Here is a 56,891-nt window from a genome sequence, read left to right on the forward strand (position 1 = left end):
AGGGGAGTATATGATTATAAAAGGTTACGTAGGATATGAGTTAGAAAAAGCGAAACCTAATACATCAGAAGATTTTTTTAACAGATCTGAAGTGACATATATATTAAATGGTAAAGAGAAAACTTTTTCGGTTTTATACGTTCGATATTTTGAAGAAGTTTTACAAGAAATTACTCCTTTTGAAGGAAATCCAGTGTATAAAGTAGAAGAACAAAACATATATTTGCGTGATATTGTAGCGATATGTTGTTTAGTGAAAGATAAGGAGCTTCGTGCGCAAAAACGTTTGTATTTAAATAATATGGAAGAATTTCAACAATATTTTGATGAGGGAACGGTGTCGAAAGTACAAGAAATATTGGCTGAATTACATAAAAATAAAAGAGTAGAAATAGCGTGAAATGGCAAAGGAGAGAGAAAAATGTCTAATTTGATGGTTGAAAATCAAACAGAACAAGTTTCTATATTTTTAGAAGATGCTATTAATTTGATAACCAATTATGTAAATTATCATACGTTACCTTCTTTATTAGAGGAAACACCAGCAGGGAATGAGCAATATTATAAAGGGGTATTAGCATCAATGAGACGACTTCTCGTTTTTTGCGAAGAAGGACAGGATGCATGTTTTGTTTTGTTGAATAGCCAGCCATTTCGAAAAACAGCAGCTGAAAAAATTTTATATAAGATTTACCATCAAGTAATTGCAGAGTTTTTTTCACCGAAGAGTGATCATTGGTATGAAAATAGTCGGTCTGCATATACAGGGAAAAATTCTATCGTTTTTCAACAAACACCACCTGCATCTTTGGAGCAAGTGATGAAGAGTTTAGAAGGTAAATTTCAATTGATGCGTGAAGAACTAGAATATTATGAGACGGATTATCAGACAAAGATGTTGCACAAATATTGATTGAGGAAAAGAAGCTAAGGTTACTTAGCTTCTTTTCCTTTTGTACAGTTATATAAGGGATTTTCATTGAATATAGTTAAGTGGATAGCATTAGGGAGGTGCAACATGAATCAGCAAGGTGTATTTACAGATTACTTTCATGAAGTAGAAAATTGGTGTGAAAGTGTTCTTCACGTATTAGATAGCCGCGCAATGGAAGTGTATGATGTCCATATGCTTGCCTATAAAATTCAGACGTTATTAGAGCGTATGAAAGAGCATGAGTATGAAACAGATGCAGAGTTTATGTATGAAATAAGCGATGATGTAGAACATATTCAGCATCACTTGCAGGAAGTATTTATGCAAGAAGAAGAGGAATATGAATTATATGAAAGAGGGGATAGTGAACGAGCTGTCCCGATTGGAGGACATACACTCCCGCCATTACCTTATCCGTATAATGCATTAGAACCGTATATTTCTAAAGAAATTATGATGTTACATCATGATAAACATCATCGGAGTTACGTGGAAGGGTTAAATAAAGCAGAGAAGATGATGGAAGAAGCGAGAAAAACAAATAAATTTGATTTAATTAAGCATTGGGAAAGGGAAGCGGCTTTTCATGGGTCAGGTCATTACTTACACACGATATTTTGGAATAACATGAAAAAAGACGGTGGTGGAAGTCCAAGAGGAGCTTTTTCACAACAAATTGAACAAGATTTTGGGAGCTTTTTACGTTTCCAAAAACATTTTACAGAAGCGGCCTCTAAAGTAGAAGGTTCAGGCTGGGCAATTCTCGTTTGGGTACCCCGGTCTGGAAGGTTAGAAATTTTGCAAAGTACACTTCATCAATTATTTACACAATGGGATACGATACCGCTCCTTGTACTAGATGTCTGGGAACATGCGTATTATTTACAATACCAAAATCGAAAAGATGAATATATTAAAAACTGGTGGAATGTTGTAAATTGGCCTGATGTAGAAAAAAGGTTTGAAACTGCGAAACAAATTGAATGGACACCATATTAGACGCAAATTCTCTGCGTCTTTTTTAATGGAAGTAGAAGGAAGATTTCGTTCATATTTTAAAAGGCCAAGCATACACTTGTACAAAAAGTGCCAAAAGGACGTGGGGGGAAATATGAGACGAATTTGTGTAATCATTACGCTTCTTATGATGTATGCAAGCGTTATGCCGATTCCTACATATGCAAAGATGAACAGCAATGTCAGTGCTCGAAATGCTGTATTAATGGAGCAACAGTCTGGTCGTGTATTATACGGAAAAGCAGAACATGAGCCTCAAAAAATTGCTAGTATAACAAAAATTATGACCGCCTTATTAGCTGCTGAATCAGGGAAGATGAAAGAAATGGTATCAGTTAGTAATGAAGCGGTGAGGGTGGAAGGATCGGCAATCTATTTAAAGCCTGGACAAAAAGTGAAGTTAGAAGATTTAGTATACGGACTCATGCTTAGATCTGGTAATGACGCAGCGCAAGTAATTGCTGAAAGTGTGGGTGGGAGTATAGATGGATTCGTATATTTAATGAATCAAAAAGCGAAAGAAATTGGAATGAAAGATACGCACTTTTCAAACCCTCATGGCTTAGATGGAGATGGATCACATTATTCGTCGGCTTACGATATGGCATTATTAACGAAATATGCAATGGGAAACGAGACATTTAAGAAAATCTTTGGAACCAAAACATATAAATCAGATTCTTGGGATTACCCGTGGAAAAATAAACATAAGCTGGTAACGTCTTATTATGAATTTGCAACAGGAGGAAAAACAGGCTTTACGAAGAAAGCTGGGCGAACGCTTGTGACAACGGCATCAAAAGATGGACTAGATTTAATTGTCGTAACTTTGAGTGCCTCTAGTGATTGGGATGATCATATGAATTTGTTTGATAAAGGTTTTGAACGTTTCAAACAAACGAAAGTTTTAGGACAAGGAGCAATTGCTGAAATAAATGAAAAGAAGTATGCCAACCATGTTTATACGAAAAATAGTTTTTCGGTACCGTTAACTGAAGAAGAAAAAAAGAACGTAGTATTAAAAGTTGAACTCCATAAAAGTATAAAACTTACGGATGGAGTAAAGGTTGGGAAGACAGACATTTATGTTGGTAATGAGAAAGTTGGAGAACGGAATTTATTTTATAGTAAACGGAAGTTAGTAGCTACAACGGGACTTTACTGGAATAATGTGAAAGAAATTTTTTCTTACATGATAGGTGTTGGGAACGATGGTTAATCTCGTATGGGTAGCGATGGCTGTCATTGGGATTGTATACGCCATGATAAATGGAACGATGGAAGAAGTGAATAAAGCTGTATTTGACGGAGCAAAAGATGCGGTAACGATTTGTATAGGACTTATTAGTGTTTTAGTATTTTGGCTCGGTTTAATGAAAATTGCAGAGGAAGCCGGATTGTTAAAAAAATTAGTTACACTTTTTATGCCGATAGTAAAAAGGTTGTTTCCAGAAATACCAAAGGATCATCCGTCTATGGGATTTATTCTATCAAATATGATGGCAAACTTTTTTGGTCTAGGTAATGCAGCAACCCCTCTTGGTATTAAAGCGATGGAACAACTGAAAGAGTTAAATGGAGGAAAGGATTCGGCGAGCCGTTCTATGGTGACGTTTCTAGCATTAAATACATCAGCCATTACATTAATTCCTACGACAGTCATTTCCATTCGAATGACGTATGAATCAGCGAATCCTACTGAAATTGTTGGGGTAACATTTATTGCACAAGTACTTTCTATGATTGGAGCAATTTGGATTGACCGCTATTTTTACCGAAGAAGGAGTAGAAAGGGGCGGAAAAAATGAGTATTGTAAATACAATTTCCTTATGGGTAATTCCTTGTGTAATTGGTTTTATCCTTTTATATGGCACAATAAAGAAAGTACCGACGTATGAATCGTTCGTTGAGGGAGGAAAAGAAGGGATTCAAATTGCAATTTCCATCTTACCGTTTATGGTTGGAATGCTTGTGTCTATTTCTATATTCCGGTCTTCAGGTGCGTTAGACGCAATGATATCGGTAATGAAGCCAATGTTAGATTTGATCCATGTTCCAGCAGAAATTGTTCCACTAGCACTTATACGCCCTATTTCAGGCTCTGCTGGTTTAAGTATTACGACCGATTTAATTGCCACATATGGGCCAGATTCGTTTATTGGGCGATTGGCTTCTACGATGCAAGGGAGTACAGATACGACTTTCTATATTTTAACTGTATATTTTGGAGCGGTTGGGATCAGAAAAATGGGGGATGCACTAAAAGTAGGACTTTTTGCAGATTTAATCGGGATTATATGCTCAATTGTGTTCGTTTCTTTATTGTTTCAGTAATACTATTCATTTTTTACGCTATTTCGCTTATAATACGTATACGACCACTATTAAGGTGTAGCTTAATAGTGGTTTTTTTATGTGTTATTTTTGACAAAATGATGAACTTTTATTGTGAGAAATATGAAAAATATGGACAATAATAAAGGGTAAAAACATGATTTGACCTTTATATGTTTATTATCATCGCTATGTTGTTTAAGTAAGATGAAGCGAATAGCCGTAAAGCGTATGCGGTTGCCAAGTCTTTCTAATGTAAGGTAAGATAAATTCGAGGTGAAAAAAAGAAATGGAACGATTACAAAAAGTGATTGCGCAAGCAGGTATTGCATCGAGAAGAAAGGCTGAGGAATTAATTCAGCAAGGAAAAGTGAAAGTTAATGGAAAAATAGTGAAGGAGTTAGGGACAAAAGTAACTCCTCAAGATAAAGTAGAAGTAAATAACATCCCTCTTGAAAAAGAAGAACCTGTTTATTTTTTACTATATAAACCAACTGGCGTAATTTCAAGTGTATCAGACGATAAAGGAAGAAGTGTTGTAACGGACTTTTTCCCGGAAATTACACAACGTTTATTCCCAATCGGACGCTTAGATTATGATACGTCTGGCGTATTATTAATGACAAACGATGGGGACTTCGCAAACGTATTAATGCATCCTAGATATAAAGTTGAAAAAACATATGTTGCAAAAATAAAAGGGCCATTAACAGGTGAGAAAATTCGCATGTTAGAACGCGGTGTTACGTTAGAAGACGGTAAAACAGCACCAGCACGTGTGAAAATTATTTCTTGGGACAAGCGTAAAGAGATGGCTATTGTACAATTAACAATTCATGAAGGACGTAATCGTCAAGTACGTCGTATGTTTGAAGCGTTAGACTGTAAAGTAGTGAAATTAAAACGTGAACGTTATGCTTTCTTAGAAGTAGGAAGCCTGCGACCTGGTGATGCGAGAGAATTGACACCACATGAGGTGAAACAATTACGCGCGCTTGCTTCTACAAAGCCAAGATAAGCTATAGAGTTAAAAATTCACCAGTGGAGTGCTCTGCTGGTGATTTATTCAATACAACATTTACAGAAGATAATACATAACATTTATCGAGGAGAGGAGAAGTAATATGAAGAAAAATCGCTTATTATTTCGCGTTATTATTCTACTCATTTTATGTGGTGCTGTAGGATTTACCCTTTATCAAGGATTCTTTGCTAATAAAGAGAAAATGCAAATCGGAAAAGAAGCACCTAACTTTGTTGTGACGGATTTAGAAGGGAAGAAAATTGAACTAAAAGATTTAAAGGGAAAAGGTGTATTTTTAAACTTTTGGGGCACGTGGTGTAAACCTTGTGAAAAAGAAATGCCTTATATGAATGAATTATATCCAAAGTATAAAGAAAAAGGTGTTGAAATCATAGCGTTAGATGCAGATGAAACGGATATTGCAGTAAAGAACTTTGTGAACCAGTATGGTTTGAAATTCCCAGTTGCCATTGATAAAGGACAAAAGATTATAGGAACATATGGAGTAGGTCCATTACCGACAAGCTTTTTGATTGATAAAGATGGAAAAGTAGTGGAGCAAATTATAGGTGAACAAACGAAAGAACAGTTAGAAGGGTATTTAAAGAAAATTACTCCGTAATAAAGAAAGCCTTTACATAAGGGGTGCGTGTCTATAGTGCCTCCGGTTTAAAAATTCTGAGTATTGCGGTAACTCGAGGTTAGAATATACAATAGTACATATAGATACAGGGGCGGTGAGAGTGTTGAAAGAAATTAAATGTGAATGTGGACATGTTAATCCGATAGGAACCGTTTTTTGTGAAGCTTGCGGGAAACCATTTGAAAGCAATGAAAATACAAAACTATTGGATATGCGCTATGAGGGGAGTGCACGGAGATCTCTCACGCAGACAAAAACGATAATCGATAAAATTTGGAGCTTTTTCTCTTCTGTAAAAGTGGGTGTATGGCTAATCGTAATAACTTTAGCTGCATCAGCGATAGGAACTATTTTTCCGCAAGAAATGTACATAACTCCAGGGATTGCACCAGCTGAATATTATAAACAAGAATACGGATTTTTAGGACAATTATACTATCAATTAGGGTTTAATAATTTATACGGTTCATGGTGGTATATGATTTTGATTGCTTCTATCGGTATTTCACTTGTGATATGTAGTTTAGACCGTGTTATTCCACTTTATAAAGCTTTAAAAAAGCAAGGCGTAAAAAGACATCCTAGCTTTTTAAAGAGACAGAGATTATATGGGACTGGTACACCGCAAGAAGGTGACCTGGAAAGAGTGCAAAAGAATTTAAAGAAAAGAAACTATAACGTGAAAGTGGAAGACGGAAACGTTTTAGCAGAAAAGGGACGCTTCTCGCGTTGGGGTCCATATGTAAATCATATCGGTCTTATTATCTTTTTATTCGGTGCGATGCTTCGTTTTTTACCGAGTATGTACGTAGACGAAGCACTTTGGTTACGTGACGGTGAAACGAAAGAGATACCAGGGACGGATGGACAATACTACTTAAAAAACGAGAAATTTATAAAAGAAGTTTATGATAAAAGTAAGGACAAGGAAGTTTTTGATGAAGCGATTGATCGTGTAGGCGATAAAATGATTGCGAAAAACTTCCAAACGAATGCCGTATTATATAAAGCAGTAGGAGAAAATATAGCAGGACAAAAACCGAAATTAGAAAAAGTAAAAGAAGCGGAAATTCGAGTGAATGAACCACTGAAATTTGATCAATTTGCAGTGTATCAAGTGGATTATAAAGAAAGTGAATTTAAAAGTATGTCCTTTAACTTGCAAAATAAAGAAAATAATCAAAAGTGGGGACCGATTAAAGTAGATTTAACGAATCCTAAGGAAAAATATGATTTAGGAACTGGTTATTCTCTAGAACTATTAAGCTATTTTCCTGATTTTTATTTTGATGAGAATGGAAAACCAAATACGAAAACGAAATTACCAAACAATCCTGCATTTGTATTTAAAATGTTTACACCTGAAACACCAGATGGTGAAGTGAGTTTTGTTGGTATTCAGCAAAATATAGAACCAGATGGAAACAACAAATATAAAATGTCGTTTGCAGGTGTTGAAATGCAAAATGCAACAGCACTTACTGTAAGAAAAGATTTAACGCTTTGGATTCTCGGCATTGGAGGATTTATATTTATGGTTGGTGTCATTCAAGGTATGTATTGGAATCATCGCCGTATTTGGATACAACGTGTTAATGATGAATGGTGGATTGCAGGGCATACAAATAAAAATTGGTTCGGTTTAAAGAAAGATATTGAAAGAGTAATAGAAGGTACAGCAATTCCACAGCCAAATGATAAAGTAATTGATAAAAAAATTAGTTAAGGTGGGGAAACGATATGGTGCAAATAAGTAGTAACTTTCTCTTTACCGCATTTATTTTATATTTAATTGCGACTCTATTTTTTGGGGGAGCCATTAAAGAAAAGGGTCATAAATGGGCAAATGTAGGAATAACGATTACAATTTTAGGGTTTATAGCACAAACAGTATATTTTGTTACAAGGTGGATTGCATCAGGGCATGCGCCAGTTAGTAACTTTTTTGAATTCGGTACATTTTTCGGCATGATGCTTGTAGGAGCATTTATTGTCATGTATTTTATGTACCGTGTAAGCATAATCGGACTATTTGCATTACCAGTTGCGCTTTTATTAATTGCCTATGCAAGTATGTTTCCGAGGGAAATATCTCCGCTTATTCCATCTTTAAAAAGTAATTGGTTACATATTCACGTGACGACGGCAGCAGCAGGACAAGCCATTTTAGCGATTAGTTTTATTACAGGTATTATGTATTTATTGAAAAATGTAGATCAATCGACGAGAAGTAAACGTACATTTTGGCTAGAGACGGTAGTATTTACACTTGTTTGTACAGTTGGATTTATTGGAGTAACAACGGTATTTTCTAGTATGAAATATGAAGCGAAGTTTCAATGGATTGATAAAAATGAACAGCAACTGGAAATGAAGTACAATCTTCCGGCTTTAGTTGGACCGCACGAAGGGAAGTTACTGACAGAAAATAAATTAGAACCGGCAGTTGAAGTTCCAGCAATTGTAAATGCGAAAAAATTAAATACTGTTATTTGGTCAGTGTTAATTGGAACATTACTGTATATTGTATTAAGACTCGTTTTACGGAAGCGAGTATCGGCGGCACTTCAGCCGTTAGTAAAGAATACGAATAGTGATTTACTAGATGAAATCGGATATCGATCTATTGCAATTGGATTCCCAGTTTTCACATTAGGTGCATTAATTTTTGCGATGATTTGGGCTCAAATAGCGTGGACGCGCTTTTGGGGATGGGATCCGAAAGAGGTTTGGGCACTTATAACGTGGCTCTTTTATGCTGCAGTACTACATTTACGATTATCTAAAGGGTGGCATGGGGAGAAATCAGCTTGGCTTGCAGTAATTGGTTTTGCAATCATTATGTTTAACTTTATTGTAGTAAACTTAATTATTGCCGGTTTACATTCATATGCATAGAGAAATAAAATAGGAGAGTGCATGTCACTTTCCTATTTTATTTTTGTCAACTTTTCTTCTTTTTTGAGAAAAACATGACAAAGTAGCGGTTGATTTTGTAAAATGATGTCGAGGACATTATATACAGTTCAAAAAAAATACATAGTTTTGGAAAAAAATTGAACAAAATTTATTATTCTTGTGAAGCATAATATGGGAAGTGAAACATTTAGAAGATTGCTTAAATAAACGAGAATAGCGCAACATAATAGTTAAAGAAGGGTAGGTGTGAACCGCTGAGGTGAGAGTACGCAGCGGGTAGAGATGGAAAATGAATCAAGAATTTTAATTGTAGATGATGAGGATCGTATTCGTCGTTTATTGAAAATGTACTTAGAAAGAGAACAATATACGATTGAAGAAGCAGATAATGGTGATACAGCTTTAGAAATGGCGTTGCAAAATGATTACGATTTAATCTTATTAGATCTTATGATGCCTGGTAAAGATGGCATTGAAGTATGTAAAGGGGTTCGTGAGAAGAAAGCGACACCAATTATTATGCTGACAGCAAAAGGTGAAGAAGTAAATAGAGTACAAGGATTTGAAGTTGGAACAGATGATTATATTGTAAAGCCGTTTAGTCCACGTGAGGTCGTGCTACGTGTGAAAGCGGTATTACGTCGTGCTGTACCAACAACATTCTTTACACAAGATACAACGACAAAAGATGTTACTGTATTCCCTCACTTAACAATTGATAACGATGCACACCGTGTTACTGCAGATGGCAATGAAGTAAACTTAACGCCGAAAGAATATGAGTTACTATTATTTTTAGCGAAAGCTCCTGATAAAGTATTCGATCGTGAGCAGCTGTTAAAAGAAGTATGGCAATATGAATTCTTCGGAGATTTACGTACAGTTGATACACATGTAAAGCGTTTACGTGAGAAGTTAAGCAAAAAATCACCAGATGCAGCGAAAATGATTGTTACTGTTTGGGGTGTAGGTTACAAATTTGAGGTTGTGAACGACTGATGCTTTGGAGAAGTGTAGTAGGGAAGTTATGGATGACCATATTACTTCTCGTTTCGTTTGTTCTTGGATTTGTTGCGATTTTACTTTCACAATTTTTTAGAACGTATTATGTTGATCTGAGTGAAAATAGACTTCAAAAAGTCGCAACAAGTGTTACGGAATTAATTGAAGAAGGTGCCGATGTAAAAACGATTGAGAACATCGCGTACAAATTCTCTGATCCACTTTCAAGGATTATTATTGTAGAAGATGGCAAGGAAATCTCTTCTTCACCGAAACAAGAAGGGTTAGTCACCCTTACAATGGATAATTTAAAAGAAGATAAAGAATTAGCCGCTGTTTTTACGGACAAAAAAGAAATTAAGAACAACATTAGAAAAGCTTCTGATAGTAGAAAGAATAAAAGCACTGAAAATGATATTGTGATCGTTGGGAAACCAGTGCAATCAAAAAATCAAAGCGCAGTGTTCGTATATGAATCTTTACAAGTGCCAATAAAAGATATGGAGAGAACGACTGATTTCATTTTCTTAGCCGCTGGGATTGCGATTATATTAACAACTTTCTTTGCGTTCTTCTTATCTACTCGGATTACAGCACCGCTTCGTAAAATGCGTGAGGTTGCTTTTGAAGTGTCACGTGGGAAATTTGATGCAAAGGCTCCTATGGTATCTCAGGACGAAATTGGTGAGCTGGCAACGGCCTTAAATCAAATGGGTAAACAGTTGAAGTTTAATATGAATGCTTTGCAGCAAGAAAAAGAACAGTTAGCTAGTATTTTGAGTAGTATGGCAGATGGAGTTATTACGTTAAATCAAGAAGGTGAAGTCGTAGTTATTAATCCACCGGCTGAACATTTCTTACAAGTTTGGCAAGAAGAAAAAGAGATAGAGTTAAGTAAAAAATTACCTTCTGAACTTGTGGAACTATTCCATCTCGTTGTAGAAAGCGAGCAACAACAAGTTGTTGAAATTAATTTACAAAAAGGGAACTATGTAGTTCTTATGACACCACTTTACAATCAAACGAAAATTCGTGGGGCTGTAGCGGTACTGCGAGATATGACGGAAGAACGTCGTCTTGAGAAAATGCGTCAAGACTTTATTGCGAATGTATCACATGAACTTCGTACACCGATGGTCATGCTGCAAGGGTATAGTGAAGCGATTTTAGATGATATTGTGCAAACGAAAGAGGAAATAGATGAGTTTGTTCAAATCATTTATGATGAATCCGTTCGTTTAGGTAAACTTGTAAATGAATTGTTAGATTTAGCTCGTATGGAAAGCGGTCACGTAGAGTTACATATTGGTGAAGTGGACATACATCCGTTTGTGGAAAAAATTGGTCGTAAATTCCAAGGGATTGCAAAGGATAAAGAAGTTGAACTAACAGTTGATTTCCGGAATCAGATTGAAGAATATGCGTTTGATGCAGATCGGATGGAACAAGTGTTGACGAACTTGATTGATAACGCAATTCGTCATACGAATGCGGGTGGACATGTAACGCTTGTAATTGATACGAAAAATAATGGCCTCATTTTTGAAGTACAAGATTCGGGTGTAGGCATTCCAGAAGAGGATATTCCATTTTTATTTGATCGTTTCTATAAAGCTGATAAAGCAAGAACACGTGGGAAAAAGGGTGGAACAGGACTCGGGCTTGCAATTGCGAAAAATATTGTTCAAGGCCATGACGGTAAAATTTCTGTATCAAGTGTTGTTGGAGAAGGAACTACATTCTCTGTATATTTACCGAATCGTATAATTTAGATATGCTTTTTTAAAGTTGATAATGAATAAAGTTCTGCTGTTTTTTATTTTTTTGTAAACTCAATTAAATAAAGAATGGTAGAACTTTTTTCTATCTTGGTCGAATCAAGAATAACAAGAGAGGGTGCTGTGAAGAAATGAAATTATATACAAAAACAGGAGATAAAGGAACGACAAGTGTAATAGGTGGCAGGGTTGATAAAGATGATATCCGTGTGGAAGCGTATGGAACAATAGACGAGGCAAATTCTCATATTGGATATGCAATGACTAAGGTTCAAGGCGGGGCTTTTAGAGATATTTACGATGAGCTCGAAAATATTCAACATGAACTATTTGATTGCGGAGGAGACTTGGCAATAGTGGAACAAAAAATTCCTTATAAAGTGACAATTGAGATGGTTGAAAGTTTAGAAAGAAAGATTGATTTATATATAGAAGAAGCCCCGCCATTAGAACGCTTTATTTTGCCAGGTGGTAGCGAGGCGGCGGCTACTATTCATATTGCACGTACTGTTGTAAGGAGAGCAGAACGCTCTATAGTATCATTGCAAAAAGAAGTGAAAATAAATGAAGTTGTCTTAAAGTATGTAAATAGATTATCTGATTATTTGTTTGCGATAGCTCGAGTAATAAATGCCCGATTACAAGTGAAAGATGTGGAGTATAACCGTAGTGCATTAGTTTTTCGTGATAAGAAAGAGAAGGAAGTGGAGTAATTCACTTTCTTTTTTTGTATACTTTTTTCTGTAATATACCAAAATAGAGAAGGTATGGTGGTAATTAGAAAACGGAGGATGTATATGAAAGTTTTAAAATGCGGCGTCATGTTATTGAGTATGCTGTTTGTATCTCAATTACATGTTTATGCAGAAGAAAATCGATGGACATGGCCTGTTGAAGGTCAGATAAGTGATTATTTTGGGACAAGGCATGGAAAACACTATGGTATTGATGTAGCTGCGCCGATTGGAACGCCTGTGGCAGCTATTCAAGATGGTAGGGTAACGAAGTCTTATTATTCAAGTAGTTATGGAAATGTTGTATTTATTAAACACGGAGAATATGAGGCTGTATATGCACATTTAAATAAGAGATATGTGGGGCAAGGAGATTATATTTCCAAAGGAGAAAAAATTGGAGAAGTAGGGAACACGGGAGAATCGCGAGGTGCACACTTACATCTAGAACTTCATCAAGGAAGATGGACGATGGCGAAAAAGAATGCGATGAACCCATTGCTTGTTTTAAATGAACAAAGAAATGAAGTTGTTTCTTCATCATTATATGTCGTACAAAAAGGGGATACTTTAGTTAGTATTGCACGGAAATTTAGTATGACACTTAAGGAAATTAAAGAAAAAAATGGATTGCAGCAAGAGCTAATTTATCCTAATCAACAATTATATGTTAAGTGAAGGAAACATTTCAAAAATTAAACTTTGAACAAATTTATGTTCTTCTTAAATAAGGTTCAATGTAAATGAAATTATATGGGCGCTTTTGCTAGAACTATTGAGTGAATTAGAGCATCTATATCTAAAAGAAAACCGTCCCAAAATTTATTTTGGGACGGCTTCTTTTACCAAAAAATAAAGACACATATAAATCCAGAAATAGCTAAATAGCTATATAAGTAAAAAACTTTTGTTCTTGTTTTCTCTTTTGTTCGAAACAGTACGATAGTCGGTTCAATTAAACCGATTGTCAAACAAAGTAGGCCAAGAAGCATACAACCAATCGAAATAGAATACAGGGCGATTTGTGGTGCTTGAAATGGAATCATCCATTTTAATAAAAATGCAATAAGTGCAGTGTAACAAATACTACCGATGTATTTATTCAGTGGTGTATTAGAACGAAAACCAGGAAGTTTTTTTAAGAAAGAGCGGGAAACAACTTCTGTTTGTAAAGATGTATGCTCTTCAATAATTTTTTGAGCTTCTTTTCCTTTTTGAAAAAGAGATAAGATCCAATTTCGCTCACCCTGAAAAATAAATTGAGAAGTTGTCAAATAGTGATCAATCTTCACTTTATTCCAACTCTTCCACGGATGACGCTCACACAATTTTAATTTACTTTCTGTTTTTTTATCATACTGATAAATACTAATGCCATCTTCATCGAAAGTAGCATAGTATGTCTCGTTTGAGAATGTGCCTAAATCAATTGGGCAGTAGAAAAGTAATTCTTTTTTTAAGTAAAAGTATTCTTTTCTTAAGTTTTTTTTCATTGCTTCTCGAATAGAATGTCTCTTGTCTTTTTTCATGACATTTCCTCCATAACTCAGAAAATGTTCTTATCTTAACAATTCAATATCTTATCACTTTTAATTATATATGACTAGGTAATTCAAAAGAGAAATGCCGAATAATAAAAAATATGGATTGTATTGTAAAATATCTCGCAATTTATTTGTTGTTACGAAAAATAAATAACTAATTTTAAATAAGTTACAATTTTTTAGTTCACAATGTTATGAGGTTGTTGTATAATGAAGGGGAAAATAGAATATCGGTCTATCTTCGGGGCAGGGTGAAAATCCCGACCGGCGGTGATGAACTATTTATGATTTTGTTCTAAGCCCGCGAGCCGTTAAGGCAGGATTTGGTGTGATTCCAAAGCCGACAGTATAGTCTGGATGGGAGAAGATGGAGGTTCAAGCGTTCAAAAAAGATATGGATTTGAACGTCTGTTTGATGTGCCTTAAATTCTCCCTTTGTGTAAAACACAAAGGGTTTTTTCGTTCTATGAAAAAATAGGCATAGCAGAACCTTTCCACTTTCCATGAGATGATCGATGGAAAAGGAGAGAGAAAGATGAAACAAAAAAACAGTGTAGTGCAGATGGTGAGTGTAGCGATGCTAAGTAGTATTGCATATTTACTAATGATGTTAGATTTCCCGTTCCCAGGGCTTCCGCCATTTTTGAAAATTGATTTTAGTGATGTACCAGCTCTAATTGCAGCAATTATCTTTGGACCAGTAGCAGGAGTGATTGTAGAGGCGATAAAGAACATTTTACATTACGGGATTCAAGGAAGTTTAACGGGAGTACCAGTTGGAGAAATTGCAAACTTTATTGCAGGATGTTTATTTATTGGACCAGCAGCTTTCTTATTTAGAAAGTATCGTACTGTGAAGAGTTTAACTACAGGATTAATGCTAGGGACAATTACAATGGCACTTATTATGAGTGTATTAAACTACATCATCATATTCCCGGCTTACACTTGGTTTTTAAATTCACCGGCTATGTCTAGCGAAGCTATAAGAACAACGGTTGTAACGGCAATCTTACCATTTAATTTAATTAAAGGGATTGTTGTAACAATTGTATTTGTAGCATTATTCTCACGCCTGAAAGTATGGGTGTTTGCAAAAATGAAAAATGCATAATATATATATAAACCATTAGTAGTGTGAAACTACTAATGGTTTTTTATTAAGGAAAATAAAATTTAGATACAAAAAATGCCCCTCATCAATATGAGGGGCATTTTTTGAAGTTAATAAAAGACTATTCGAATTTTAAAGCGTCTCCGTCAAATGATTCGTCAGCAACTTTAATTGAGTCAGTTGGACAGCCTTCGAATGCATCCATCATATCTTCAATTAATACATCTGGAATTTCAACGATACCTTGGTTATCATCTAATGTTACAAATGCAATACCTTCATCATCATAGTCATAAATGTCTGGTGCAGCAGCGCCACAAGCACCACATGCAATACAAGTATCTTTATCAACGATTGTATATTTTGCCATCTTTTTTCCCTCCTGATAATATGTATGTGAAAAGCTCGCCATAAAAATTATAACCTTATTGTAAAACGGTTTGTAAAACTTTTCAACATAAAATTATAATGATAATGCTTATCAATTAGAGTGTCAACTTATTTTTGAATTATGTCATAAGATTTTCAAAATACGTAAATATGATTTCGTTTGATACAATAGAATATATACAAGTATATAGTTCTTATATGATAAGTTTAATGAGCGAAAGTAGATAGTGTAATTGTACTGAAAAGAATGAAGTTAAGATTGGAAGGTGGAAGCGGTCATGCAAATACAATATACTTTGTTGCATTGTTTAAAACAATTGAATGGTGAAAGAACCGTTTCTTCTATTTATTATTTACTAAAGGGCAAACGTTCTTCGCAAACTTTACAAGATGGAAATATGTTCCGAATTTCTTTTTTGTTCGGAATATATAAATCATTGAATAGAAATGACTATGATGGTGAAGTTGCAAAGTTGTTGCAAGCGAATTTTATTCAAGAAATACATGAAAATACATATGTGTTAACACCTACGGGTAAAATGCAGTTACATAAATGGGGGGAAGTTTATGCTTTTCCGGCGCATTTGCATGGTTTACATTATGGTGAATTAGGTGAAACATTTTGGAAAAGATTATCATTAATTATTCAAACTATATCAAATTTACAACAGAATAATACGAAGTTTATTCCAATTCAGCAAGATACAGAAATAATGATGTGGGTGAAACGTTTTCTAACAGGAATACCATATAAGAGAAGTGAGTTGGCGAGAAAACTATGGACGGAAGTACATAATCTTTTAGAAAAGAGCAATACGATAGAAGCGACGATTGTAACATATCGACTAACGGGTTATGAACGTATTGGTTGTACATTGCAACAATTAGCAGAAATTACGAAACAAGATATATTCAGGGTGTATTTTTTATTTTGGGGTACAATGCATTTCTTTATACAAGAAGTTCGTGATAAAGAAAATGAATTTCCACTATTAGCTGAAATTATATCTTATCCAAATGAGAGAGCTGAATTATTTAGTTTATCCACGAAAAAAACATATAATTTTTGGAGACAAGGACGTTCTTTAGAAGAAATAGCGACGATTCGGAATTTAAAGGTTGCAACGATAGAAGATCATTTTGTTGAAATTGCTTTGCGAGAAAAAGATTTTTCTATTGAAATGTTTATGGAAAAAGAAAAGATAGACAAAGTAATAAAAGTAATTGAAGCATTGCAAACGCGGAAGTTACGTGTTTTGAAACAAGCGGTTGGAGAAGATATCTCTTATTTTGAAGTTCGTCTTGTATTAGCGCGGATGGAGGGTGTAAATGAAACTTGAAGAATATTTATATAAGTGGTTTGGATATTCTGAATTTCGTCCAGGTCAAAAAGGAGTTATTACAGATTTATTAGAAGGAAAAGATGTGATAGCAATGCTTCCGACTGGAAGAGGGAAATCTATGTGCTATCAGTTTCCGGGGCTTATGCGAGAAGGAACAGTGCTTGTTGTATCACCGTTATTATCTTTAATGGAAGATCAAGTGACACAATTAAAGTATGTTGTGAAAAACCGAGTAATAGCATTTAATAGTTTTCGGACATTAAATGAAAAAAGAGAAGCGATGAAAAAATTATCTTCATATAAATTTATTTTTGTTTCACCAGAGATGTTACAGTCGGAGTTATTAATTAGGGAATTGAAGAAAATTCATATTTCATTATTTGTTGTTGATGAGGCTCATTGTATTTCTCAATGGGGTTATGATTTTAGACCGGACTATAAAAAACTAAATGTAGTTATTGAAAATATTGGTTCTCCTACAGTATTAGCATTGACAGCCACAGCGACAAAAGGGGTACTGCAGGATATCGCAAATAGTTTAAATTTAAAGGGTGCCGCGGAACATGTATACTCTATTGATCGTCCTAATATTGCAATGGATGTGCAATTTGTAGAGACGATAGAAGAAAAGAAAGAGGCGCTTTTAGAGCAGGTGATGTATTTACAAGGGCCGGGGATTGTATATTGCTCAAGTAGAGCGTGGACAGAAAGGTTAACGGAATACTTGAGAGGGAAAGGTGTTACTGGTGTAGCTTTTTATCATGGTGGTATGGAACATGAAGAGCGTATGTTAATTCAACAGCAGTTTATGAACGATCAATTGCAACTTGTAATATGCACAAGTGCATTTGGTATGGGGGTAAATAAGGCGAATACGCGATATATTATTCATTTTCATTATCCAACTAATATAGCTTCTTACTTACAAGAAATCGGAAGAGCTGGAAGAGATGGCGAACCGAGTATAGCTATTTTATTATGTAGTCCGCTGGATCATGATTTACCAATTTCAATCATTGAGGATGAATTGCCAAGTAAGTCACAAATACAATTTTTATTTTCTTTACTACAAGAAAGAATGTTTCAAACGAAAGAATTACCAATAGAAGATGTAGAAGAAATTTGTTATAATGCAGCAAGATTTAATGAGCAATATTGGCGTTTCGTTCGTTATCATCTCGAACAGGTTGGAATTATACAACAACGAAGATTATTATTAGAAGGTTTGTCAGATGAAATTATGAACCGATTAATAGCTGAAGTAGAAATAAGGTTGCGTAATAAATATAGTGAGCTAGAAAATATGAAATCATGGATACAAGTTAAAGGGTGTAGACGTGAATATGTGCTGCAACAGTTCGGTTATAGGAAAGAGCAAGAGTTAATTAATTGCTGCGATTATTGCGGTATTATAAAAGAAGATTATAAAAAAAGACGAGCGCAACAATCGGATTTCGACTATAATTGGGAAACAGAGTTACAAAAGCTTTTCGGCCTAGAAAAGATGGAGGAATGATGAACATTCAAAGGCATAATGTTGAAGATATGAGTCCGCAGGAAATAAGGCTGAATCTATATATAACACAGTTAATTATTATCGGTATTGGCTGTTTACTGGCATATATATTATTTCAAGATGTAAAAGAAGTCTTTAATTTATGGAAATGGGAACCAGTATCTATACTTATTATAGGTGGTTTGTTAGCGATTGGTATTGTGTTATTAGATTATGTTGCAATGCGAGTGTTTCCGGAGTCTTGGTTTGATGATGGTGGTATTAACGATAAGATGTTTCGAGGAATGTCCGTTCTACACTTACTCGTTATTACGTTCTTAATTGGTTTTGCAGAAGAATTTTTATTTAGAGGTGTAGTACAGACTCATTTTGGAATTGTAATTGCGAGCTTCGTATTTGCAGTGTTACATATTCGTTATATAACAAAGCCATTTTTGTTTTGTTTCGTCTGTTTCATTAGTTTTGTCTTTGGTTATGTATTTGAATGGACAGGAAATTTGTTTATAACAATCTTTGCACACTTTCTTGTTGATTTTATAATGGGACTCCAATTAAGAAAATAAATGGAAGGTGGTGGTGAACAACATGAGGAAACGAATTCCTGATTTTGAAGAGGAATTAGAAGTTGAGCGAGTGGAAGAAAAAGAAAGTTTACCGCCGCGTAGTGAAATTCATAGAAATAAAGAAAAAAAACAAAAGTTTAAAATAAATCACATTTTCGTCCGGGTTTTAACATTTCTATTCATTCTGCTGCCGATTAGTATTTTGTGGTACACGGATAAATATATTCAGGTGAAGGGTGATAGTAATAATGCCGGAAAAAGTGCGTTTGAAGTAATCTTCTTTGATTCAGCTAAATCTGAGTCGCAGAAACATTCTGAAAAAGTAATAACGCATACTGTGAAAGAGGGAGAAACTTTAGAAAGTATAGCGAAGCAATATTTTTCAGATGGAAATGGAATTGAAGTAATTAAAAAGTATAATAACTTGCAAGAAGATGAAGTGAGTGCAGGTCAAGAATTAAAAATTCCGATAAAAGATAAGTCCACAAAGCAAGAAAGCTAGTGAGTTAAGCGATCACCGTTTGTTATAAAAGCCTAGGATTATCTTTATGAGGAGGGGAGTCAAAAATATGATATGGATTATATTATTCAGTACTCTCATAGGCATGGGGATTTTATTGCTTCTTGTGATGTATAAAGAAGCGATGCGTAATACGGTGTTGGAACATACTTTAGTATTTAAAGAATTTCCGAAAAGTTTTCAAAAAGTAAATGTGTTTTTTATTTCTGATATTCATAGAAGAGTCATTTCGAATTTGTTAATTGAACAAGTAAAAGGAAAAGTAGATCTCGTAATTATCGGAGGAGATTTAGCAGAGAAAGGTGTCTCTTTATCAAAAATCTCTGCGAATATTCAAAAGTTAAGAGAGGTAGCTCCTGTATATTTTGTGTGGGGAAACAATGATTATGAGATAGAATATCATGAATTAGATGCGTTATTATTAGAAAATAACGTAAAAGTTTTAGATAATACAAGAGTGGTATTTGAGTCTGAATTAGGCGAGAAAATTTGTTTGCTCGGTATAGATGATGTTGGATTGCACCGTGATCGTCTAGATTTGGCATTGGCGGATTGTAAAGAAGATGGTTTTCGTATCCTAGTTAGTCACAACCCTGATATAATAAAAAAAATGTCTGGAAATGAACAGATTTCACTTGTCTTAAGTGGACATACGCATGGAGGGCAAATCCGATTATTCCCATCTAAAAAATATTTAAAAGGTGGCGTATATAACCATTTAAATACGATTCTCTTTGTTAGTAATGGGTATGGAACAACATTGATACCACTTCGTTTCCGAGCACCTGCTCAAACACACATCATTACATTGTGCGGAGGGAAATGATGCCAACTCTTAATGGGAAATACAATATAAAAGCCGTTTCGAATATAATTGGAGTTCAGCCGAGTACGCTTCGTGCATGGGAAAGACGATATCAAATTATTGCCCCAAAGCGGAATCAAGCTGGGCATCGTTTATATGCAGAAGAGCATATTCAAATTTTAAAATGGTTAATGGAAAAAGTTTCTTCCGGTATGATGATTGGACAAGCAGTTCAATTATTAGAAGAAAATCGTTTGCAGAGTACAGTTCAAAAAGAGATACATTTCGATAAAGAAGTTGTTTTAGTGGACGATTTGCTACAAGCTTTGTTAAAATTTGATGAAATTACAATTGCTGCATTATTAAACGAAGCTTTTAGTATATATTCAACAGAGAAGGTTGTTGCCAGTATTGTTCTTCGAGTGACAGACAAATTATTAACGTCAAAAAATAATAATGAGATTTCAATGGTGCAATTTCAATATGCACTATCATTTTTACAAACGCGTCTAGGGATGGTGTATCACAATGCCTCAATGTTTTCCTCTTTACACAAAGTTATTGTGTTAGAAAAGGATGCATTGAAAGGATTTATTTTTTCAACTTATTTACGCTTAAAAGGATATGAGGCGATATATATTAGGACAAGCTTAGCTGAAGATGGTATGTTATCAGCGGTAGAGGAAATACAGCCGAAATATGTATTTATATCTTTTGCTGACGAACAAGAAATGAAAAAGACGATGAACTTTATAAATTTATTACAAGAAAAAAGGGAATCTCTTTCTGTTGGATTTATCGGAAAGCTAGGCGTTCTAAACCAGTTGGACATTGAAACAATCTTAATTGGTGATACGAAAGAAGAATGGGATGGATGGTTAAAAATGTCGGAATAGTTGTTCGAAAAGAACCATCTATTTTCTATTTCATATAATAAAAATTAGATGCATTGGTTACGTAGGGAGGGTATGAGATGAGGCTGGAACGATTAAATTACAATAAGATAAAAATTTTTCTAACATTTGATGATTTATCTGAACGAGGATTAACGAAAGAAGATTTATGGAGAAATGCACCGAAAGTACAGCAATTATTTCGTGATATGATGCAAGAAGCAAATAAGGAATTAGGATTTGAAGCAGATGGTCCGATTGCAGTTGAAGTGTTTTCTCTACAAGCACAAGGGATGGTTGTAATTGTAACGAAAGAAAATCAAGAAATAGATACAGATGATGAGTTCCGTGACGAGTTTATTGAAATGCAAGTGACTCTAGATGAAAGTGAGCATATATTATATGAGTTTGCTACGCTAGATGACGTAATTAACCTGTCGAATCGCTTATATAACCTTGGTGTAACTGGCGGAAAGCTATATACGTGGGATGAGCGCTTCTATCTTTGGGTGGAAGAAGAGGAACAAATTCAATTGTTAAAGGCGGATTTTATAGCTATTTTAGCGGAATACGGTAATCCGTCTACAGCAACCATTTATCGCATCATGGAGTACGGTAAAGAATTAATGGATGTTAACGCGATAGAACAAATACACAATTACTTTGTAAAAAAACAAAACCTCAGCTAATACAACATAGCTGAGGTTTTGTTCTTATTTGGAGAAGGGAAGGGATGATTGTAAATACTCGAACATACTTTTTGAAAATAAAATATGCAGTTTTATGGGAGTGTGGTTGATGGAAATAAAAAATATTTAAATATTTAAGTATTTTACTTTTCTAAAAGTAATAAAAGGACTATAATAATAGTGAAAACGCTTGCAATAGAAAATAGTTTGTATATATTTGTTAGCGTTTTCTATTGCATTCCAAATTTAAGGGTGTATACTAGGCAATGAAGGTTTACTAAACAAGTGAAATTACAGGGGGTTTACTTACTATGGTAGCCGAAAAGGGAACTCAAACAAAAACACAACAACAAAGGGAACAACATTTTGAACTATTGAATTCAACACAAATTGTTATTAGTGAAGCGTTAGAAAAATTGGGTTATCCAAACGAAGTATATGAATTATTAAAAGAACCAATTCGTATGATGACAGTGAAAATACCAGTTCGTATGGATGACGGGACTGTTAAAATATTTACAGGATATCGTGCGCAACATAATGATGCTGTTGGTCCAACGAAAGGTGGAATTCGCTTCCATCCGAATGTAACAGAAAATGAAGTGAAAGCACTTTCAATCTGGATGAGTTTAAAATGTGGTATTGTTGATTTACCATATGGTGGAGGTAAGGGTGGAATTATTTGTGATCCACGTGAAATGTCATTCCGTGAGTTAGAAAGATTAAGCCGCGGTTATGTACGAGCAATTAGCCAAATCGTAGGACCGACGAAAGATATTCCAGCTCCAGATGTATTCACAAACTCTCAAATTATGGCATGGATGATGGATGAGTATAGCCGTATTGATGAATTTAATTCACCAGGATTTATTACAGGTAAACCGCTTGTACTAGGTGGATCACATGGACGTGAAACAGCAACAGCGAAAGGTGTAACAATTTGTATTCGCGAAGCTGCGAAAAAACGTGGCATTGATATTAAGGGTGCACGCGTTGTTGTTCAAGGATTCGGTAATGCTGGTAGCTTCTTAGCTAAATTTATGCATGATGCAGGTGCGAAAGTTATTGCAATCTCAGATGCTTACGGCGCGTTACATGATCCAAACGGATTAGATATTGATTATTTATTAGACCGTCGTGATAGCTTCGGTACAGTAACAAAGTTATTTAACAATACAATTTCAAACAAAGAATTGTTAGAACTTGATTGCGATATTTTAGTTCCAGCTGCAATTGAGAACCAAATTACAGAAGAAAATGCTAATGATATTAAAGCGAAAATCGTTGTTGAAGCTGCAAATGGTCCAACAACATTAGAAGCGACTAAAATTTTAACAGATCGCGGAATTTTACTTGTTCCAGACGTGTTAGCAAGTGCTGGTGGTGTAACAGTATCTTACTTTGAGTGGGTACAAAATAACCAAGGTTACTACTGGACTGAAGAAGAAGTAGAACAACGTTTAGAAAAAGTAATGGTAAGATCATTTGATTCTATTTATGAAACAGCACAAGTTCGTAAAGTGAACATGCGCTTAGCGGCGTACATGGTTGGTGTTCGTAAAATGGCTGAAGCAAGCCGCTTCAGAGGTTGGGTATAAAATATTATATCTTGAGAAAACGTGATTTCCTTTCGAGGGAATCACGTTTTTTTGTTGAAGTATTAAATGAGGTGTTGTATATGGAGAATGAAATGTTGGAACGAGTAGAACAATTAGAAGAAAAGGTTAATAGGTTAGAGGGAGAACTCGCAAGAACGATGAAAGCTCGCAAAATAAGTACCGTTCGGATGTTCGGGGAAGGGCTACTGTTTCTGATATTTGGTGTGGTTGTAGTAGGGCCGATTATTGCCGTTGTAATCTCAATTTTTACTTGGCTTGCTGAAAAATAAAATAAAATAAAAATAAAAAAGAACGCTTGTTCTACACGAACAAACGTGCTATACTCTCCTTAGATAAACAAAACGGAAATGATTTTAAGGAGAGATAAATGATGAAAATGACAGTAGACCAAAGATTTATGATGCCAGCAGATGTTGTAGAGCGAGTGGAAGTATTACGAAACAAACAAAGCAAGCGTGGCACATTATTACAATCGGTAAATAAATTTTTCGGTTTAGATACGAAAGAAGATTGTGTTTGGTTTTACGGTTTTTATGGAGTGGCTGTAAGTATCTTGTTGTTTATGGTGTTCACTTCAAATATTTTCGATTTTCTCTTCGCGTAAGAAATATGCGATAAGGACATTGCTACCGAATACATATATAAGGAAGTAAGGTAATCTTCTAGAGCGGGAGTTGGTAGCAATGGCGATGTTTCCTATAGAGCGCAATTATATTGGATATGGAAGTTCACGACCGGGGATTCCTCTGACTAAAGTGAGATTTATCGTAAGCCATGATACGGGGAATCCTGGAAGCAATGCGATAGGCAATCGAGATTACTTTAATGAATTACAACCGAAAGCTTCGGCACATACATTTATAGATGATAAAACAATATTGGAGATTATTCCTATAAATGAAGTTGCGTATCATGTTCGATATGGTGTGCCGACGGATAATGACTTATATGGCTATGACGCGAATAAGGCGGCCATTGGAGTGGAACTTTGTTATGGTGGTGATGTTAACTTTTGGGAAGCGTATAATCGTTTTACATGGTATCATGCGTATTTATGCCAAAACTTTGGCTTAAATCCGAAAAAAGATATCGTGTCACATAAAACGCTTGATCCAGCTAGAAAGATTGATCCTGAGAATGTATTAGGGAAACAAGGTATTAAATTTCAACAGTTTTTAGCAGATGTCTATCGGATGTACGTTTCGTTTAGATGACAAATATATGAAAAATGAATACAATAAAGATAGGTGCCTACTGCTGTAAGTAGGTTTTTTCTTGTTTTTATAAATAGTGCATTGGTAGAAGACTAGGAGTGGACGAGTATGCAGAAAGAAACAGTTATTATAATCGGAGGCGGTCCGTGCGGATTAGCGGCTGCAATTTCGTTGCAAAAGGTAGGGATAAATCCGTTAGTAATTGAAAAAGGAAACATTGTAAATGCCATTTATAATTATCCAACTCATCAAACATTTTTCTCTTCTAGTGAAAAATTAGAAATTGGTGATGTAGCTTTTATTACAGAAAATCGTAAGCCATTTCGAAATCAAGCGCTTGCGTATTATCGTGAAGTAGTAAAACGTAAATCTGTACGTGTAAATGCTTTTGAGCGAGTGGAGAAAGTTCAAAAAGATGGAGAAGTTTTTCAGGTTGAGACGACAAAGCGTGATGGAAGTAAGGAAATGTATATAGGGAAATATATTGTTGTAGCAACTGGATATTATGATAATCCAAATTATATGAATGTTCCAGGTGAGGAATTGAAGAAAGTAGCTCACTATTTTAAAGAGGGGCATCCTTATTTTGATCGAGATGTAGTAGTTATAGGTGGGAAAAACTCGAGTGTAGATGCCGCGTTAGAACTTGTTAAATCTGGTGCACGTGTAACGGTACTGTATCGTGGAAGTGAGTATTCACCAAGCATAAAGCCTTGGATTTTGCCGGAATTTGAGGCGTTAGTACGAAACGGTACAATTCAAATGCATTTTGGAGCTCATGTGAAAGAGATTACTGAGCATACATTAACGTTTACAGTTGATGGTGAAGCTTTTACAATCAAAAACGATTTTGTATTTGCGATGACTGGTTATCATCCTGATCATAGCTTCTTAACGAAGATGGGTGTTCAGATTGATGAAGAAACAGGACGTCCAATTTATACAGAGGATAGAATGGAAACGAATGCTGAAAATATTTTCATTGCAGGTGTCATTGCTGCTGGAAATAATGCAAATGAAATATTTATCGAGAACGGTAGATTTCATGGAGATGCGATTGCGCAAACCATTGCATCAAGAGAAAAATAAAAAGGAGCTGTCGGGAAAATCTCGACAGCTCCTTTTTATTCGTGCATAAACATATTTTGAATGGATTCATGAGAATTTGTATTCTCTAATGCAACAAGTAATTTAATGCGTGCTTTTTGTGCATTTAAGCCGTATGTGAATACAATGCCCATATCTTTTAAGTGTTTACCGCCACCTTCATACGAATATACGTCTTGAACGATACCGTTGAAACAGCGAGAAACTAATACGACAGGAATACCTTTATTTAATAATCTTTCTAGGCTAGGTAGTGTTCTTGGAGGGAGATTACCTTGTCCAAGAGCTTCGATAACAATGCCGTCTACAGGAAGATTTTCGATTGCTGCTAATAATGTATCATCCATGCCAGCATATGCTTTTAGAACAACTACATTTTTAGACACTTTGTTTATCGTATATGATTCGCGATGTACTAAAGCGTGATGGAAGACAACGCCGCGTTTTGTTACCATTCCAATTGGTCCGTATTGTGGACTTTGGAATGTTGCGACATTACTTGTATGTGTTTTCGTTACATTTGTAGCGCAATGAATTTCGTCGTTTAATACGACTAAAACACCTTTTTCTGCAGCTTCATCACAACTAGCAACTTTTACAGCTGATAAGAAGTTATATAGACCATCAGCACCTAACTCATTGCTAGAGCGCATTGCACCTGTCACTACGATCGGAATAGTTGCTTGTACTGTTAAATCTAAGAAATAAGCTGTTTCTTCTAATGTATCCGTACCATGCGTAATAACTACGCCATGAATGTTGTCTTGTTTTACTCTTTCATCAATGATGACTTGTAATTGTAACATTTCGCTCGGTGTCATATGAGGAGATGGTAGATGGAACACATCTTCAACGATTAAATCAACATCGCCTTCTAAATCAGGAATGAATTTTAAAAGAGGATTTTTTTTACCTGGTTGTACGACCCCAGTTTCTTTATCTTCCTCCATTGCAATTGTTCCACCTGTGTGTAAAACTAGGATTCTTTTCAATGCTTATACCCCTTTCAAGTAAAAAATACATTTAGAACATAACATGTTTTGAGTAAATTCGACAATGGAAATGTATAAAAGTATGCCTCGAAAATGACAATAAAATTAACTGCTATATGTACGATGTATAAAATTACGAAACGAAATGTGCAAATATAGTATAGGAGGGAGAAATTACGTTGAAAAAGATGGAGAGAATTTTTATTCGTATATTGATAATACAATTCATTTGTCTTTCTGTTGTACAATTGTTATTTATACATAAGTCATCAGTGAAATATTTATCTAAAATTGTTTATTATGAGGGTGTTATGGTAAAAAACAAAGTGGAAATCTTGCAGGTGAATCGGTAGTTTTCATTTTCTTCTATGAAGGATTATGCTACAATAATTGAGGATTTAATGACGCGAAGCAAATGAGAAGAAGCAGGGTGAACACCTGCTTTTCGTTTTGTTTTATAAGTGAAAAAATGAGGTGTTACAATGGATAAACGAATTTCAATTGCTATAGATGGTCCAGCAGCTGCAGGGAAAAGTACAGTGGCAAAAGTTGTTGCGAAGGAACTTTCTTATGTTTATATTGATACAGGCGCAATGTACCGTACGCTTACATATGCAGCCCTTCAACAAAAAGTAGACATTGAAAATGAAGAGCAGTTAATGGAAGTTGTAAAGAATGTAAATATTGAGTTTCAGCAAGGAGAAAATACACAGCTTGTATTTTTAAATGGACAAGATGTTTCCGAAGTAATTCGTACACCTGATGTGACGAATCGAGTATCTATTGTAGCGAAACATCGCCTTGTTCGTGAAGAAATGGTACGTCGTCAGCAAGAGTTAGCGAAAAAAGGCGGCGTTGTAATGGACGGCCGTGATATTGGTACACATGTATTACCGGATGCTGAAGTGAAAATCTTTATGCTTGCTTCTGTTGAAGAAAGAGCGGAAAGAAGGCATTTAGAAAATTTAAATAAAGGTTTCGATTCTAATTTAGAGCAGCTAAAAGAAGAAATTGCTCAGCGTGATAAATTAGATTCAGAACGCGAAGTTTCTCCACTAAAAAAGGCTGATGATGCATTGGAATTAGATACGACTTCTTTATCAATTGAAGAAGTTGTCCAAAAAATTATGAGCATTGTTTCTGGAGTGTTTGCGAAATAAAGAAAGGGGATAATCCTCTTTCTTTTTTTGTTTAAATAGAAATGTAAAGGATACGTGAATTGTGAGTCTCTTTCCTTGACAAATGAGCTGATTTGTAAGAAGTTAGTTAAAGAGGAATGAAACTGTCAGAATATATTCGCTATTATATTTCAAAACATACTTTTTTCAAGCTGGTTTTGCTGTATACTATTTATATAGGTTTAATATATTTTCTTGTGAATGTTATTGAAAAAGAGTATGTGATGAGAAATTCTTAAACATGCAAATGAAAACTTTGTTTTCATTTCGTATATACATAAAAAATGCTTTGTCAATTCTGTAGGGAGGTATTTCCATGGTAGAGAAAATGAATGAAGAAGTTATGGATTCAAAAGAATTACAAGTTGGTGACGTTGTTACAGGTTCTGTAACGAAGGTTGAAGAGAAACAAGTGCTTGTAAATGTTGGATACAAAACAGATGGCGTAATTCCAATTAGTGAATTAGCTAACGTTCATATTGAAAAAGCAAGCGATGTTGTAGAATTAGATCAAACACTAGAGTTGAAAATTATTAAATTAGAAGAAGATGATCTTGTCTTATCTAAACGTGCTGTTGATGCAGAAAAAGCATGGGTAGAACTACAAGAGAAATTTACTTCTGGTCATGTATTTGATGTTACTGTAAAAGATATTGTGAATGGCGGATTAGTTGTGGACCTTGGTGTTCGCGGTTTTATTCCAGCTTCACTTGTAGAAGTACATTATGTAGAAGACTTTACTGACTATAAAGGTAAAACATTAGCGGTGAAAATTGTTGAATTAGACCGTGAAAAAAATCGTGTAATCCTTTCGCATAAAGCGGTAGTAGAATTAGAACTAGATTCTAAGAAAAAAGAAGCAATTTCTTCATTAAAAGAAGGGGACGTTGTTGAAGGAACAGTACAACGATTAACTGACTTTGGCGCATTCGTTAATGTTGGTGGAGTGGACGGTTTAGTTCACATTTCACAAATTTCACACGAACGTGTAGAGCAACCTTCTGAAGTGTTAGAGCAAGGTCAAAAGGTTAAGGTAAAGGTGTTATCTGTTGATGCTGATACACAACGTATTTCTTTATCAATTAAAGCAGCTCAACCAGGACCTTGGGAAAACGTTGCTGGCGAAATAAAAGCTGGAGATATTCGTGAGGGAGTAGTAAAACGCCTTGTTACATTTGGTGCATTCGTTGAGATTTTACCGGGCGTTGAAGGACTTGTACACGTATCTCAAATTGCAAATCGTCACGTGAAAAATCCGAATGAAGTATTGGAAATGGGACAAGAAGTAAAAGTGAAAGTACTTGAAGTTCACGTAGCAGAGAAACGTATTTCTTTAAGTATAAAAGAAGCGCTTGAGGAAAATAATGTAACTGAAGATTATAGTCAGTATGAGCCAAATGCTGATTCTGCTACTTTCCAATTAAGTGATATTATTGGTGAACAACTGAAAAAATTAAAGAAATAATGAGGGGTACAAGTGGTAAGGGCAAAACGTAAATTAGATCATATTGAATACGCTCTTTCTACTGGTCAGTCTCGTACGCATGGCTTTCATGATATTGATTTTGTGCATCAAAGCTTGCCAAATTCAAATTATGACACAATAACATGTGAAACAAAAATCGGCGAACTTTCACTAAGTTCGCCGATTTTTATCAATGCGATGACTGGTGGTGGAGGAGAGAAAACGTTACATATTAATGAGCAATTAGCATATGTAGCGAAACATCATAACCTTGCTATGGCTGTAGGTTCGCAAATGGCGGCGTTAAAAGATGAAAGTGAAGCTGCTTCTTATAAGGTGATCAGAAAGGTAAATCCAAATGGTATTTTCTTTGCTAATTTAGGTAGTGAGGCAACTATCGAACAGGCAGAGCGTGCCGTTGATATGATTGAAGCGAATGCATTGCAAATTCATTTAAATGTCATACAAGAGTTAACGATGCCAGAAGGAGACCGTGATTTTACTGGAGTACTTCAGCGCATTGAGAAAATTGTTTTAAATAGTAAAGTTCCTATCATTGTAAAAGAAGTTGGATTTGGGATGAGTAAGGAAACAGTGCAGCAGTTAGCGAACGTAGGTGTAACAGCAATTGATATTGGTGGGCAAGGTGGTACGAATTTTGCTGCTGTTGAAAATGAAAGAAGACAGCGAATGCTTTCTTATTTTAATAACTGGGGCATACAAACAGCAACCTCGATTATTGAAGCAACCTCTACAAATAATAACCTCTCTTTTATTGCATCTGGGGGCATACAAACAGCGCTTGACGTAGCGAAAGCGATCGCATTAGGGGCGAATACAACTGCGTTTGCTGGTTACTTTTTACGTATTTTAATGCAAGATGGTATCGAGAAGTTAGTGGATGAAATTGAGCTTCTACATACAGATTTGAAATTTATAATGACAGCTCTTGGTGCGAAAACGATAGAAGAGTTGCAATCTGTACCTCTTGTTGTAAAGGGTGAAACGTATCATTGGTTAATGCAGCGTGGTATTGATACTGCGCATTATAGTAGGAGATAAAAAATCAACCGTTCGGTTGATTTTTTTTTTGTTCTATTCTTTTTCGTAATATAAAGTGGAGAAAGGAATTAGTATTATATAAAAATATCATTTCGTAAAAATTTCAATTGAAAAAGGGTTGAAAAATGTAGATGGTGTGTTGTCGAATTACTGGAGAGAACTTAATTTTTAATAGGAATAGGTGAAGATAAAAAGAAGTAGTGGGAGGATATAGTGTGTGAAATATTATTTCAATATAAATAGAAAACATTAAACTGATTATGTAAAAGACGGTTTCGTACAATATCGAAACCGTCTTTTTGCATTAATTAGTGCTGGTTTTGTTTTCGAGCCTGTTCTGGTGTATCAAGTCCAGTTGCACCTGGATATTGTAGTGATTGATCACGATCGGATTCAACGCGGCGTGATTCTCGTAGTTTTCGTTCTTGGCGATCTTTACCCATAATGAATAACACCTCCTTGTTAAAAGTGTTGCTGTTATAAGAAAAAACTATGCGTAAATAAAGTGGATTAACTTTCATAAAAAGTTCCCATAATGGAAAACATAGGAGGTGAAGTTGATGGATGGAAGTACTTTTTATTTTGTAGCTTGGATAGGGTGGATCATTGTAACCTTTTTTATGAAAAAGGACCTTATTCGGTGGAAGTTAGGCGCTTGTATACTGATTTTTATAATTTGCTCTCCGTTACATGTAACGATCGCCTCATTCGTGGTATCAGTAAATGCTCTTTTACTTTGTATTATTTCTTTTATAGGGATCACGCTATATTCTGTCTGGAAAAAATTATATAGCTTACTTTCGGCGCTTATTATTACAATGTTATATACAAGTTTTCATCTGTTAGAAATATATGATCCGATTTGGATTGTGGTGGATAGAGTGTTTCTGCTAAGTAGTGGTCTTGTGTATGCATCGGTGTTATTGCATGGAGATCGCATATTACGATTATGTTCTCTATATGTAGGGATGTTACAAGGAGAGCTGCTAGTGACATTTATTTTTAGGAAATTGAATTTTCCATATGATTACGGTAGTTTAGCATTTTTTGATATCGTCGCCATTTCTACATTATTCATGGCAATATTGTTTTGGATTGCAAAAGCATCAGTATACATGGAACGGTTTAAGAGAAAAACACGTAAAAGAAAGGCGAGGGTAATACATGACTGAATATACACCAGCCATTTTATGCGGCGTAATAGCGGGGACAGTTACAAGGGTGCTAATGCTTCGGACGGATACACGGCAATATCCGACGAGGCTACATGGGAAAATTATTCATATTGCAATGGGGTTAATTGCAGCTGCTTTAGGAGCGATTGCAATCCCGTCTATTTTGAAAAAAGATTTTTCTGCCATTACATTTCTTACATTAGCAGCGACACAATTTCGTGATGTACGTAATATGGAAAGAAATACGCTTCAACAATTAGATGGGTATGAGCTCGTACCGCGTGGAAATACATACATTGAAGGAATTGCATTGGTTTTTGAAAGTCGCAACTATTTGGCAATGTTAACGTCGTTTGCAACGACGTTTGCGTATATAGGATTCCGTTCATGGATTGCAGGAGTAATTATGGCTATAATCGCATTTTTTATTGCGAAAAAATTAATGTCTGGTAAAAGGCTACATGATCTTGTTGAAATTGAGCACGTTCCGCTTCGTTTTGAAGGAGCAGGGCTTTATATTGACAATATTTACATTATGAATATTGGATTGCCAGCAAGACAAGAAGAAATTATGAAATATGGTATGGGTTTTATTTTAAAGCCGAAATCAATTGATGCGATGGTTACAATCTCAAATTTAGGGCAACGACAAGCTATTTTACACGATGTTTCAGTAGCGTTAGGGATTTATAGAGATTCTGGTACACCAGCGCTTGTACCGTTAGCAAAGCGTGATTTAGAGGATGGCAGGGTTGGGATTTTTGTCCTGCCGCAAGATCAAGATGCAGAGAAAGCGATAGGTGTCATAGGAAATGTACCAACGTTAGAAAGTGCTGTCCATATGTCATCGGAAGCCCCGAAAGGAAGGGGAGATAAGAGATGATGTTAGAAAGCGTTATTCTGGCAGTTATAACAACGACTCCAGAAAAATTTGCAGGTGGTGCTCCTTTATTCGTTTGCGAATCGACAGAGGAACTAGAATTTGTTGCAAATAATTTAGAGGCAATTTTAGATGGCATTGCACATCGCTTACAAGAGAATGTATATATTATTGTGAAACATTAGCAACGTGTGTTATAATGTGAGGTGTTTTGATACGTTGAGAAATATTCTGGAATGCAAATCCCTTCTTGCACAAAGAAGGGTTTTTTACATAATAAACAGAAGCAAGTTGAAAGGATGAAAGTATATGCCGAAACCAGTAATAGCGATAGTAGGTCGCCCGAACGTAGGGAAATCTACTATTTTCAATAGAATTGTTGGAGAAAGAGTTTCAATCGTAGAAGATATTCCAGGTGTAACGCGCGATCGTATTTATAGCGCTGGAGAATGGTTAAATCATGAATTTAACATTATTGATACGGGCGGAATTGATATTGGAGACGAGCCGTTTTTGACACAAATTCGTCAACAAGCTGAAGTAGCAATTGATGAAGCGGATGTTATCATTTTTATGACAAACGGTCGTGACGGTGTAACAGCAGCTGATGAAGAAGTTGCAAAAATTTTATATCGTTCAAATAAACCGGTTGTACTTGCAGTAAATAAAGTGGACAATCCGGAAATGCGCAGTGACATTTATGACTTTTATGCATTAGGATTTGGCGAACCATTCCCAATTTCAGGTACACACGGATTAGGATTAGGTGACTTACTAGACGAAGCTGCACAACATTTTCCAAAGATTGAAGAAGACGGATATGATGAAGACACAATTCGTTTCTCTTTAATTGGACGTCCAAACGTAGGGAAATCATCACTTGTAAATGCTCTTCTTGGTCAAGAGCGTGTAATTGTTAGTAATGTAGCAGGAACAACTCGTGATGCTGTCGATACACCATATAGTAAAGATGGAAAAGATTATGTAATTATTGATACAGCTGGTATGCGTAAAAAAGGAAAAGTGTATGAAAGTACAGAAAAATATAGTGTACTTCGTGCGCTAAGAGCGATTGAACGTTCTGACGTTGTTTTAGTCGTTTTAGATGGTGAAGAAGGAATTATTGAGCAAGATAAAAAAATCGCTGGATATGCTCATGATTCAGGGCGAGCTGTTGTTATCGTTGTAAATAAATGGGATGCAGTGAAAAAAGACGAAAAAACAATGAAAGCATTTGAAGAAAATATTCGTGCTCATTTCCAATTCTTAGAATACGCACCAATTGTTTTCTTATCTGCAAAAACAAGAAAACGTACACAAACATTAATACCGGTTATCGATGAGGTAAATGAAAGTCATAGTATCCGTATTCAAACGAACGTATTAAACGATGTAATTATGGATGCGGTAGCGATGAATCCGACGCCAACTCATAATGGTAGCCGTCTGAAAATTTTCTATGCAACACAAGTTGCGGTAAAACCACCGACATTTGTTGTGTTTGTAAACGATCCAGAATTATTGCACTTCTCATATGAGCGTTTCTTGAAGAATCGCTTACGTGAATCATTTGGCTTCGTAGGAACGCCGATTCACATTATCGCTAGAGCAAGAGACTAATGGAGAGGATGTGATTTTATGACAAAAATCACAGTAGTAGGAGCAGGTAGCTGGGGAACAGCGTTAGCGATGGTATTAGCTGACAATGGACATGATGTACGTATTTGGGGAAATCGCCCAGAACTTATGGATGAAATTAATACGAAACATGAGAATAGTCGATATCTCCCAGGCATTACATTGCCAAGCACAATCGTAGCCTACTCTTCTTTAGAAGAAGCATTAGTAGATGTAAATACAGTACTGTTAGTAGTACCAACGAAAGCGTACAGAGATGTATTACAAGAGATGAAAGAAATTGTTACTGAACCAATTACTTGGATTCATGCGAGCAAAGGAATTGAACCTGGTACGTCAAAACGTATTTCGGAAGTGATTGAGGAAGAAATTCCAGAGCACTTAATTAAAGATGTTGTTGTACTGTCTGGACCGAGTCATGCTGAAGAAGTCGGTTTACGACAAGCGACAACAGTTACGTCTGCAGCAAAGCGTATGGAAGCGGCTGAGGAAGTACAAGATTTATTTATGAATAGTTATTTCCGTGTATACACAAATCCAGATATCGTTGGAGTTGAACTTGGTGGTGCGTTAAAAAATATTATCGCATTAGCTGCTGGTATAACTGATGGTCTTGGATTAGGTGATAATGCAAAGGCGGCATTGATGACACGTGGTTTAACAGAGATTGCTCGTTTAGGAAGAAAAATGGGCGGGAATCCGTTAACGTTTGCTGGTCTAACTGGTATGGGAGACTTAATTGTAACGTGTACAAGTGTTCATAGCCGAAATTGGCGCGCTGGAAATATGCTTGGAAAAGGACACTCTTTAGAAGAAGTGTTAGAAAGCATGGGTATGGTTGTGGAAGGTGTAAGAACAACGAAAGCTGCTCATGAATTGGCAGAGAAAATGGAAGTTGAAATGCCGATTACAGCTGCTTTATATGACGTGCTGTTCAATGGGAATAACGTAAAAGATGCGGTAGGCTCATTGATGGGGCGTGTTCGAAAACATGAAGTGGAAGCTATACCTGATTTACTGTAAAGAAAAGCGACAGAAGTACATTTGTACTTCTGTCGCTTTTTTATTTTTTGGGTCTTTTCACCATTTTTTCATTTTTGCATAGGATGAAGAGTAACTTGAGGAGAGGGTGAAAAGAATGGATAATAATATTTTTAATAATATTGAGAAGGAAGCGAAAGTAAATAAAGAGGATATTTTTAAATTAGCATCATCCGTGCAAAATGCGAATTTACGTGATGAAACTGTACTTCGTCAATTAATTCATCAAGTGGCTCTTATGGCGGGACGTGAAGTGCCGAAAGAGCAAGAGGATCAAATTGTAAAAGCGATTATTAATAATAATATGCCAACAGATTTTGGCTCGTTAAGCAAAATGTTTAAAAAATAAATTATGAGAAACAAAGAGTTTGTAGATTGCATATGATAGCCATGAAAGAATGGGAATAGAGCTGTTTTTGGGCATATTTGGTCAACCGAAGCGAGAGGTACAATCGCTTCGGTTTTATTTTTGCTTAGATTGGTGAAAAATGCTGGAAAACCTATTGATTAAAGTTATATATTCGCAATTTGTAGTAAAATGTTCTTTTTGTATTTGTTTAAAGATTTTAATTTGTTAAAATAGTATAAAAATAGATTGATAAAAAGGGGTGTGTATATGTCAGAAGGGCTTATGAAAATGTGGTTAGCTTTAGGGGCAATTGGATTTATGTTTTTTGCAGTAAGTTTTATTTTATTAAGTAGACATAAAATAAAGAATAAATTTTTGAAAGGGATTACAGCATTAGTAGCGTACACCCTTATGATTGTGTCAGGAATTGTTATTTTTCTTGTTGTATTTAGTGGACCTGTACAGCAGTAAATGGAATGGTCTCGAAAATACTACATACAGAGCAAATTAGATTAGTATGAAAAGGTGATGCTAGTGAAAAAATTACATATTATTTTAATATTTTGTTGTATGAGCCTTTTAACGGGGTGTCTGTATCCGAAAGAAAATATGAAGCAAAATGCGGTTCCTTATGAAGATCAGCTACAGGTTGTTCAAAAAGCTGTTGTGACATTTAAGGAGCAAAATGATGGGATATTGCCAATTAAGACGAGGGATATGAGTACACCTATTTATCAAAAGTATCCGATCGATTTTCAACAGATTGCCCCGCGTTACATACAAGAAGCGCCAGGGAATGCGTATGAAAGTGGAGGAGTATATCAATACGTATTAATAGACGTTGAAACAAATCCAACAGTAAAGTTAATTGATGTTAGGATGGCTGAACAAATTCAGGAACTATCTTTAAAGCTTAGGATGTATCGTGATGAACATCAATATCCACCTTTTAAAAAAGTAATTTCAGATGGTGTATATGAATTGGATTTCAAAAAACTAGGATATAAAGATGTGCCACAAGTGACAAGTCCATATTCTGGTAAAGGACTTCCTTTTGTAATTAATGAAAAAGGAGAAGTTTTTGTTGATTATAGAATCGACTTATATGACGCTTTGAAAAAAAATGAAGGGCAGTTTACGGAGGGAGAAGATATTCGAAATATACTTTCGAAAGGTTCCCCGTTTGTACCAGCTTATTCTTTACCGTACACAGTAAAGGATGGAGAACCAATTTTTTTAAAATGATAAGTCATGAACCTTTCTTTTAGTGAATAAGTTCTAGAAGAAAGGTTTTTTATGTTATACAACTTACGATGCAAACAAAAGATATTTTTTAATAGTCATATGAAATTGGACAAAATTATATGATATATTGTCCGAACTTCTAGAATACCATTATATTATATCAGATATTATAGGCAACGTTAGAGAAGGTATTAGTTGACTATAAACGCGGAATTATTCCCAAAAATTTTGAGGGAGGGAATCACTTGGAAAAGGTAGATATTTTTAAAGATATTGCAGAACGAACAGGCGGTGATATTTATTTTGGAGTTGTAGGAGCTGTTCGAACAGGGAAATCAACATTCATTAAAAAATTTATGGAACTTGTAGTTATTCCAAACATTGAGAATGAGTCTGACCGTCAAAGAGCGCAGGATGAATTGCCTCAAAGTGCTGCTGGTCGTACAATTATGACGACGGAACCGAAGTTTGTTCCAAACCAAGCGGTTTCTATCGAAGTAGATGAAGGACTTGAAGTGAATATTCGATTAGTAGATTGTGTTGGATATACGGTTCCTGGAGCGAAGGGCTATGAAGATGAGAATGGCCCACGCATGATTAATACCCCTTGGTATGAAGAACCTATTCCATTCCATGAAGCTGCAGAAATCGGCACGCGTAAAGTAATTCAAGAACATTCAACAATTGGTGTTGTAATTACAACAGATGGAACAATTGGTGAAATTCCAAGAAGAGATTATATAGAGGCAGAAGAACGCGTTGTAAATGAGTTGAAAGAAGTAGGAAAACCTTTCATTATGATAATTAATACGGTACAGCCGTATCATCCAGATACAGAGCAATTACGCCAAAGTTTATCAGAAGAATATGATATCCCGGTTATTGCAATGAGTGTGGAGAGTTTAAGAGAAACAGATGTATATAATGTACTTCGTGAAGCACTATTTGAATTCCCTGTATTAGAAGTGAATGTGAACCTTCCGAGCTGGGTAATGGTGCTAAATGAAGGGCATTGGTTGCGTCAAAGTTATCAAGAAGCAGTTCAAGAAACTGTGAAGGATATAAAACGTCTTCGTGATGTGGATCGCGTTGTTTGGCAGTTTAGTCAATATGAATTTATTGATCGAGCGAGCCTAGCTGGCATTGATATGGGGCAAGGTGTGGCGGAGATTGATTTATATGCGCCAGATGAATTATATGATCAGATTTTAAAAGAAGTAGTAGGAGTAGAAATTCGAGGGAAAGATCATTTATTAAAGCTTATGCTCGATTTATCTCATGCGAAAATAGAGTACGATCAAGTGGCGGATGCACTGCGTATGGTTAAGCAAACAGGATATGGTGTAGCAGCACCTGCATTAGCGGATATGAGCTTAGATGAGCCAGAAATTATTCGTCACGGTTCAAGGTTTGGTGTGAAGTTAAAAGCAGTAGCGCCATCTATTCATATGATTAAAGTAGATGTAGAGTCAACGTTTGAGCCGATTATTGGTACTGAAAAGCAAAGTGAAGAATTAGTTCGTTATTTAATGCAAGATTTTGAAGATGACCCGTTATCAATTTGGAATTCTGATATATTTGGACGTTCACTTAGCTCGATTGTTCGAGAAGGAATTCAAGCGAAATTATCTTTAATGCCAGAAAATGCTAGATATAAATTAAAAGAAACGCTAGAAAGAATTATTAATGAAGGATCTGGCGGATTAATTGCGATTATACTATAAGAAAAAATCCCTCTCACTGTAGAGGGATTTTTTGTTTTTTTGATTATAAAATAGAAAAATAAACAGTCATTATCTAATACATTGTTGTAAATTGTCAAGTTTCATCAGATTTTCACATTTTCAGAGTAACAATTTCCTTAAAAATATTGAATTATAAAGGAGAATCGTATAATATAGGCGTTGATAATGATTTATCTACATCTTTGTAGTATAGAATTTGCAAAAATTGCCTACAAATGAAAGTAAGACTCATTTTATGATCATTATACAGTCTTATCTTTGGGAGGAGGTGAATGGCATGAACAAGACAGATTTAATCAATGCTGTTGCAGAAGCAAGTTCCCTTTCTAAAAAGGACGCAACAAAAGCAGTAGACGCTGTTTTTGATTCTATCTTAGAAGCTTTAAAACAAGGTGATAAAGTACAACTGATCGGATTCGGTAACTTCGAAGTTCGTGAGCGTGCGGCTCGTAAAGGTCGTAACCCACAAACAGGTGAGGAGATTGAAATCGCTGCAAGTAAAGTACCTGCATTCAAACCTGGTAAAGCGTTAAAAGATGCGGTTAAATAATCCTTACATATTAGCAGGGAAGAAGAGTTTCCTTTTTGGGAACTCTTCTTTTTGCTTTTAAAAACATAAATATGCTAGAATGTGTTCGTATCACTTTTAGGTTTTCGGGAGGGCTAGCGGATGGCAAAAGTTAATTTAGAACAAATTGAACATGCAGTACGCCTTATTTTAGAGGCGATTGGGGATGACCCAAATCGTGAGGGAGTACTTGATACACCAAAGCGTGTTGCAAAAATGTACGCAGAAGTGTTCTCAGGTATGCATGAAGATCCGAAAGAGCATTTGCATAAAGTATTCGGAGAAGATCACGAAGAGCTTGTACTAGTAAAAGATATACCATTTTATTCGATGTGTGAGCATCATTTAGTTCCATTCTATGGAGTTGCTCACGTTGCATATATTCCGCAAGGTGGAAAGGTGACAGGGTTAAGTAAATTAGCTCGTACCGTAGATACAATTGCACGTCGCCCACAACTGCAAGAACGTATTACATCAACAGTAGCGAACTCTATTATGGAAGTACTAGAGCCTCATGGTGTAATGGTAGTAGTAGAAGCAGAACATATGTGTATGACGATGCGTGGTGTAAAAAAACCAGGTGCGAAAACAGTAACGACAGCAGTGCGTGGTGTGCTTGAAAATGATGCTGCAGCGCGCAGTGAAATTTTATCGTTTATTAAAACGAAGTAAAGAAAAGCGGGAAACTGCTTTTCTTTTTTTTTTTTAGTAAATAAATGATATAGTTTTAACTAGACAGAGTGAGATTAGAAAGATTGCTTACATGAATGGTAGGTGTAGCCAAGTTTTGGTTATAGAAAATAGAGTGTATGTGTTATAATAAGTTTTATGAATTAGAAAACAAGGGTGATTTTTTGTGTGTGACATCTACGGAGGGTATGCGGGTATAAAAGAAAAATTGATGGAGAAATTACGCCATCCTTACTTTATAAACTATATTGAAGAACCATTTATTGATGAAGAAAAGATAGCATTGTTATATGGTGCTTTAAAGAGTGCAAACTTACATATAGAACAAATTGAGCATTACGTAGTAACAATTATGCTTGTACAAATTGCGCTTGATACGCATGAAAGGGTATCAAATAAAGCAGGCGAGGAAGAGATTGAATTCCATAAATGTCGTCAATTAACAGTACTTGCAGGCGATTACTATAGTGGACTATATTATTATTTATTGTCTATGAATCGTGATATTGTTTTAATTCGTGCACTTGCTGAAGGAATTAAAGAGATAAATGAACACAAAATTATGTTATACCAAAAAGCGCATGAAACGACGGATGACATAATGAAAAGCATAGTAATGATTGAGTCTGCGCTCCTTCAAAAAACATGTGATCATTTTCAGTTATCACATTGGAAGCCATTTATCACATACGTATTAGGTGGAAATCGCCTTCAAAAAGAAATTCAATTGTATGCTGATAAGCAACATTCGCCTGTTTTTCAAGCTATGCAAGATGCTTTAGGGGATAAAGCAGAAGTAGTGATTAATGGTTGGATGAAGGAATTGAGAAAGAAAGAAAAAAATTTTTTAGAAAATCACACAGACATAAATGAAATAAATTCTGTGTTAAGGAATAAATAGAAGACATAAGCAATTTTACATTGGAAGAAGGTACGAGCATGCAACAATCAAAAGAAGAAAGAGTACATGACGTATTTGAAAAGATTTCTGATAAATACGATGTGATGAATTCTGTAATTAGTTTTCAAAGACATAAAGCGTGGCGTAAAGAAACGATGCGAATTATGGATGTACAACCAGGCAGTCAAGCGCTTGATGTATGCTGTGGAACCGCAGATTGGACAATTGCGCTAGCTGGAGCCGTAGGTGAACAAGGAAAGGTTGTTGGCTTAGACTTCAGTGAAAATATGTTATCTGTCGGTAAGCAAAAGGTAGAGGCGTTACAATTAAAACAAGTAGAACTTCTACATGGGAATGCAATGGAACTTCCGTTTGAAGATAATACGTTTGATTATGTGACGATTGGGTTTGGTTTACGTAACGTACCGGATTATATGCACGTATTAAAAGAAATGACGCGTGTAGTAAAACCAGGTGGAAAAGTAATCTGTTTAGAAACATCTCAACCAACAATGATTGGTTTTCGACAAGGGTATATTTTATACTTTAAATATATCATGCCGTTATTTGGAAAGATGTTTGCGAAAAGTTATAAAGAGTATTCATGGCTTCAAGAATCTGCTAGTACGTTCCCAGGGATGAAAGAATTGGCTCAAATGTTTGAGCAAGCTGGACTTGAACGTGTGCAAGTGAAACCATTTACTTTTGGGGTAGCAGCGATGCATTTAGGTATTAAACCAGAATCAAAATAGAAAAAAGAAGTTTTAGGTTAAGGTGAACAATATGAAGTTACAACTTATGTACTCTTTTTTACGATCGGATATTAATGTGATAGAAAAAGAATTAAAAAAGATAGTCGCTTCTGAACAGCCATTAGTAGAAGAGGCAGCATTACAGCTTATTGAAGCTGGTGGGAAACGAATTCGTCCTGTATTTGTGTTGCTTGCAGGGAAATTTGGAGATTATAAGTTAGATGCGATTAAGCATGTTGCTGTTGCGTTAGAACTTATTCATATGGCTTCTCTTGTTCACGATGATGTTATTGATGCTGCATTTTTACGACGCGGCAGTGCGACTGTGAATGCGAAATGGGGAGATCGTATTGCGATGTATACAGGGGACTATCTGTTCGCTAAGTCTCTTGAATGTATAACAAATATCGAAATTCCAGAGGCGCATCAAGCGTTATCACATACTATTTTAGAAGTCTGTAAAGGTGAAATTGAACAAATTAAAGATAAATACAATTATGACCAAAATTTAAGAACGTATTTAAGAAGAATAAAGCGAAAAACAGCATTATTAATTGCCGCGAGTTGTCAATTGGGAGCGATTGCTGCTGGTGCTAATCGTGATACGGTAAATCGTCTATTTTGGTATGGGTATTTTGTAGGAATGTCTTATCAAATTATTGATGACATTTTAGACTTCGTTTCTACAGAAGAGAAACTTGGAAAACCTGCTGGCGGAGATTTACTACAAGGGAATATTACACTTCCTGCTTTATATGCGATGGAAGATCCAGTACTTCGTCAGAAAATCACATCTGTACATGAAAATTCAACAGCAAGTGAAATACAAGAAATTATTGATGCTGTAAAAAATAGTACAGCAATTGATCAAGCATTTGCATTTAGTGAACGTTATTTACATAAAGCTTTAGAAATAATAAAACCACTCCCACGTGGAAAAGCAAAGTACGCATTACAAAATGTTGCAAAGTATATTGGAAAACGAAAATTTTAATGTTTATTCTAAAAAATAAAATAATCTCTCTATTTCAAAACTATTGCACAATTGTGATAAGGGTGATAATATGTGTGTGGGGATATACAATTACATACATAATTCAGAAGTGGAGAGATTTTTTATGGAAAAAACATTTCTAATGGTAAAACCAGACGGTGTACAACGTGCCTTCATTGGGGAAATTGTAGCTCGTTTTGAGAAAAAAGGCTTTCAATTAGTTGGTGCAAAATTAATGCAAGTCACTCCGGAAATTGCTGGACAACACTACGCTGAGCATAAGGAAAAACCTTTCTTTGGTGAGTTAGTAGACTTTATTACATCTGGACCTGTGTTCGCAATGGTATGGCAAGGTGAAGGTGTAGTAGATACAGCGCGTAACATGATGGGGAAAACAAGACCACATGAAGCAGCTCCTGGAACAATTCGTGGAGATTTCGGTGTAACTGTTGCGAAAAACATTATCCATGGTTCTGATTCTTTAGAAAGCGCAGAGCGCGAGATTGCTATTTTCTTTAAAGAAGAAGAATTAGTTGACTACTCAAAATTAATGAATGAATGGATTTACTAATTATTTTGAAATAATTTGTAAACGCTTTAATCACTGTGATAATAGTAAAAAGTGCAAGGAGAATAGGGGTATTCTTCTTGCACTTTTTTTATTTTCAGTTAGTTACGAAGTTTGAGCTGTTATGATATGTTGATATTTAAATTAGGCCTATCGGAAATATAGAATAAGAAAATGGTCGATTTATGATATAATTTCTTTAATATTTTTAGAATGATAAAAGTTAATATAGTGAGATAAATACATATACGAAAAGAGGAATAACGTATGCGATATATTACAGCTGGTGAATCTCATGGTCCACAACTTACAACGATTATAGAAGGTGTTCCGGCAGGATTGTCTTTAGTAGCAGATGATATAAACGAAGAGTTAGCTAGAAGGCAAAAGGGATATGGGCGCGGTAGACGCATGCAAATTGAAACGGATCAAGTGCAAATTTTAAGCGGTGTTAGACATGGAGAAACATTAGGTTCCCCTATTGCACTTGTTGTTGAAAATCGTGATTTTGCACACTGGACAAAAATTATGGGGGCGGAGCCTTTAACTGAGCAAGAAGAAAAAGAGATGAAAAGGAAAGTGACAAAACCAAGGCCTGGGCATGCTGATTTAAATGGTGCGATTAAATATGGTCATAGAGATATGAGGAATGTACTGGAACGTTCGTCAGCGCGCGAAACGACGGTGCGTGTTGCTGCTGGTGCGGTTGCTAAAAAGGTGTTAGCAGAACTTGGTATTAAAGTGGCGGGCCATGTAATTGAAATTGGCGGTGTACAAGCTAAGGAGATTACGTATAGTTCAATTGAAGAATTAAAGAGTATTACAGAAGCATCTCCTGTACGTTGCTTAGATGAAGAAGCTGGTAACCAAATGATGAAAGCGATTGATGATGCGAAAGCAAATGGTGATTCAATTGGTGGAATCGTTGAAGTAATTGTGGAAGGGATGCCAATTGGAGTAGGTAGCTACGTGCATTATGATCGAAAACTGGATGCGAAATTAGCAGCTGCAATTATGAGTATTAATGCTTTTAAAGGTGTCGAGATTGGAATTGGTTTTGAAGCAGCGCATAGACCAGGAAGTGAAGTTCATGATGAAATTCTGTGGGATGAGGAGCATGGATATACACGAAGAACAAATAATGCAGGTGGACTAGAAGGCGGTATGACGACTGGAATGCCAATTGTTGTGCGCGGTGTGATGAAACCGATACCTACACTTTATAAACCTCTTCAAAGTGTAGATATTGATACGAAAGAGCCTTTTACAGCGAGTATTGAACGTTCAGATAGTTGTGCAGTGCCAGCAGCTAGTGTCGTTGCAGAAGCGGTTGTGGCTTGGGAATTAGCGACAGCTTTAATAGAACAATTCGGATTAGATCGTATGGAACTAATTCGTGAAAATATTGAGAAACATAATGAATATGCGAGGGGATTTTAATGGGAAACATACATATTCAAACGAAATCAAAAGAATATGATGTACATGTTGGTAAAGAAGCGTTGTCAAACTTAACAACGATCGTTCAAAATATGCAGCCAGCGGTATCTAACGTAATGATCATTTCAGATGAAGCTGTTGCATCACTACATTTACAGACAGTTATCGATGCATTACAAGTAGAGCAGCACGTGTTTTCGTTTGTTGTACCAAGTGGCGAAAAAGAGAAGTCTTTCGAAAATTTCTATGCGGCTCATACGTCAGCTCTTGAAAATAAATTAGATAGAAATTCTTTAATTCTTGCACTTGGAGGCGGAATGATTGGAGATTTAGCTGGTTTTGTTGCTGCATCGTTTATGCGTGGTATTCGCTTTGTGCAGGTTCCGACAACTTTATTAGCGCACGATAGCGCAGTGGGTGGGAAAGTAGCGATTAACCATCCGTTAGGTAAAAATATGATTGGTGCATTCCATCAGCCAGAAGCAGTTGTATATCATACACCGTTTTTACAGTCTCTTCCTGAAAAAGAGTGGCGTTCAGGTTATGCAGAGGTGATAAAGCATGCTCTTATTGGTGATGTGGAGCTATACCATTGGTTAAAAGAAGAAGTGCAAACATTAGCGGATCTTCATGATGAGAAGTTAATCCATATATTAACGAAGGCGATTCCTGTAAAGGCAAATGTTGTGTCACAAGATGAAACAGAGAAGGGTGTACGTGCTCATTTGAACTTTGGACATACGTTAGGACATGCTCTTGAAAAAGAGCTAGGGTATGGAAATATTACTCACGGTGACGGTGTAGCGGTTGGAATGTTATTCGCCATATTTTTAAGTGAGCAAGTGTACAAGGTTGATCTTGCTTATGAAGATATGAAGCAGTGGTTCTTGAAATACGGCTATCCAAAAATGCCAAGGGATTTGAATGTAGAGCGCCTCGTTCAATTGATGAAACAAGATAAGAAAGCAAATGCAGGAGCAATTCATATGGTGCTTATGCAGGAATATGGGGTAGTGAATGTCGTATCTATTTCAGATGAGACTGTTCATATTGCGTTAGAGGCATTTCAAAAAGATATGGTTTAAAATGATAGCGAAGTGCTGTGAAGTGCTCATTTAGAGGTATTCTCGTAATAGTGACGGTTATGACAAAAGATTACAGTAAGGGGCTATAACCGTATTGTAATCAAATTGAATGAAATGACTGGGGGAAGAAAAATGAGAGTGAAAGAGCAATTGTTAACTTTGAGAGCGTATGTGCCTGGGAAAAACATTGAAGAAGTAAAAAGAGAATATGGTTTATCAAAAATTGTGAAATTAGCATCCAACGAAAATCCATTCGGTTGTTCAGCACGTGTGACAGAAGCATTAACTTCTTTAGCGAGCCAATATGCCCTTTATCCAGATGGATATGCCTTTGAACTTCGGACAAAAGTAGCGGAACATTTAGGTGTAAAAGCAGAACAACTACTATTTGGTAGTGGATTAGATGAAGTCATTCAAATGATTAGCCGAGCGTTACTACATGAAGGAACAAACGTTGTAATGGCGAATCCTACGTTTTCACAATATCATCACCATGCTGTTATTGAAGGAGCAGAAGTTCGTGAAGTATCACTTAAAGATGGTATTCATGATTTAGATGCAATGCTAGAGCAAGTAGATGAGAAAACGAAAATTGTATGGATTTGTAATCCGAATAATCCAACAGGTACATATGTTGAGAAACAAAAATTACTTTCATTTTTAGAATCAGTTCCTAAGTCGGCTCTCGTTATTATGGACGAAGCATATTATGAATACGCGGAAGCAGAAGACTATCCGCAAACATTACCACTTCTTGAAAAGTATGAAAATCTTATGGTTTTACGCACGTTTTCAAAAGCATATGGTTTAGCTGCTTTTCGTATCGGATATGCGATTGGGGATGCGAAGTTAATCGGACAGCTAGAAGTAGCTAGGTTACCATTCAATACATCAACTGTAGCCCAATCTGTAGCACTCGCTGCATTAGAAGATCAAGCCTTTTTACAAGATTGTGTGCAAAAGAATGCTGAAGGTTTAAATCAGTATTATGCATTTTGTAAAGAATATAACGTATTCTATTATCCATCCCAAACAAATTTCATTTTCTTAAAACTTGGTATACCGGGTAATGAAGCTTTCGAACGATTAATGAAAAAAGGATATATCGTTCGTTCTGGTGCTGCATTTGGTATCGATGATGGTATTCGTATTACTGTCGGTTTGAAGGAAGAAAATGATGAAATTATAGAGTTGCTGAAAGAGCTTGTAAATGAGCAAGTACAGAAAGAAGAAACATATTCTTAAGAGATTGTGAAGGCTCCTAGTATAGGAGCCTTTTTTATCGCATTCAAAATAAAGGTTGAAGACTGCTAATTAAGTCATTCTGTAAACCACGGTTTGTATGGCTCGATAATTAGTGAGAGAAGTTATTTGCACGGTCATAAAAGAAAGCGGTACAATAGAAGATGATGGTAAGGTATCGGTGTCATATCCGAACCTTTTGAACAATTAACTACTCTGTAAGAAGAAGTATAAGAAGAAGTATGCTCATTCTAAAGGTTGCGTTCTAACAGTGAGTTGCTTATGATAAATGAACAGAAGAGAATATTTTTTAGAATTAAAGGAGACGTTTATGCAAAAGTTTGAACAAGCTGTTTCATATATTGAAAATGGTGAAGCGGAAAAAGGATTACAATTATTAAAAGAACAATTAAAAATTGCGAATGATGAAGAGAAGTATGATATCGCTCGTTACTATCATACGCTTGGATTTACAGATGAGGCATTAGCAATTACTGAAGACTTACGTTTACTGTATCCAGAAGAAAGTGAATTCACTGTATTTTTAGCAGAATTATATATTGATCTAGATAAAGAAGATGAAGCGATTGAAGTGCTTCATGATATTCCAGAAAATGACGATTTATATGTTCAATCGTTATTACTTGTTGCAGATTTATTCCAAATGCAAGGTTTTGATGATGTAGCAGAGCAAAAACTATTAAAGGCGAAAGAAATGATGCCTGATGAACCTGTTATTACGTTTGGGTTAGCAGAATTATATAGTAGTAAAGGTGAAGAACAAAAGGCAATTACTTATTATGAATCGCTATTAGCGGAACATAAAGTAATGGGTGGTGTTGTGATCGCACTTCGCCTCGCAGAAACGTTAAGCGCGATCGGAAACTGGGAAGAAGCGATTTCTTATTATGAAGCAGGCCTAGAGGAACAAAAAGATATTCACTCATTATTTGGATATGCTTTTACATTATACCAAGGTGAAGAATATCAGAGAGCAATTGGTGCTTGGCAAGAACTAAAAGAATTAGACCCTGAGTACGCATCACTGTACATGTATTTAGCGAAAAGCTATGAAAAAGAAGGAATGCTTCAAGAAAGCTATGAAACGCTTCATGAAGGAATTAAAGTAGATGAGCTTTCAGTTCCATTTTATGTAGAGTTGGCGAACATTGCGGCGAAATTAGGGAAAATAGTAGAAGCAGAGGAAGTTCTTCAAAAAGCGCTTGAGTTAGATCCAGGGCATTTAGGTGCAACATTAAAATATGCATATATCTTAAAAGAACAAGAAAAGTACGAAGAGTTAATTGCAATTGTAGAGCGTGCTATTGATAGTGGAGAACCAGATACACAACTACTTTGGGATCTTGCGTATGCAAAAAAACAATTAGAAATGTATTCGGATGCATTAAAACACTATGAAAGTGCATATACTTCTTTTAAGAATCATCCAGACTTCTTAGAAGAGTACGGTTATTTCTTATTGGAAGAAGGAAAACGAAAAGAGGCGAAAGAAGTATTTACCCAGTTATTACAACTAGACCCGACACAAATTCATATTGAAGAATTGTTATATAATTTAGAGGATTTTTCATAAGTTGGAAGGAAACTGAATGCCGCTTCTTGAATCTAAAAAGAAAAGAGAAAGACAGAGGAGGGACTTAATTGCTATGAATACCCCTGTTTCTGTAAACGAGAAGAAGGATTTTGTAAAATGGTTTTTGAATAATTACCAACTGAAACAGCGTGAATGTGTATGGATTCTGAATTATTTAATGAGTCACGACCAATTGATGCATAAAGTCCACTTCGTAGAGCATGCAAAATATTGTCCGCGTGGCTTAGTGATGTCAGCGAATTGTGTGAAAGACACACCGTTTCACTTTTTTAAACAAAATGTTATGACAACAGATGCTGAAAAATCGTTTCATGATATTCGTTTAAATCGAGATGAGGATATTTATATTCAACTCAACTTTAAATCATCGTTTCAAAATGCGAATTATGTAGCTGTATTAGAAGAAAACCCATATCTACCAAAGCATATTGAAGTAAATGAAAAAGATCGTTTACTTGCAGAAAGGTTTTTGGAAGAAAGTGTATTTTCGTTTAGGAGAGAACGCCTTTTGAAACAAATTGATGAAGCGTTAGATAAGCAAGATAAGGAAGCGTTTCATAGATTAACGGCAGAGTTAAAGACTTTATAGAATTTATTTGGATTAATTAATTTTTACAAATTTCAGACTTTTATAAAGAAAAACTACCTATATTGGGTAGTTTTTCTTTTTTTACCTCTTTTAGTGTGGTTTAATATATATAAAGTGAAAGTTCTGTCATTTGCAAGTGAAGGAGGGAAGGGATTTGAAGTGGATTGTAAAAGATGTAGAACAGTTTGAGCAAGCAAGAGAGTATGTTGATACAGGAGTAATACCGCTGTTATCAATTTCGGCAGCAAAAGAAATGAAAATGGTTGTAGAACAAGGTGAATTTATCGAATTGTTGAGCACGGAATTGGAAAGAGAGTATAAAGGAAGAGTGCTTTTACTGCCTGCGTTTACGTATTTGGTAGAAAGTCAAAAGAATGAAAAAGGTCGTTTGCAAGAATGGACAAATCATTTACGAAGTGAAGGTTTTAAGCATATTGCTTATGTTACAAGTGATTTTTCATGGAAAGAGGATATGCAAGAGTTACAGGGAGATTTATTTTGGTTTCCTTCATTAGCGTTAGAACAATTTAGTGATCAAGCAAAAAGAGAAGTTATTCATGCGCATATAAAAAATATAATGGTGATGTTGGAAGAGAAATGGGGAAACTTGCAATAAACAGAAAGTTCTTATTATTATGAGTAGTATGATATTGACCTGTGCATGAGCGTATTATATCATGATAGTGTCCTAGTTTTTATTTTTTATATAATTTATCACGAGGGGACAATTTCTGATAGAGGGGGGAAATTTTCGTGAGCGACAAAGAACATCGCGTGTCAAGAAGACAATTTTTAAATTACACACTCACAGGGGTAGGAGGCTTTATGGCTGCCGGTATTTTAATGCCGATGACGCGATTTGCGCTTGATCCGGTGTTAAGAAAAGAAGCGGGAACAGATATGGTTGCTGTTGCGCAAGTAAAGGATATTACAACAGAGCCGAAGCGTTTCGATTTTAAAGTGAAGCAGGTTGATGGTTGGTACAAGTCTGAAGAACCAAAATCGGCTTGGGTTCATAAAGATGAAAGCGGAGACATTGTTGCGTTCTCTCCAGTATGTAAACATTTAGGATGTACAGTTAACTGGAATTCGGACAAAGCACATCCGAATCAATTCTTTTGCCCATGTCACGGGGGGCGTTATACAAAAGATGGGATTAACATTAAAGGTACGCCACCCCTTGCTCCGCTTGATGTGTACGAGTCTAAAGTGAAAGATGGAACGCTGTATCTAGGAAAAGCGAAGCCAAGAGGGGGTGCAAAGTAGATGTTAAATAAAATTTATGATTGGGTGGATGAAAGATTGGATATTACACCAATATGGCGTGATATCGCTGATCATGAAGTACCTGAACATGTAAACCCGGCACATCACTTTTCTGCATTCGTCTATTGCTTTGGAGGACTTACCTTTTTCGTTACTGTAATTCAAATTTTATCTGGAATGTTTTTGACGATGTATTATGTGCCTGATATTAAAAATGCTTGGGAATCAGTTTACTATTTACAAAATGAAGTTGCTTATGGGCAAATTGTTCGTGGTATGCACCACTGGGGTGCTAGTCTCGTAATTGTAATGATGTTTTTACATACACTCAGAGTTTTCTTCCAAGGTGCGTATAAAAAGCCCCGTGAGTTAAACTGGATTGTTGGTGTTCTTATTTTCTTTGTTATGTTAGGTCTTGGTTTTACCGGATATTTATTGCCGTGGGATATGAAAGCTTTATTTGCTACAAAAGTAGGGATTCAAATTGCAGAGCAAACACCGCTCATTGGTCCTTATATTAAAACATTACTCGCTGGTCATTCCGAAATTGTTGGCGCTCAAACATTAACTCGCTTCTTTGCTATTCACGTCTTCTTCTTACCAGCAGCACTTCTAGGTTTAATGGCCTTCCACTTCATCATGATTCGCAAACAAGGTATTTCCGGTCCACTATAAGAGATTGCTAAATTAAAGGGGAAAGAACTAAAGGAGGGAGATTATGCATCGCGGCAAAGGGATGAAGTTTGTAGGAGATTCTCGGGTACCAGTAGCTCGGAAACCAAATATTCCAAAAGACTATTCTGAATACCCAGGGAAAACAGAAGCATTTTGGCCGAACTTCTTGTTAAAAGAATGGATGGTTGGTGCAGTTTTTTTAATCGGTTATTTATGTTTAACAGTGGCGCATCCGTCGCCGCTTGAGAGAATGGCGGACCCAACAGATGCTGGATATATACCACTTCCAGATTGGTATTTCTTATTCTTGTATCAGTTATTAAAGTATTCGTATGCTTCCGGTTCATTTACTGTAATTGGAGCATTTATTATGCCAGGGATTGCGTTTGGAGCATTACTGTTAGCTCCATTTCTTGATCGAGGTCCAGAAAGACGTCCATTGAAGCGTCCTGTGGCAACTGGATTTATGCTTTTAGCAATTGCATCGATTATCTTTTTAACTTGGGAATCTGTAGCACACCACGACTGGGAAGCTGCAAAAAAACAAGGAGCAATTGTAAAAACAGCGCCAGTTGATAAAAATGATGATGGCTATAAATTAATGCAAAAAAATACTTGTTTAACATGTCATGGTGACAATTTACAAGGCGGGGCAGCAGCACCGGCACTGCAAAACTTAACTTTAAAGCCAGAAGAAATTGCTAAAATTGCGAAAGAGGGAAAAGGTTCAATGCCTAAAGGTGTATTTAAAGGTACGGATGAGGAACTGAAGAAGCTTTCGGAATTCGTTGCAAAGTATAATAAAAAATAATAAAAAGCTGACTACAAAATTTGTAGTCAGCTTTTCTATTTAGTTGGATGAAGTTTGTTATAATAGAGTAGGATTTAATGAATGAATTACTTTGCTTGAAAGGTGTTGGACATACGGATTGGTGTACTTGTATGCAATGTTAAGACAACGCTCGGTATTATTATTTTTATTAATTGTTAACATATTAGGTACAATTTACGGATTTATATGGTACGGAAATCAATTGAAAGAAACGTCACCTATATTTTGGCCGTTTGTACCAGATAGTCCTATGGCGAGTCTCTTTTTTGTCTTTGTTTTAATTGCTTTTTTGGCAAAGAGAAACTGGGGATTAATAGAAGCGTTAGCGATTGTAACTTTAATAAAATATGGTATTTGGGCTGTTGTTGTAAACGGGATTATGATTTACGTAAAAGGGCCTATTGGCCTTATGGGCTACATGTTAATGCTTTCGCACTTTGCGATGGCAGTACAAGGATTTTTATATGCTCCATTCTATCGTATAAAAAAATGGCATTTTATAGTAGTAGCTGTGTGGACGTTGCATAACGATGCAATTGATTATTTATTTTGGCAAATGCCGCGATATGGAATTATGCATTTGTTTGTAGAGGAAATTGGTTATTTTACGTTTTGGTTAAGTATTGCTGTACTATGTATTACATATTATTGTTGCTTACGTGAGCAAAGGAAACAATTTTCTTTATGATGGTTAGAACATTTAGGGGGAGAACATGGAGAAAAATAAGAGTGGTACAAAAATATTGGATCGATTGATTACTTTAGTTGTTTCATATAGCATAGCATTTTCTATTTTTGCACTCGCAACAACGGCAGTTGTCTATGGAAAATGGCTGTATTATTTTGAAATTGATTTTTTAAATATTCCTGATTTAGCGGATATGACGAAGGATGAAATTAAAAGAAATTACGATGTGCTTATTACATATTTATCCCCGTTTTATGACGGAGCATTACATTTGCCAACATTAGATATGTCCACAAATGGCCGTATTCATTTTGTAGATGTTAAAAATATTTTAGTAAAGATTCAATATGTGATGTATGCGACAATTATGATTGCAGTGATAGGCGGAATTTATTTATTAAAAAAGAAAAATGAAAAGTTTTTACTGCACGGATCGATTTTAACAATCATTTTTCCGATAGCGCTTATGTTACCAATTGCTATTAATTTTGAAAAGAGTTTTGTATTATTCCATAAACTTTTATTTAGTAATGATTATTGGGTTTTTGATCCTGAAAAAGATCCAATTATATTAATGTTACCAGAAGAGTTCTTTATGCATGCTGCGTGTGCTATTTTATTATTCATTTTAGGTGGTAGTATACTTTGTTACAGTTTATATCGATATTTCGTAAAAAAGAAAAGGATGTCACAGAAAAAATTCTCTGCTTAAAGAGAATTTTTTTCTTTGTAAAATGATAATATATTTTTCGGTCTAGTTCTGTTCTATTCTTGTCCAAATTAACATATTTTGTACTAGTAGTTATAGGGGGGACCGGGATGAAGAGAACATTAATTGGATTGATAGCATTTCTAATTATAATGTTTCCGTTACGTATATATGCTGAAGAGTGGAATGAGCTAACAGGGTTGTTAGACGACTCGTTACAGTTAGTGAAGCGTAATGAAGATGAAAAAGCGGTACAAGTATTACAACATTTCTCGGAGCAATTTTTAATAAAGGGGAATGAAAAGAAGCAGGAAGTAACACCAGATCAAGTTAGAGTTATTTCTTTAGCTTACGATAAGGCGCAACAATCGCTCTCTGAAGAAGGTTTAGGTAAGCAAGCTAAAATTGATAATGTGCTGGCATTACAACTTGCTGTTGATGCACAAGTATCGAAATATCAACCACTTTGGATGGAAAGAGAAAGGAAAGTAATGGATGCCTTTTCTCAAATGGAAAAAGCGATGGAAAAAGAAGATGCTGGGCAGTTTCAACAAACGTTAAATACGTTTTTAAATGAATTCAATATTATTTATCCAAGCTTAATGATTGCTTTGCCAGAAAACGAGGTTCAGCGTGTAAATGTTCATTTATCTTATTTAGATGAATTTCGTAACGTTATGTTAAAAACGAAAGGCGGCCAAATGCAATTAGGGATTATTAAAGGGGATTTGCAAAAGATATTTCACACAGTAAAAAAAGATGAAATTGCACCCTCTCTCATTTGGTTTATGACAATTACTGGGGGACTTATTTTCTTCACATTAACTTATGTTGGATGGAGAAAGTATAAAGGAGAAAGAGAAAAAAGAAAAAGTAATGTACATTCTAAAAATAGATAATGCAATAAATAAAGATATGGATTGTAAGGTTTATTCATTGACAATAGTGGCAGAAGAAAATAGAATGAGAAGTACTATAATTAAAACTTCAATGGAGGTTCATGATGTTTTATTTAATTTACTTCGCGATCATAATGATCATACCGTTGTATGCACAGTCAAGAGTACGTAGTGCCTATAGCAAGTATTCACAAGTTTATTCAACATCAGGTATGACAGGAGCGGAAGTGGCTCGAAAAATTTTAGATGAAAATGGATTATACAACGTAGCTGTAGAAGAAACACCAGGTCATTTATCAGACCATTATGATCCAACCGCTAAGACGGTTCGATTATCAACAGATAACTATTATGGACATTCAGTTGCTGGTACAGCAGTTGCAGCACACGAAGTAGGACATGCAATTCAAGATGCAAAAGATTATAAATTTATGCGCGTTCGTCATTCGTTAGTGCCAGTTGCAAACTTTGGTTCGAATATGTCTTGGATTTTCGTCCTAATCGGTATATTTGCACAAATGTCTGGTTTGTTGTTATTAGGTATCATTTTAATGGCAGCAGGTGTTGTGTTCCAGCTCGTTACATTGCCAGTTGAGTTTGATGCGTCAAAGCGCGCAATGCAACAAATTGAAGCGTTAGGTATTGTATCAACAGATGAATATGGGCAAGCTCGTAAAGTATTAAATGCGGCAGCATTAACATATGTAGCAGCTGCAGCTGTAGCGGTATTTGAATTATTACGTCTCGTATTAATGTATACTGGTATGCAGCGTAGCGACGACTAAAGACTATCAATTTTGATAGTCTTTTTTTGTTGTATGGATTGAATTATATAATGTATTGCAAATAGAAATAATAGAAGTAATGCGGAAAGGCGGTGGGGGGAAATGAAATATCCAGACCATTTAGTAAAACAAGTGCAAGAGCGCAGTGCTCCTTATCAACTAGAAGGTTTTTTAAGTGGACAAGGTCCTGAAAATCCCAAATTTATGTTGTTAGGAGAAGCGCCTGGTGAAACAGAAATTCATAATGGGATTCCGTTTAGCGGGAGGGCGGGAAAACAATTAATGGATTTTTTAGAGCGTATTGATGTTACAAGGGAAGAAGTATATATTACGAGCGCTGTTCGAAGTAGACCTTATAAATGGCGAGAGAAAAAAGAAAGAAATGGTGAAATCATACAAAAAAAGTATAATAGAACGCCAAATCAGGGAGAAATAGTTGCCCATGCGCCTTTGTTAGATTATGAATTAGAGAAAATACATCCGAAGCTTATCGTCACGCTTGGAAATATCGGTCTTCAACGTTTAACAGGAAAAAATAAAAAAATCACAGATGTACACGGGCAATTATTAAAACAGCCCATTCAAAAATTAAAGGATATGCAAAGTGCAGAGTTTACATGGTCAGAGAAAGAATATCATGTTTTTCCGACTTTTCATCCAGCTTCCATTTTTTATAATCGGAGTTTATTGGAGCTTATTCATGAGGATTTTGAGAAGCTTAAAAGACTTGTAATAAAAAACTAGAAAAGCTAAGGCGCTTTTCTAGTTACATTTAATTATGTAAAGGGTTTTTATTTTCATCTAACGTGAATCCTTCACCAACTACATCATGTACATCAGTTACAGCGACAAAAGCATGAGGATCTACAGAAGTAATGATATTCTTTAATTTCACGATTTCATTTTTAGCAACAACGCAATACAATACGTTACGTTCCACTTTTGTATACGATCCAACAGCTTTTAAAAAGGTTGCTCCGCGCTCCATTTCAGATAAAATTTTGGCAGCAATTTCATCGTTTTTCTCTGAGATAATAGTCGCTCCTTTGGCAGCATAAGCTCCTTCTTGCATAAAATCAATGACTTTAGCACCGATAAAAACAGCAACTAGCGTATACATGCCCTCGCGGTATGATAAATAGGTAAGAATAGAGACTACGATAACGACAGCATCAAACATAAACATTGTTTTCCCCATACTCCAGCCAACATATTTGTGAGCTAGTCGTGCGATAATATCTACACCGCCAGTAGTCCCGCCATATTTAAATATTATTCCAAGGCCGATACCGATAAATGCCCCGGCGAATAAAGCTGCGAGTGTCATATCATTTTGCAAGTTTAAATGTAAGTTGAGTACTTCGTAACGCTGGAAAATCCATAGAAATAAAGATACGCTAAAGGTGCCAATTAATGTATATAAAAATGTCGTTCTGCCAAGTAACCTCCAACCAATAAAAAATATAGGGATATTTAAAATTAAGTTTGAGTAGGAAGGATCAAACTTAAATAAAAAATACAATAATAGTGTAATACCAGTAAACCCACCCTCTGCAAGGTGGTTTTCAATATTGATATTGACAATACCAAAAGAAAATATAGCGGAACCGATTAAAATAAAAATAATATTTCGCATCTTCAATTTTGATGTCATATAGAAATCCCCCTAATTATGTAATGATTGCATTGCTCCGCTGAAACAGTAAAACATAATAATAAGTAATTTCTAGTTGCTAGTGAAAATAGTAAGAACTTGATTGATGTGGGCTGATCTTTTGTGAAAAGCACAAAAGAAGGTTTCACTTTATCCCGCTCTAACGGCTGATAGGAGATGAAGCAAAGAAGAGGGGCAAACCAGCCGTAGGAACTCGATTAGTTCAACTAATCTTTTGCAAAAAGCGCAAAAGAAGTTTCACTTTACCCCGTACCAACGGCTGGTAGGAGATAAAGCTCTGAAGAAAGGCGAACCAGCCGTAGGAACCCGATTAGTTCAACTAATCTTTTGCAAAAAAACGCAAAAGAAGTTTCACTTTATTATAGTCTATCCAAAAATGGGTCGCAAATAGGTGTTTGGCGGGGAATAATATTTGTCAAATCGCGATGAATTGGCTAACATGAAA

The 56,891-nt window shown here is 35.6% G+C and carries 65 protein-coding genes and 1 riboswitch; of the genes, 60 read left to right on the forward strand and 5 right to left on the reverse strand.

The window, feature by feature from the left end:
• Positions 1-10 precede the first annotated feature (10 nt).
• From ACQGSG_RS01110 to ACQGSG_RS01175, 14 genes are all read left to right on the forward strand, one after another.
• On the forward strand, positions 11-400 hold the full coding sequence (locus tag ACQGSG_RS01110; RefSeq protein WP_000584363.1) for a hypothetical protein: 390 nt from the start codon (positions 11-13) through the stop codon (positions 398-400).
• Positions 401-421: 21 nt separating this feature from the next.
• Positions 422-913 (forward strand): YpuI family protein, encoded by a 492-nt coding sequence (locus ACQGSG_RS01115; protein WP_000067556.1) that lies wholly within the window; start codon positions 422-424, stop codon positions 911-913.
• 105 nt (positions 914-1,018) lie between these two features.
• Positions 1,019-1,933 carry a superoxide dismutase gene (locus ACQGSG_RS01120; RefSeq protein ID WP_001075739.1) on the forward strand — a complete coding sequence of 305 codons (915 nt, stop codon included), beginning with the start codon at positions 1,019-1,021 and terminating at the stop codon, positions 1,931-1,933.
• 112 nt (positions 1,934-2,045) lie between these two features.
• A complete protein-coding gene (locus ACQGSG_RS01125; RefSeq protein WP_001252636.1) occupies positions 2,046-3,170 on the forward strand; it encodes a D-alanyl-D-alanine carboxypeptidase family protein in 1,125 nt (374 codons plus the stop codon).
• Positions 3,163-3,759 (forward strand): spore maturation protein SpmA, encoded by a 597-nt coding sequence (spmA, locus tag ACQGSG_RS01130; RefSeq protein ID WP_000247811.1) that lies wholly within the window; start codon positions 3,163-3,165, stop codon positions 3,757-3,759. The genes ACQGSG_RS01125 and spmA overlap by 8 nt, the downstream gene beginning before the upstream one ends.
• Positions 3,756-4,286: a spore maturation protein SpmB gene (gene spmB, locus ACQGSG_RS01135; protein WP_000029514.1), complete on the forward strand. Its 531-nt coding sequence runs from the start codon at positions 3,756-3,758 to the stop codon at positions 4,284-4,286. The genes spmA and spmB overlap by 4 nt, the downstream gene beginning before the upstream one ends.
• A gap of 289 nt (positions 4,287-4,575) precedes the next feature.
• A complete protein-coding gene (gene rluB, locus ACQGSG_RS01140; RefSeq protein ID WP_000440556.1) occupies positions 4,576-5,304 on the forward strand; it encodes a 23S rRNA pseudouridine(2605) synthase RluB in 729 nt (242 codons plus the stop codon).
• A gap of 106 nt (positions 5,305-5,410) precedes the next feature.
• Entirely contained in the window at positions 5,411-5,932 is a 522-nt protein-coding gene (resA, locus tag ACQGSG_RS01145) for a thiol-disulfide oxidoreductase ResA (protein ID WP_000742194.1), read from the forward strand.
• Positions 5,933-6,053: 121 nt separating this feature from the next.
• Positions 6,054-7,679, forward strand: a complete 1,626-nt coding sequence (gene resB, locus ACQGSG_RS01150; protein WP_000910547.1) for a cytochrome c biogenesis protein ResB — start codon at positions 6,054-6,056, stop codon at positions 7,677-7,679.
• A gap of 14 nt (positions 7,680-7,693) precedes the next feature.
• A complete protein-coding gene (gene resC, locus ACQGSG_RS01155) occupies positions 7,694-8,851 on the forward strand; it encodes a cytochrome c biogenesis protein ResC (RefSeq protein ID WP_325842228.1) in 1,158 nt (385 codons plus the stop codon).
• A 303-nt stretch (positions 8,852-9,154) separates the two neighbouring features.
• Positions 9,155-9,871 (forward strand): DNA-binding response regulator ResD, encoded by a 717-nt coding sequence (gene resD, locus ACQGSG_RS01160; RefSeq protein ID WP_000426861.1) that lies wholly within the window; start codon positions 9,155-9,157, stop codon positions 9,869-9,871.
• Positions 9,871-11,646 carry a sensor histidine kinase ResE gene (gene resE, locus ACQGSG_RS01165; protein ID WP_325842229.1) on the forward strand — a complete coding sequence of 592 codons (1,776 nt, stop codon included), beginning with the start codon at positions 9,871-9,873 and terminating at the stop codon, positions 11,644-11,646. The genes resD and resE overlap by 1 nt, the downstream gene beginning before the upstream one ends.
• 137 nt (positions 11,647-11,783) lie before the next feature.
• Positions 11,784-12,365: a cob(I)yrinic acid a,c-diamide adenosyltransferase gene (locus tag ACQGSG_RS01170; protein ID WP_325842230.1), complete on the forward strand. Its 582-nt coding sequence runs from the start codon at positions 11,784-11,786 to the stop codon at positions 12,363-12,365.
• Positions 12,366-12,449: 84 nt separating this feature from the next.
• Positions 12,450-13,064 (forward strand): peptidoglycan DD-metalloendopeptidase family protein, encoded by a 615-nt coding sequence (locus ACQGSG_RS01175; protein WP_000866125.1) that lies wholly within the window; start codon positions 12,450-12,452, stop codon positions 13,062-13,064.
• 164 nt (positions 13,065-13,228) lie between these two features.
• Here the strand turns inward: ACQGSG_RS01175 and ACQGSG_RS01180 are convergent, their stop codons facing one another.
• On the reverse strand, positions 13,229-13,915 hold the full coding sequence (locus tag ACQGSG_RS01180; protein ID WP_000710837.1) for a hypothetical protein: 687 nt from the start codon (positions 13,913-13,915) through the stop codon (positions 13,229-13,231).
• Between the two features lie 248 nt (positions 13,916-14,163).
• Positions 14,164-14,303, forward strand: a riboswitch (FMN riboswitch).
• A gap of 162 nt (positions 14,304-14,465) precedes the next feature.
• Here ACQGSG_RS01180 and ACQGSG_RS01185 point away from each other — a divergent pair.
• A complete protein-coding gene (locus tag ACQGSG_RS01185; RefSeq protein WP_000810856.1) occupies positions 14,466-15,044 on the forward strand; it encodes an ECF transporter S component in 579 nt (192 codons plus the stop codon).
• A 121-nt stretch (positions 15,045-15,165) separates the two neighbouring features.
• Here ACQGSG_RS01185 and ACQGSG_RS01190 read toward each other — a convergent pair whose 3' ends face one another.
• On the reverse strand, positions 15,166-15,414 hold the full coding sequence (locus ACQGSG_RS01190; RefSeq protein ID WP_001151993.1) for a ferredoxin: 249 nt from the start codon (positions 15,412-15,414) through the stop codon (positions 15,166-15,168).
• Positions 15,415-15,712: 298 nt separating this feature from the next.
• Here ACQGSG_RS01190 and ACQGSG_RS01195 point away from each other — a divergent pair, with 298 nt between their 5' ends.
• From ACQGSG_RS01195 to ACQGSG_RS01250, 12 genes are all read left to right on the forward strand, one after another.
• Positions 15,713-16,774 carry a helix-turn-helix domain-containing protein gene (locus ACQGSG_RS01195; RefSeq protein WP_001167013.1) on the forward strand — a complete coding sequence of 354 codons (1,062 nt, stop codon included), beginning with the start codon at positions 15,713-15,715 and terminating at the stop codon, positions 16,772-16,774.
• Positions 16,764-18,293 (forward strand): ATP-dependent DNA helicase RecQ, encoded by a 1,530-nt coding sequence (gene recQ, locus ACQGSG_RS01200; RefSeq protein ID WP_000762979.1) that lies wholly within the window; start codon positions 16,764-16,766, stop codon positions 18,291-18,293. Before ACQGSG_RS01195 ends, recQ begins: the two co-directional genes overlap by 11 nt.
• Positions 18,293-18,856 (forward strand): CPBP family intramembrane glutamic endopeptidase, encoded by a 564-nt coding sequence (locus tag ACQGSG_RS01205; protein WP_001025780.1) that lies wholly within the window; start codon positions 18,293-18,295, stop codon positions 18,854-18,856. Before recQ ends, ACQGSG_RS01205 begins: the two co-directional genes overlap by 1 nt.
• A gap of 22 nt (positions 18,857-18,878) precedes the next feature.
• Positions 18,879-19,358 (forward strand): LysM peptidoglycan-binding domain-containing protein, encoded by a 480-nt coding sequence (locus tag ACQGSG_RS01210; protein WP_001231553.1) that lies wholly within the window; start codon positions 18,879-18,881, stop codon positions 19,356-19,358.
• 67 nt (positions 19,359-19,425) lie between these two features.
• The gene (locus ACQGSG_RS01215; protein ID WP_000637799.1) at positions 19,426-20,202 is read left to right on the forward strand and encodes a metallophosphoesterase; all 777 of its coding nucleotides are present in this window, start codon (positions 19,426-19,428) and stop codon (positions 20,200-20,202) included.
• A complete protein-coding gene (locus tag ACQGSG_RS01220; protein ID WP_325842232.1) occupies positions 20,202-21,077 on the forward strand; it encodes a MerR family transcriptional regulator in 876 nt (291 codons plus the stop codon). The genes ACQGSG_RS01215 and ACQGSG_RS01220 overlap by 1 nt, the downstream gene beginning before the upstream one ends.
• A gap of 77 nt (positions 21,078-21,154) precedes the next feature.
• Positions 21,155-21,763 (forward strand): genetic competence negative regulator, encoded by a 609-nt coding sequence (locus ACQGSG_RS01225; protein ID WP_001235397.1) that lies wholly within the window; start codon positions 21,155-21,157, stop codon positions 21,761-21,763.
• A 311-nt stretch (positions 21,764-22,074) separates the two neighbouring features.
• Positions 22,075-23,361 (forward strand): NAD-specific glutamate dehydrogenase, encoded by a 1,287-nt coding sequence (gene gudB, locus ACQGSG_RS01230; RefSeq protein ID WP_000225173.1) that lies wholly within the window; start codon positions 22,075-22,077, stop codon positions 23,359-23,361.
• Positions 23,362-23,441: 80 nt separating this feature from the next.
• Positions 23,442-23,651 (forward strand): hypothetical protein, encoded by a 210-nt coding sequence (locus tag ACQGSG_RS01235; protein ID WP_000426768.1) that lies wholly within the window; start codon positions 23,442-23,444, stop codon positions 23,649-23,651.
• A gap of 98 nt (positions 23,652-23,749) precedes the next feature.
• Entirely contained in the window at positions 23,750-23,986 is a 237-nt protein-coding gene (locus tag ACQGSG_RS01240; protein WP_001983018.1) for a DUF3961 domain-containing protein, read from the forward strand.
• Positions 23,987-24,065: 79 nt separating this feature from the next.
• Positions 24,066-24,596 carry a peptidoglycan recognition protein family protein gene (locus ACQGSG_RS01245; RefSeq protein ID WP_001240655.1) on the forward strand — a complete coding sequence of 177 codons (531 nt, stop codon included), beginning with the start codon at positions 24,066-24,068 and terminating at the stop codon, positions 24,594-24,596.
• 108 nt (positions 24,597-24,704) lie between these two features.
• Entirely contained in the window at positions 24,705-25,685 is a 981-nt protein-coding gene (locus tag ACQGSG_RS01250; RefSeq protein ID WP_001168510.1) for a YpdA family putative bacillithiol disulfide reductase, read from the forward strand.
• A 35-nt stretch (positions 25,686-25,720) separates the two neighbouring features.
• On the opposite strand, the gene ansA is transcribed toward ACQGSG_RS01250, so the two are convergent.
• Entirely contained in the window at positions 25,721-26,695 is a 975-nt protein-coding gene (gene ansA, locus ACQGSG_RS01255) for an asparaginase (RefSeq protein ID WP_000822026.1), read from the reverse strand.
• A gap of 179 nt (positions 26,696-26,874) precedes the next feature.
• Between ansA and ACQGSG_RS01260 the strand changes: the two genes are divergently transcribed.
• The 4 genes from ACQGSG_RS01260 to ACQGSG_RS01275 all read left to right on the forward strand — a co-directional run bounded on the left by ACQGSG_RS01260 (position 26,875) and on the right by ACQGSG_RS01275 (position 30,400).
• Positions 26,875-27,048 carry a YpfB family protein gene (locus ACQGSG_RS01260; RefSeq protein ID WP_000738057.1) on the forward strand — a complete coding sequence of 58 codons (174 nt, stop codon included), beginning with the start codon at positions 26,875-26,877 and terminating at the stop codon, positions 27,046-27,048.
• Between the two features lie 129 nt (positions 27,049-27,177).
• Entirely contained in the window at positions 27,178-27,855 is a 678-nt protein-coding gene (cmk, locus tag ACQGSG_RS01265; protein ID WP_000361257.1) for a (d)CMP kinase, read from the forward strand.
• A 334-nt stretch (positions 27,856-28,189) separates the two neighbouring features.
• Positions 28,190-29,338 (forward strand): 30S ribosomal protein S1, encoded by a 1,149-nt coding sequence (gene rpsA, locus ACQGSG_RS01270; protein ID WP_000229559.1) that lies wholly within the window; start codon positions 28,190-28,192, stop codon positions 29,336-29,338.
• A 12-nt stretch (positions 29,339-29,350) separates the two neighbouring features.
• Entirely contained in the window at positions 29,351-30,400 is a 1,050-nt protein-coding gene (locus tag ACQGSG_RS01275; protein ID WP_000251037.1) for a type 2 isopentenyl-diphosphate Delta-isomerase, read from the forward strand.
• Positions 30,401-30,708: 308 nt separating this feature from the next.
• Here the strand turns inward: ACQGSG_RS01275 and ACQGSG_RS01280 are convergent, their stop codons facing one another.
• Positions 30,709-30,843, reverse strand: coding sequence for a YpzI family protein (locus tag ACQGSG_RS01280; RefSeq protein ID WP_000513900.1), 135 nt, complete (start codon positions 30,841-30,843; stop codon positions 30,709-30,711).
• Positions 30,844-30,960: 117 nt separating this feature from the next.
• Here ACQGSG_RS01280 and ACQGSG_RS01285 point away from each other — a divergent pair, with 117 nt between their 5' ends.
• The 29 genes from ACQGSG_RS01285 (at position 30,961) to ACQGSG_RS01425 (ending at position 55,515) form a co-directional block, all read left to right on the forward strand.
• Positions 30,961-31,572 (forward strand): YphA family membrane protein, encoded by a 612-nt coding sequence (locus ACQGSG_RS01285; protein ID WP_325842234.1) that lies wholly within the window; start codon positions 30,961-30,963, stop codon positions 31,570-31,572.
• Positions 31,565-32,458: a YIEGIA family protein gene (locus ACQGSG_RS01290; RefSeq protein WP_000141596.1), complete on the forward strand. Its 894-nt coding sequence runs from the start codon at positions 31,565-31,567 to the stop codon at positions 32,456-32,458. Before ACQGSG_RS01285 ends, ACQGSG_RS01290 begins: the two co-directional genes overlap by 8 nt.
• Complete coding sequence (locus ACQGSG_RS01295; RefSeq protein WP_000979059.1) at positions 32,455-32,640, forward strand: capping complex subunit for YIEGIA; 186 nt, start codon at positions 32,455-32,457, stop codon at positions 32,638-32,640. Before ACQGSG_RS01290 ends, ACQGSG_RS01295 begins: the two co-directional genes overlap by 4 nt.
• Before the next feature lie 124 nt (positions 32,641-32,764).
• Positions 32,765-34,075: a ribosome biogenesis GTPase Der gene (gene der, locus ACQGSG_RS01300; protein ID WP_001125893.1), complete on the forward strand. Its 1,311-nt coding sequence runs from the start codon at positions 32,765-32,767 to the stop codon at positions 34,073-34,075.
• Positions 34,076-34,093: 18 nt separating this feature from the next.
• Positions 34,094-35,116 carry an NAD(P)H-dependent glycerol-3-phosphate dehydrogenase gene (locus ACQGSG_RS01305; RefSeq protein ID WP_000161763.1) on the forward strand — a complete coding sequence of 341 codons (1,023 nt, stop codon included), beginning with the start codon at positions 34,094-34,096 and terminating at the stop codon, positions 35,114-35,116.
• 115 nt (positions 35,117-35,231) lie between these two features.
• Positions 35,232-35,483: a stage VI sporulation protein F gene (locus ACQGSG_RS01310; RefSeq protein ID WP_000369754.1), complete on the forward strand. Its 252-nt coding sequence runs from the start codon at positions 35,232-35,234 to the stop codon at positions 35,481-35,483.
• Positions 35,484-35,750: 267 nt separating this feature from the next.
• Positions 35,751-35,954 carry a DUF2768 domain-containing protein gene (locus ACQGSG_RS01315; protein WP_001289004.1) on the forward strand — a complete coding sequence of 68 codons (204 nt, stop codon included), beginning with the start codon at positions 35,751-35,753 and terminating at the stop codon, positions 35,952-35,954.
• A gap of 63 nt (positions 35,955-36,017) precedes the next feature.
• A complete protein-coding gene (locus ACQGSG_RS01320) occupies positions 36,018-36,728 on the forward strand; it encodes a hypothetical protein (protein ID WP_000733112.1) in 711 nt (236 codons plus the stop codon).
• A 245-nt stretch (positions 36,729-36,973) separates the two neighbouring features.
• Positions 36,974-38,452, forward strand: coding sequence for a stage IV sporulation protein A (spoIVA, locus tag ACQGSG_RS01325; RefSeq protein WP_000416519.1), 1,479 nt, complete (start codon positions 36,974-36,976; stop codon positions 38,450-38,452).
• 298 nt (positions 38,453-38,750) lie between these two features.
• The gene (locus ACQGSG_RS01330; RefSeq protein WP_001043860.1) at positions 38,751-39,023 is read left to right on the forward strand and encodes an HU family DNA-binding protein; all 273 of its coding nucleotides are present in this window, start codon (positions 38,751-38,753) and stop codon (positions 39,021-39,023) included.
• 120 nt (positions 39,024-39,143) lie between these two features.
• Positions 39,144-39,713, forward strand: coding sequence for a GTP cyclohydrolase I FolE (gene folE, locus ACQGSG_RS01335; protein ID WP_001151482.1), 570 nt, complete (start codon positions 39,144-39,146; stop codon positions 39,711-39,713).
• Between the two features lie 184 nt (positions 39,714-39,897).
• The gene (locus ACQGSG_RS01340; protein WP_000332845.1) at positions 39,898-40,632 is read left to right on the forward strand and encodes a heptaprenyl diphosphate synthase component 1; all 735 of its coding nucleotides are present in this window, start codon (positions 39,898-39,900) and stop codon (positions 40,630-40,632) included.
• A gap of 38 nt (positions 40,633-40,670) precedes the next feature.
• Complete coding sequence (gene menG, locus ACQGSG_RS01345) at positions 40,671-41,384, forward strand: 2-heptaprenyl-1,4-naphthoquinone methyltransferase (protein WP_001187674.1); 714 nt, start codon at positions 40,671-40,673, stop codon at positions 41,382-41,384.
• Between the two features lie 31 nt (positions 41,385-41,415).
• Positions 41,416-42,378: a heptaprenyl diphosphate synthase component II gene (gene hepT, locus ACQGSG_RS01350; RefSeq protein WP_214631793.1), complete on the forward strand. Its 963-nt coding sequence runs from the start codon at positions 41,416-41,418 to the stop codon at positions 42,376-42,378.
• Positions 42,379-42,502: 124 nt separating this feature from the next.
• Positions 42,503-42,949 (forward strand): nucleoside-diphosphate kinase, encoded by a 447-nt coding sequence (gene ndk, locus ACQGSG_RS01355; RefSeq protein ID WP_000415883.1) that lies wholly within the window; start codon positions 42,503-42,505, stop codon positions 42,947-42,949.
• A gap of 264 nt (positions 42,950-43,213) precedes the next feature.
• Complete coding sequence (gene aroC / locus ACQGSG_RS01360; protein WP_001269386.1) at positions 43,214-44,386, forward strand: chorismate synthase; 1,173 nt, start codon at positions 43,214-43,216, stop codon at positions 44,384-44,386.
• Complete coding sequence (gene aroB, locus ACQGSG_RS01365; RefSeq protein ID WP_000526812.1) at positions 44,386-45,471, forward strand: 3-dehydroquinate synthase; 1,086 nt, start codon at positions 44,386-44,388, stop codon at positions 45,469-45,471. Before aroC ends, aroB begins: the two co-directional genes overlap by 1 nt.
• Before the next feature lie 132 nt (positions 45,472-45,603).
• Complete coding sequence (hisC, locus tag ACQGSG_RS01370) at positions 45,604-46,716, forward strand: histidinol-phosphate transaminase (protein WP_001264023.1); 1,113 nt, start codon at positions 45,604-45,606, stop codon at positions 46,714-46,716.
• 328 nt (positions 46,717-47,044) lie between these two features.
• Positions 47,045-48,307 carry a tetratricopeptide repeat protein gene (locus ACQGSG_RS01375; protein WP_001168671.1) on the forward strand — a complete coding sequence of 421 codons (1,263 nt, stop codon included), beginning with the start codon at positions 47,045-47,047 and terminating at the stop codon, positions 48,305-48,307.
• A gap of 73 nt (positions 48,308-48,380) precedes the next feature.
• Entirely contained in the window at positions 48,381-48,917 is a 537-nt protein-coding gene (locus ACQGSG_RS01380) for a ReoY family proteolytic degradation factor (protein WP_001095925.1), read from the forward strand.
• A gap of 154 nt (positions 48,918-49,071) precedes the next feature.
• Positions 49,072-49,533, forward strand: coding sequence for a YpiF family protein (locus tag ACQGSG_RS01385; RefSeq protein ID WP_058839489.1), 462 nt, complete (start codon positions 49,072-49,074; stop codon positions 49,531-49,533).
• A 137-nt stretch (positions 49,534-49,670) separates the two neighbouring features.
• Positions 49,671-50,183, forward strand: coding sequence for a menaquinol-cytochrome c reductase iron-sulfur subunit (gene qcrA, locus ACQGSG_RS01390; RefSeq protein ID WP_001280593.1), 513 nt, complete (start codon positions 49,671-49,673; stop codon positions 50,181-50,183).
• Positions 50,184-50,858: a menaquinol-cytochrome c reductase cytochrome b subunit gene (gene qcrB, locus ACQGSG_RS01395; protein ID WP_000932700.1), complete on the forward strand. Its 675-nt coding sequence runs from the start codon at positions 50,184-50,186 to the stop codon at positions 50,856-50,858.
• 43 nt (positions 50,859-50,901) lie between these two features.
• Positions 50,902-51,669: a menaquinol-cytochrome c reductase cytochrome b/c subunit gene (qcrC, locus tag ACQGSG_RS01400; RefSeq protein WP_000554603.1), complete on the forward strand. Its 768-nt coding sequence runs from the start codon at positions 50,902-50,904 to the stop codon at positions 51,667-51,669.
• A gap of 118 nt (positions 51,670-51,787) precedes the next feature.
• The gene (locus tag ACQGSG_RS01405; protein ID WP_141553288.1) at positions 51,788-52,378 is read left to right on the forward strand and encodes a DUF1405 domain-containing protein; all 591 of its coding nucleotides are present in this window, start codon (positions 51,788-51,790) and stop codon (positions 52,376-52,378) included.
• A 25-nt stretch (positions 52,379-52,403) separates the two neighbouring features.
• Positions 52,404-53,090: a TIGR01906 family membrane protein gene (locus ACQGSG_RS01410; protein WP_000414377.1), complete on the forward strand. Its 687-nt coding sequence runs from the start codon at positions 52,404-52,406 to the stop codon at positions 53,088-53,090.
• Positions 53,091-53,197: 107 nt separating this feature from the next.
• A complete protein-coding gene (gene ypjB, locus ACQGSG_RS01415) occupies positions 53,198-53,986 on the forward strand; it encodes a sporulation protein YpjB (protein WP_000831583.1) in 789 nt (262 codons plus the stop codon).
• Positions 53,987-54,087: 101 nt separating this feature from the next.
• Positions 54,088-54,771 carry a zinc metallopeptidase gene (locus ACQGSG_RS01420; protein ID WP_058839490.1) on the forward strand — a complete coding sequence of 228 codons (684 nt, stop codon included), beginning with the start codon at positions 54,088-54,090 and terminating at the stop codon, positions 54,769-54,771.
• A gap of 102 nt (positions 54,772-54,873) precedes the next feature.
• The gene (locus ACQGSG_RS01425) at positions 54,874-55,515 is read left to right on the forward strand and encodes a uracil-DNA glycosylase (protein ID WP_000876871.1); all 642 of its coding nucleotides are present in this window, start codon (positions 54,874-54,876) and stop codon (positions 55,513-55,515) included.
• Positions 55,516-55,543: 28 nt separating this feature from the next.
• Here the strand turns inward: ACQGSG_RS01425 and ACQGSG_RS01430 are convergent, their stop codons facing one another.
• Positions 55,544-56,425, reverse strand: a complete 882-nt coding sequence (locus tag ACQGSG_RS01430) for a YitT family protein (RefSeq protein ID WP_325842239.1) — start codon at positions 56,423-56,425, stop codon at positions 55,544-55,546.
• Positions 56,426-56,891 lie beyond the last annotated feature (466 nt).

Source organism: Bacillus sp. GMa5/1, assembly GCF_050172015.1.
Classification (GTDB): Bacteria; Bacillota; Bacilli; order Bacillales; family Bacillaceae_G; genus Bacillus_A; species Bacillus_A cereus.

Excerpts from the sequence above, each read along its gene's own strand:
- ACQGSG_RS01185 (WP_000810856.1), top strand. The coding sequence starts at position 14,466 with ATGAAACAAAAAAACAGTGTAGTGCAGATGGTGAGTGTAGCGATGCTA.
- folE (WP_001151482.1), top strand. The coding sequence starts at position 39,144 with ATGGCAAAAGTTAATTTAGAACAAATTGAACATGCAGTACGCCTTATT.
- ACQGSG_RS01315 (WP_001289004.1), top strand. The coding sequence starts at position 35,751 with ATGTCAGAAGGGCTTATGAAAATGTGGTTAGCTTTAGGGGCAATTGGA.
- resA (WP_000742194.1), top strand. The coding sequence starts at position 5,411 with ATGAAGAAAAATCGCTTATTATTTCGCGTTATTATTCTACTCATTTTA.
- ACQGSG_RS01215 (WP_000637799.1), top strand. The coding sequence starts at position 19,426 with ATGATATGGATTATATTATTCAGTACTCTCATAGGCATGGGGATTTTA.
- ACQGSG_RS01115 (WP_000067556.1), top strand. The coding sequence starts at position 422 with ATGTCTAATTTGATGGTTGAAAATCAAACAGAACAAGTTTCTATATTT.
- hisC (WP_001264023.1), top strand. The coding sequence starts at position 45,604 with ATGAGAGTGAAAGAGCAATTGTTAACTTTGAGAGCGTATGTGCCTGGG.
- ACQGSG_RS01110 (WP_000584363.1), top strand. The coding sequence starts at position 11 with ATGATTATAAAAGGTTACGTAGGATATGAGTTAGAAAAAGCGAAACCT.
- cmk (WP_000361257.1), top strand. The coding sequence starts at position 27,178 with ATGGATAAACGAATTTCAATTGCTATAGATGGTCCAGCAGCTGCAGGG.
- ACQGSG_RS01205 (WP_001025780.1), top strand. The coding sequence starts at position 18,293 with ATGAACATTCAAAGGCATAATGTTGAAGATATGAGTCCGCAGGAAATA.
- gudB (WP_000225173.1), top strand. The coding sequence starts at position 22,075 with ATGGTAGCCGAAAAGGGAACTCAAACAAAAACACAACAACAAAGGGAA.
- ACQGSG_RS01190 (WP_001151993.1), bottom strand. The coding sequence starts at position 15,414 with ATGGCAAAATATACAATCGTTGATAAAGATACTTGTATTGCATGTGGT.
- ACQGSG_RS01235 (WP_000426768.1), top strand. The coding sequence starts at position 23,442 with ATGGAGAATGAAATGTTGGAACGAGTAGAACAATTAGAAGAAAAGGTT.
- ACQGSG_RS01120 (WP_001075739.1), top strand. The coding sequence starts at position 1,019 with ATGAATCAGCAAGGTGTATTTACAGATTACTTTCATGAAGTAGAAAAT.
- resE (WP_325842229.1), top strand. The coding sequence starts at position 9,871 with ATGCTTTGGAGAAGTGTAGTAGGGAAGTTATGGATGACCATATTACTT.
- ndk (WP_000415883.1), top strand. The coding sequence starts at position 42,503 with ATGGAAAAAACATTTCTAATGGTAAAACCAGACGGTGTACAACGTGCC.
- ACQGSG_RS01305 (WP_000161763.1), top strand. The coding sequence starts at position 34,094 with ATGACAAAAATCACAGTAGTAGGAGCAGGTAGCTGGGGAACAGCGTTA.
- ACQGSG_RS01330 (WP_001043860.1), top strand. The coding sequence starts at position 38,751 with ATGAACAAGACAGATTTAATCAATGCTGTTGCAGAAGCAAGTTCCCTT.
- ACQGSG_RS01430 (WP_325842239.1), bottom strand. The coding sequence starts at position 56,425 with ATGACATCAAAATTGAAGATGCGAAATATTATTTTTATTTTAATCGGT.
- ACQGSG_RS01210 (WP_001231553.1), top strand. The coding sequence starts at position 18,879 with ATGAGGAAACGAATTCCTGATTTTGAAGAGGAATTAGAAGTTGAGCGA.
- ACQGSG_RS01420 (WP_058839490.1), top strand. The coding sequence starts at position 54,088 with ATGATGTTTTATTTAATTTACTTCGCGATCATAATGATCATACCGTTG.
- rpsA (WP_000229559.1), top strand. The coding sequence starts at position 28,190 with ATGGTAGAGAAAATGAATGAAGAAGTTATGGATTCAAAAGAATTACAA.
- spmB (WP_000029514.1), top strand. The coding sequence starts at position 3,756 with ATGAGTATTGTAAATACAATTTCCTTATGGGTAATTCCTTGTGTAATT.
- qcrC (WP_000554603.1), top strand. The coding sequence starts at position 50,902 with ATGCATCGCGGCAAAGGGATGAAGTTTGTAGGAGATTCTCGGGTACCA.
- ACQGSG_RS01280 (WP_000513900.1), bottom strand. The coding sequence starts at position 30,843 with ATGGGTAAAGATCGCCAAGAACGAAAACTACGAGAATCACGCCGCGTT.
- ACQGSG_RS01240 (WP_001983018.1), top strand. The coding sequence starts at position 23,750 with ATGATGAAAATGACAGTAGACCAAAGATTTATGATGCCAGCAGATGTT.
- ACQGSG_RS01250 (WP_001168510.1), top strand. The coding sequence starts at position 24,705 with ATGCAGAAAGAAACAGTTATTATAATCGGAGGCGGTCCGTGCGGATTA.
- ACQGSG_RS01295 (WP_000979059.1), top strand. The coding sequence starts at position 32,455 with ATGATGTTAGAAAGCGTTATTCTGGCAGTTATAACAACGACTCCAGAA.
- ACQGSG_RS01175 (WP_000866125.1), top strand. The coding sequence starts at position 12,450 with ATGAAAGTTTTAAAATGCGGCGTCATGTTATTGAGTATGCTGTTTGTA.
- ACQGSG_RS01220 (WP_325842232.1), top strand. The coding sequence starts at position 20,202 with ATGCCAACTCTTAATGGGAAATACAATATAAAAGCCGTTTCGAATATA.
- ACQGSG_RS01125 (WP_001252636.1), top strand. The coding sequence starts at position 2,046 with ATGAGACGAATTTGTGTAATCATTACGCTTCTTATGATGTATGCAAGC.
- ACQGSG_RS01225 (WP_001235397.1), top strand. The coding sequence starts at position 21,155 with ATGAGGCTGGAACGATTAAATTACAATAAGATAAAAATTTTTCTAACA.
- ACQGSG_RS01195 (WP_001167013.1), top strand. The coding sequence starts at position 15,713 with ATGCAAATACAATATACTTTGTTGCATTGTTTAAAACAATTGAATGGT.
- resC (WP_325842228.1), top strand. The coding sequence starts at position 7,694 with ATGGTGCAAATAAGTAGTAACTTTCTCTTTACCGCATTTATTTTATAT.
- menG (WP_001187674.1), top strand. The coding sequence starts at position 40,671 with ATGCAACAATCAAAAGAAGAAAGAGTACATGACGTATTTGAAAAGATT.
- ACQGSG_RS01285 (WP_325842234.1), top strand. The coding sequence starts at position 30,961 with ATGGATGGAAGTACTTTTTATTTTGTAGCTTGGATAGGGTGGATCATT.
- ACQGSG_RS01375 (WP_001168671.1), top strand. The coding sequence starts at position 47,045 with ATGCAAAAGTTTGAACAAGCTGTTTCATATATTGAAAATGGTGAAGCG.
- ypjB (WP_000831583.1), top strand. The coding sequence starts at position 53,198 with ATGAAGAGAACATTAATTGGATTGATAGCATTTCTAATTATAATGTTT.
- ACQGSG_RS01180 (WP_000710837.1), bottom strand. The coding sequence starts at position 13,915 with ATGAAAAAAGACAAGAGACATTCTATTCGAGAAGCAATGAAAAAAAAC.
- rluB (WP_000440556.1), top strand. The coding sequence starts at position 4,576 with ATGGAACGATTACAAAAAGTGATTGCGCAAGCAGGTATTGCATCGAGA.
- ACQGSG_RS01310 (WP_000369754.1), top strand. The coding sequence starts at position 35,232 with ATGGATAATAATATTTTTAATAATATTGAGAAGGAAGCGAAAGTAAAT.
- ACQGSG_RS01410 (WP_000414377.1), top strand. The coding sequence starts at position 52,404 with ATGGAGAAAAATAAGAGTGGTACAAAAATATTGGATCGATTGATTACT.
- resD (WP_000426861.1), top strand. The coding sequence starts at position 9,155 with ATGGAAAATGAATCAAGAATTTTAATTGTAGATGATGAGGATCGTATT.
- recQ (WP_000762979.1), top strand. The coding sequence starts at position 16,764 with ATGAAACTTGAAGAATATTTATATAAGTGGTTTGGATATTCTGAATTT.
- ACQGSG_RS01290 (WP_000141596.1), top strand. The coding sequence starts at position 31,565 with ATGACTGAATATACACCAGCCATTTTATGCGGCGTAATAGCGGGGACA.
- ACQGSG_RS01245 (WP_001240655.1), top strand. The coding sequence starts at position 24,066 with ATGGCGATGTTTCCTATAGAGCGCAATTATATTGGATATGGAAGTTCA.
- ACQGSG_RS01170 (WP_325842230.1), top strand. The coding sequence starts at position 11,784 with ATGAAATTATATACAAAAACAGGAGATAAAGGAACGACAAGTGTAATA.
- aroB (WP_000526812.1), top strand. The coding sequence starts at position 44,386 with ATGGGAAACATACATATTCAAACGAAATCAAAAGAATATGATGTACAT.
- ACQGSG_RS01380 (WP_001095925.1), top strand. The coding sequence starts at position 48,381 with ATGAATACCCCTGTTTCTGTAAACGAGAAGAAGGATTTTGTAAAATGG.
- hepT (WP_214631793.1), top strand. The coding sequence starts at position 41,416 with ATGAAGTTACAACTTATGTACTCTTTTTTACGATCGGATATTAATGTG.
- spmA (WP_000247811.1), top strand. The coding sequence starts at position 3,163 with ATGGTTAATCTCGTATGGGTAGCGATGGCTGTCATTGGGATTGTATAC.
- der (WP_001125893.1), top strand. The coding sequence starts at position 32,765 with ATGCCGAAACCAGTAATAGCGATAGTAGGTCGCCCGAACGTAGGGAAA.
- aroC (WP_001269386.1), top strand. The coding sequence starts at position 43,214 with ATGCGATATATTACAGCTGGTGAATCTCATGGTCCACAACTTACAACG.
- qcrB (WP_000932700.1), top strand. The coding sequence starts at position 50,184 with ATGTTAAATAAAATTTATGATTGGGTGGATGAAAGATTGGATATTACA.
- ACQGSG_RS01425 (WP_000876871.1), top strand. The coding sequence starts at position 54,874 with ATGAAATATCCAGACCATTTAGTAAAACAAGTGCAAGAGCGCAGTGCT.